Origin of the sequence: Acinetobacter sp. YH01025 (assembly GCF_013420185.1) — a bacterium.
Lineage (GTDB): Bacteria > Pseudomonadota > Gammaproteobacteria > Pseudomonadales > Moraxellaceae > Acinetobacter > Acinetobacter indicus.
Window position 1 is genome coordinate 115,343 of sequence record NZ_VOYR01000007.1, and the last position, 52,526, is coordinate 167,868.

Below are 52,526 nucleotides of genomic sequence, written 5' to 3' on the forward strand. Positions count from 1 at the left end.
TTCGCAGGGGAGACATTCTTCACTTCAGCAGCAGTTGCGAATGCGCAACTGAAGGCAAGAATACTGGCTAAAAATGCTTCTGGCATAACTTTCATGATGAACTCCAACAGAAATCGAAAAGAAAATTTCAGTCACTCAGGATTCAATTCACCTGAGATGAGATAGAAACAGAGTGCCTGTAAAACTCCCCCTAGGGTGCAGGAAAGGTTTGGAGTTTTACAGGACTTTTCGGAGGTGATGCGCTATACCCTAGTCACCAGTTCCTCAAGACCAATCGAGATTAGTCTTTTAATTTTGCAGCTTTAGCTTTAACCGTCGCCAGGTTACCGTTCACCGCTTTGGTCATACGGGTACCGTAGTCTGCATCTGCCTTGTAGAAATAAGACAACATGATGTGCTTGGTTTCTGAATCTTTCACTGCACCTAAGTCAGCAGCCAGGTTCATGATCAGGTCATCTTTCTCTTTAGCTGTGTATGAACGGTACAGCTCACCTGCCTGCTTGAAGTTCTGCTCTTTCACGCCAATTTGCTGTACATGACCAGATAATGGTGTTTGTACCGCACGTGCTTTTTCAGTGGCAGCTTTTGGCTCTTTACGGCTTGGCTCATAGTTCACATCTGAGTCACGCTCAGATACATTCATGTAGCCATCCTGGTTATTGTTGTTCACATTTACCACTGGACGGTTGACTGGAATCTGCTGATGATTTGCACCCAGACGGTACATTTGTGTATCTGAATAAGAGAAGATACGGCCTTGTAACAGACGGTCTTCTGATGGCTCGATACCTGGAACCAGGTTACCTGGCGCAAATGCTGACTGTTCAGTTTCATTGAAGAAGTTCTTCGGCATACGGTTCAGGGTCAAGGTACCGACTTTAGTTTCTGGAACCAGCTCAGTTGGCCAGATTTTAGTTGGATCTAGCGGATCGAAATCAAACTTGCCCAGGTCTTTAGGATCAAGCACCTGAATATACAGATCCCATTTCGGGAAGTTACCTGCATAGATGTTGTTATAAAGATCATTGGTCAAATGGTTGAAATCTTTACCTTGCTGCTCAGCCGCTTCTTTCACGTTCAAGCCCTTCACGCCTTGTTTAGAACGGAAGTTGAATTTCACGTACTTGTATTCGCCTTTGTCGTTATACAGTTTGTAAGCGTGAACCCCAAAACCGTCCTGTTCGCGGTAGCTGGTTGGAACACCTTGCTTGCCGTATACATAGGTCAGCATGTTGGTTGCCCATGGCTGGCTCGACAAGAAATCAAACACACGGTTGGCATCTTGTACGTTAGTCACCGGGCTTGGCTTCATGGCATGAATGAAGTCTGGGAATTTGATCGCATCACGGATAAAGAAGACCGGTGTCTGGTTACCGACCAAGTCCCAGTTACCTTCTTGTGTGTAGAACTTCACTGCGAAACCATGTGGGTCACGTAGGGTCTCTGGTGAGCCTTTACCATGAATTACGGTAGAGAAACGTAGGAAAACTGGAGTTTTAGTACCGGCTTTGAACAATGAAGCAAGGGTCAGATCAGATAGGTCTTTGGTTGCAACGAATTCACCATAGGCACCCGTACCACGCGCATGTACCACACGCTCAGGAATACGCTCACGACCAAAACGTTGTAATTTTTGAACTAATTGTACATCTTGAAGTAAAACGGAACCATTTGGACCAGCAGTGATCGAGTTCTGGTTATCCCCCACTGGCGCGCCGTTATCTTTAGTTAATGGGGCAGCTTGTGCGGCTGTGACAGTTGCAAGCATTGCAACCAGTAATGAACGCTTAAACATTTCTAAATCTCTCAATTTATTACCTTTCGTGCATGGGCTAAGATAGTCGAGAGTAAAAAATAGATAAAACAGATAATTTTTATAAATTCAATCGTGTTTTTAGATTATTTAAAATATTATCAAATATAGTCAATAGATTAGAATACATTTTAAGCAGAGCTAATCTGCAGACTTGCTGCGGTTCTTGTACAATGCACATAATTTTCAGTTTTTGAGTCAAATATGCGCGCATTATTACAGCGAGTGCTAGAAGCCAAAGTCGTTGTTGAGGGTGAAACAACCGGAGAAATTCAGCACGGTATCTTGGTCTTTTTAGGGATTGGTAAGGAAGATACCCTAGAAAAAGGCCAGAAGCTGATTGATAAAATCCTGAAATACCGTTTCTTTGATGATGAACAGGGAAAAATGGGCTGGAACGTTGCCCAGGCGGGCGGTGGTTTATTGCTGGTTTCACAGTTTACCCTGATGGCCCAAACCCAAAAAGGTTTACGTCCTGACTTCGGTCCGGCCATGCCACCGGCTGAAGCAAAAGCCTTGTATGAACAGCTGGTTGAATATGCACAAAGCCAGTTTGATCATGTACAAACTGGTATTTTTGCCGCCGACATGAAAGTGCATCTGATCAATGACGGGCCGGTGACCTTTCAGCTGGAAATTGAATAAGTCTCTACCGGGTGCATAAAAAAAGGTCTTCCACTGGAAGACCTTTTTCTTGGGCGTTTCGACGCAGCAATCAGATTGATTTGCCGGTTTTCTGCTTAATAAACTGACGCGCCATTTTAATTTTTTCTTTGACCGGTTTTGGCAACTTTGGTGGTACCAGTTTCGCGACCTGGTTAAACCAGACCAGCAGACCAAAATCACCTTCCATTTTAATGGTGCCATTTTGCATGCCGGTCATAAAGGCAGTCGGATCGCCTTTCATCAGGGTTTTCACGCCCTGCTCGCTGTCGGCGAACTGCAAAATAAAATCGGCTTTTTCAGCATCACCCGACACGGTATCAATGTCGCCATTATTGACAATAATCTGACGGGCAAAACCGGTATCGGTACCAATTTGGATGCGGAACTGACGCTCATGAACCAACTCAATAAATTTAGGGCTGGTACGGGCAAGCTGCTTCATACGCAAAGCCAAACCTGTCACGAGTAAATCAAGCGGATCCGTGCTGACATCAACCAGAGGGAGTTTCACGACAGGAATTGAGGAAAGTTTCATGACGTCCGGGCCTATTGTAATTGTTGGGTTAGATTGCTTTTCATCCTACCATAAACAGCTGATTTTTCAGCAAGGCTTTGTATAACAATCATTATCGAAAGTAAAAAAAAATGTACATGACTGTACATTTTTTGGACGTTTTATCTGTATAGACTTAACGGCTGGAATACTGCTGCTGGTCATCTTCATACACTGGGGTATGTTCGATATAACGTCTTTTGGCCAATGCACGCTCTGCACGACGGTCTTCGCGTAGCAGAAGCAATGTCACAACAATCATCGCCAGGGTTAATGCAGACAGATAGCTGTAGGTCACAGGCAGTTCAAAAACAGTTTGTACGCTAAAACGGACCGTTTCTAAAATGCCCCAAAATGCCATACCGGCCAACATGAAGCTTAACCAACGACGATAAGGCGAAAAGAAAACAGCAATCAAAGCAGCCGCTACCAAGCTCAAGCCGACTATAGTTGCTAAATTCGCTGTTAACATAAAAACCTCCGTCCAAAAATGGATGTGGATCTTGTCGAGTCCCCATGCCATCTTCAATACTTGTAAATGAATGGCAAGGCCAATTTCAAATCTATGGAAGCATTATGAGTAGTTTTCTGGATAAAAAAAGACTTAAATTTTGACCACGCGACACACATTGTCGCAATATTATATTGTCATTACACTTTTTTAATTTTAAAGATTTCTGAAGATAAGGCTACTCCTTCTTTCGCGTGTCATTACAAAAAAACAACCTGCAAAACTGCCCTGAAAATATTTTTTTCGATGTTTTTAAAGCAGATTTCGATTCAGTCAAAAAATGAACATTTGCCCTTGTTCACTGATTTTGCATAAAAAAAGCGCAGCCCTTATGCTGCGCTTGATTCAACCTGTGATGTGCTTAAGCCCGGTTCAGGTCTTTATCATGGACACCTAATAGATACAAAACACCATCCAAGCCAACGCTGGAAATCGCCTGATTGGCATTTTCACGTACCAGCGGTTTGGCACGGAAAGCAACCCCCAGACCGGCAATGGATAGCATTGGCAGGTCATTGGCACCATCACCTACCGCAATGGCCTGCTCCAGAGAAATACCCATTTTCTCGGCCAGTTCACGCAGCAACAGGGCTTTACGCGCACCATCCACAATATGGCCTTTCACTTCACCGGTCACTACGCCATGCTCGACATCCAGAATATTGGCATGTACTTCATCAATCCCCAGCTTGTCCTGCAGATATTCGGCAAAGTACTGGAATCCGCCCGATAGAATCGCAGTGCGATAGCCCAGGGCTTTTAAGGTCGAAATCAGACGCTCGGCGCCTTCAGTCACGGTTAAACGCTCGGCGATTTTTGGCAGAACCGACGCATCCAGACCTTTTAGCAAGGCCACACGGGCACGGAAACTTTGCTGGAAATCCAGCTCGCCCTGCATGGCACGCTCGGTAATTTCAGCCACTTGTGCACCGACACCGGCTTCAATCGCCAGTTCGTCAATCACTTCCTGCTCAATTAAGGTTGAGTCCATGTCAAAGCAGACCAAACGACGGTTACGGCGATAAGCATTGTCTTCCTGTACCGCGACATCGACGCTTAGCGCGTTGGACAGGCTTAAACAGGCGGCACGCATGGCTGCGGCATCGAGCATCTGACCGCTTAAACCAAACTGCACACAGGCACGTTTTGGCCCCTGGCTGGAACCATCTGCTGCCGGACGGCCAGACAGACGGGTCACGGTCTCAATATTGAAACCCTGGCTGGATACAATTTGTGTTACTGCCTGCAGATGAGAGGCATTGAGTTCTGGCGCCAAAGCCGTCACGATGTAACGAGTACGGCCACCTTCATTGACCCATTGTTCATACTCTGTTGCAGAGATCGGTTTAAAGCGCACAGTTAAGCCAATATCATGTGCTAAAATCAGGATCTCTTTCATGGCTAATGCGGTAGCCGTCTGGTCATCTGATGAGACGACAATACCTAAAGTCAACTGGTTATGAATGACCGCCTGACCGACATCTAAGATTTGTAAGGAATGAGCGGACAGAACCTGCATTAATCGAGTAAACTGATTCGGTTGGTCAGGTCCTAAAAATGATATAAGAATGATTTCTCGCATGAATTGACTCGGGTCTGAGCTACAACTATTGTTAGAATCATAATCGAAATTAAGTAGAATTACTTTGGAAGTTTACGTTGAATGCGCCTAGACAAGGGCTATTTGCTAGCCTACTGACCATAAGTTTTGCCTTGCATACCTTTTTACTGGTACTGGCAACGACTCACCAGCTCAATGAAAATCGGGCCAGTCAAGGCCAGCTGATCACCAGCCAGCTGGTCACAGACAGCCTGTCCGAGCTGGAACCGGCCAATACCGTTTCACTGGCACTTCTGGCCGATCGTTATGCCACCAACCCGAGTATTGCCTCAATTCGCATTCTGAATACCAACAATCAGGTGCTGGCCACCGGTGGCCTGGCCAAAACCCGTCAGGGTGAAGTCTTTGTACGCGATGCGCTGCAAAACGAAAAGAAAGTCGGCACCATTGAAGTGACCCTGGTCAAACCAAGTATTGGCGAAATTCTGCGTACCCAGTGGATGGCGATTCTCAGTTCGCTGTTTATTCATGCCCTGCTGTGGCTGGCCTATCGTGCGATTGCCCGTCCAAGCCGTTCAGAATATCTGGCGCGTATCAACAATGAATCGCGTCTGAAACACGAAATCCAGAATCTGACCCAGGCACTGGAGCAGGAAAAACACAATACCGCATTGGCGATTGCACAGGCGCAGCAACAGGCCAAAGCCGCACCAAAACTGAAAGAAAACAAACCGGCCCCGGTTGATCAGCATACAATTTCGTTAAACATCCAGTTCTATGATCCGAAACAGTTGATGGATACGGTCAACAAAACCGTTTCGGTGCCGTATTTTAATCTATGCCAGATTTTCCTGAACAAGAGCATCGAGCTGTGTGTGCAGCACTATAAACTTAGCCAGCAGGATATCACCACGGTACAACCATTCCATGAAGATGGCGCCACCTTAAGCATGTCGGCCGATAAACCGAATGCGGCACCGTGTCTGGCGATGATTGGCACCGTGTTCCAGCTGCTGTCTGAAGTGCTGTATAAACGCTACCGTGAAGAAAAACGCTTTGTGCTGCAAACCCGCAGTGCACTGTCCAGCCCGGTCGATGCCATGCAGCTGTCTTCGGTGCAGGCGGCAGAACGCTTGGTCAGCCAGCTGTCAGCTAAGGAAAATGCGGTGCATTTACCGCATGAATTACTGAAAACCCTGTCCGATCATTATGAACTGGTCAGTATGCCAAACCCGACCAATGTGCTGACCCGGCATGCCTATATGGTCAATGGCATGGACAGTGAAGCGGCCGAACTGGCCCAGCAGTTAAGAACTGAAATTTTACGTGGCAAGCACTCTAAAGCGTCTTAAGACGCAGCAGCCGCTGTCGTCTGATCAAAATCCTGACCCGTGTCAGGATTTTTTGATAGAGGCTTAGAGTTTGAGGAGCTTTTTTTGCAGTAAATAGGCCTGTGCACTGTGCAGGGGCTGTTCCGGTTCCGGCTGCACTTTCTGCCAGTGGCCATCGGACTGCAATTCCCAGGCATTCTGGTTGTCATTTAAATAGCTGCGTAAACCATCTTCGACAATACATTTCTTGATCTTGCTGTCCAGAATCGGGAAACAGGTTTCAACCCGTGAGAACAGGTTACGTCCCATCCAGTCAGCGCTGGCACAGAACAGTTTTTTCTCGCCGCCATGTTCAAAATAATAGACGCGGGTATGTTCCAGGAAACGACCGACAATCGAACGCACCCGGATATTGTCTGACATGCCCGGCACTTGGGGAATCAGGCAGCAAATCGAACGGATAATCAGATCAACCTGCACCCCGGCCTGCGAGGCACGGTATAGCGCCGCAATCAGTTGTGGCTCGGTCAGGGCATTGACTTTAATCATGATCTGCGCGGCTTTGCCGGCCTGGGCAAATTCAATTTCCTGTTCAATCAGTTTCAGCAGTTCAGTGTGCAGGGTGAACGGCGCATGCAGCAGGTTTTTCAGTTTGGCCATTTTGCCCATGCCGGTCAGTTCCTGGAACATGCGGTGCACATCTTCACAGATATCCGGCTGGGTGGTCATCAGGCCGTAGTCGGTGTACATGCGCGCATTGCCGGCATGGTAGTTACCGGTGCCCAAGTGCACATAACGCACCAGCTGGTCCTGCTCGCGGCGTACCACCAGAATCATTTTGGCATGGGTTTTATAGCCGACAATGCCATACACCACTACCGCACCGGCTTCCTGCAGCACGTTGGCAACCATGATATTGGATTCTTCGTCGAAGCGGGCACGCAGTTCAATGACCGCAGTGACTTCCTTGCCATTACGCGCCGCTTCAGCCAGTACCTGCACAATTTCCGAGTCCGGACCACTGCGATACAGGGTCTGTTTAATTGCCAGCACATGCGGATCTTTGGCCGCTTCTTTGAGCAGGCTGATCACCGGCTGAAAAGAATCAAACGGATGATGCAGCAATACATCCTGCTTTTTCAGCACCTCAAAAATTGGTTTCTGCTTGCGAAATACCGGCGGAATCACCGGACTAAAAATCGGATATTTCAGTTCCGGACGGTCAAAACTGGTGGTGAGACGCGACAGGTTAATCGGGCCACTGGTCTGATACAGCTGCTGCTGATCCAGATCAAACTCATCTAGCAAGTAGTCAATAATACTCTGCGGGCAGTCATCTTCAATTTCCAGACGCACCGCACGACCAAAACGGCGTGATGACAGCTCATCTTTTAAGGCCACCGCCAGATCATCGACATCTTCCGACAGAATCAGGTCGGCATTTCGGGTGACACGAAAAGCATAGCAGCCGGTGGCTTTCATGCCTGGGAACAGGTCATTGATATGCTGCTGGATAATTGCCGTCAGGAAAATCTGTTCCTCCCCTTCCCCGGCCACTTCAGGCGGCAAGGTAATTAAGCGCGGCAAGGAACGTGGGGCTGGCACAATCGCCATTTCAATTTCACGGCCAAAGGCATCCTTACCTTCCAGACTGACAATAAAGTTCAGGCTTTTATTGACCAGTCGCGGAAACGGATGTGACGGGTCCAGACTGATTGGGGTCAGTACCGGCTGGACCTGTTTGGCAAAATACTGGGCAATCCAGGGTTTATGCTTGTCCTGAATTTGTGGATATTGGATAAAACGAATCCCGGCCTGCTGCAACTGCGGCAGAATGTCCTGATTTAAGGTGCGATATTGCAGCTCGACCGCCGCATGAATTTCTTCAGATAACTGTGCCAGCACCAGTTCGGTCGGAATTGCATCCGGAGTGCGGGTCAGGGCATTTAAATCCAGCTGTTTCATTAAACCCGCCACGCGGATTTCAAAAAACTCATCCAGATTTCGGGAAAAAATAATCAGAAAGTTTAAGCGTTCCAGCAGCGGCAGACGCTCATCCAGCGCTTGGGCCAATACCCGTTGATGGAACTCGAATAATGCCAGTTCCCGATTGAAATAGGTCATGGATGAATGCTGAAAATCGCTCATATCTCACTCTATGCTGTCTTACAACAGTCTGTTTGTGCCGCCTCTGTGAGGGCATCTTAGAAATTGAATATGACAGTTGTGTTACAAAAATGACCAAATGATGAAAATTAGCCCAAATTTGTTCAAAATAAAAATCTGTTTTTTATCATTTTTTTGTTTTTTTATCTAATTAAAAAGACAGCATATTCAATATACTAAGGCATCCTTGCCTTGATGACAGCCGGATGACAGCTGTCCTTTATTGGCGCTGCCGGCTGGCCCAATAGGTGGCCAGTGCCGGTCCAGAAATATTGTGCCATAAACTGAAGATGGCGCTCGGCACGGCGGTCACCGGAGACGCGGCAAAATGCACCGCCGCCAAGGCCACGCCCAAGCCAGAATTCTGCATTCCGACTTCAATCGACACCGCTTTACTGTCGGCATAGGGCAATTTAAATAAACGCGCTGCCCAGAAACCAAGTAAATAGCCCAGGCCATTGTGCAGCATCACCACCGCTAAAATCAGCAAGCCGCTTTCCAGAATCTGTGCCCGGCTGCCGGCGATAATTGCCGCGACAATGGCAACAATCGCCACCACCGAAACCAGTGGCATCAGGGTAATGGAACGCTCTACCTGGGTTTTAAACAGCGTGCGTAGCAGCAGGCCCAGCACAATCGGGAACAGCACCACCTGTAAAATCGAGCTCAGCATGGACCAGGCATCAATTTCAATCCACTGACTGGCCAGCACAAAGAAAATCGCCGGGGTCAGTAGCGGCGCCAGCAAGGTCGACACCGAAGTACAGGCCACCGATAAGGCGGTATTGCCTTTGGCCATATAGGTAATTACATTGGAAGCTGTACCACCCGGACAGCAGCCAACCAGAATCACCCCAATGGCAATTTCCGCCGGTAACCGGAATAAGGCACATAACAGATAGGCCAACAGCGGCATCACCATAAACTGCGCGGCCACGCCAATCGCGACTGCTTTCGGGCTTTGCAGCACGCCTTTAAAATCCTGCAGTGACATGGTCATGCCCATACCAAACATGATGATGCCAAGCATCCAGGTGATATAGGCTTTTAACCAGACAAAAGCCTCTGGCTGATACATGGCAATCACGGCAAATAGCAGCACCCACAGGGCAAAAGTTTTCTGTACAAACTGGCTAAAACCTAACACCATAGACCTCGGCACGTTCTGAATGAATGATTCGGGCCAATCAGGCCAGGCTTGGCTGTGCAGCAGGCTGTAACAGGCCCAACACATCTTTGCTATAGACCCGTTTTACCCCATGCGCTAGCATCTCCTGCCAGGCATGTTGCAATGAACCTTTCAGGTCTATGCCTTTGCTGGCATCGGCAATGACAAAGGTATTAAAGCCCAGCTTGCAGGCATCTATGGCGGTCCAGGCCACGCAAAAATCGGTGGCAATGCCGGTAATAAACACCGTGTCGATACCACGCGCTTTTAAATAGCCAGCGAGACCGGTGGTGGTTTTCTGATCCGCTTCCATAAAGGCCGAATAGCTGTCAATTTGTGCATGAAAACCTTTACGGATAATCAGCTGCGCCTGCGGCAAGTCCAATGCCGGATGCAGTTCGGCATCGGCTGTGCCCTGGACGCAATGTGCCGGCCACAGCACCTGCTCGCCATATTCCAGCATCACCACTTCATACGGCTGTTTGCCCGGATGATTGTCGGCAAAAGAAATATGATTCTGCGGATGCCAGTCCTGGGTCAGGACAATATTGTCGAAGACCTGCCCCAGCTGGTTAATGATCGGAATAATCTGATCGGCATCAGCGACGGCCAAATTACCGCCCGGTGTAAATCCATTTTGTACATCTACTACGATCAATGCCGTCTGCGCTTGCATAACACCTATCCATGTTTCGCTTATTGTCAGCGTCCTAGCATATACCAAATGGATGGTTTTGTTGCAGCGGAATCATTGGACTGTACGGTGAAAACAAAACAGCCCGCATATGCGGGCTGTCTGAAGGGGTCGTTACAATGCGTGTTTAGTTTTGAATACGACGCACCAGCAGTAACATAAAGATGGCAGAGATCACGATACATGGAATCGCGGCAGAGATCACCCCTGCTGCACCAAAGCCAGCCGTTAACAGTGAACCGGCAATCGCAGGCCCAAGCATCGCACCAACACGGCCCACGGCAGACGCCACACCAATACCGGTACCACGCACTTCAGTTGGATACACAATACCACCGAAGGCATACAGTACACCCTGACAGCCAATGACGAATGCACCCACCAGCGCAGAGGCCAGATACATTTGAGTTAATGAACCTGCAGCGTTCAGTGCCAGCAGACCGGCCAGAATACCGCCATACATCAACAGAATGACATAGGCTTTTTTCCAGCGATCGGTCAGCATACCCAAAATAACGGTACCAATCGTCGCGCTGACCATAAAGTAGAACTGTGCAGTTGCGCCTTCTTTACGCGAGAAGCCCAGTTCCTGGAACAGCGACGGTAACCAGCTCAGCATGATGTACACCACCATCAGGGTGAAGAAATAGCTGACCCAGATGAACATGGTACGGAGCAGGTTGTTCGAGTTAAACAGATCCTTAAACGAACCTTGTGGCGTAGCTTCTGCTGTCGTATTCTTCGCAGCCTGATCTTTGGCTTTTAAATATTCCTTCGATTCTGGCAATAACCACATCATCACTGGAATGACGATAATCGGTAATAAACCGCCCAGGTAGAAAATGTTTTTCCAGTTAGAACCGAAATCGGTACTGGCAATTAACGATAAAATCGCAGCACCGACTGGCATACCACAGTACATCAGACCTACGGCACGGCCACGGTTTTGTGGTGATACCGCTTCAGAGGCCAGCGTAATCAGAATTGGCATGGCTGCACCCAGACCGGCACCGGCCAGGAAACGTACCGCCAGCAATGAGTTAAAGCTGTTGACCCATACGGTACATAAAGTAAAGACCGCAAACACGGCAGTCGACCAGATTAGCACCTGTTTACGGCCAATACGGTCTGCCACGCGTCCACCAACCAGTGCACCAGGCAATAAGCCCAGAATCCCTGCACTAAAAAACACCCCCAATTGCGAGCTATCGAGGCCAAAATGCTCACGGATACCAGCTGCGGCAATACCTGCTGCCTGGATATCCAAGCCTTCAATGACCGCAATCAAGAAACAGATGGCTACTGTCACAATCGCATGTCGATTATCTGATCTTTCCATTGGAGAATCCTTGTTTCAATCAGTGTTTATAAAAGGTTAAGGCCGCCATCATCTATGAGGATGTCCTTTGAATTAACTACCAATAAGTGGAATAAAGCGCTGGTCTGGCAAAAAATTAATAGACATTTCTTATTTTAAGACACGCAAACATATAGTTTTAGAAAGACTTAATTGAGGCATATCAATTTAAAAAAACATTAAAATCCATATAAATATCAACGATTAAAAACAAACAAACAGTCAAAATTATTATTTTCATTTAGATCTGAAAAAAATCATTCAGTAAAGTTTTAAGCAGGAAATGGCATTAAAAAAAAGCCTGTTCAAATAATTTTCAGGTCTAGTTTAAGTGTTTTTTTATCTTAATTCCGACCCTTTTACCTGGTTTTCACAGCTTTTTACTGCTTTTTCCAGGCAAAATTGCTGTCCGGACAGCTTCTATAGGCCTGTGCTTACTCACCAGTTCATTCTAAAGTCGAAGATGAACCGGAACTGCTGTAAAAGCACCAACTTATGCCTTATACCGGACTGTTTTGAGCAGCGGATAAAGTTGATATTGGCTTTGACTTACGGATATTGTTCTGACACACTGAATCAGTCATAATTTGCATAAGCATTATTCAATCATGACTTATTGAATTCTGACTCAAATCAAAATACTGCAACCATCCACGTTTTCTGTTTCTACGAACTTTTGTGGATGGAAAAATAGGATATTTTTTCAAAATGACTCAGCAAGCACAGACCATTCAAGGCTCAATTGTCGCAATCGTCACCCCAATGTTAGAAGATGGCAGCGTAGATTGGAAAGGTCTCGAGAAGCTGGTTGAGTGGCACATAGAACAAGGCACGAACAGTATTGTGGCCGTGGGCACGACAGGTGAAGCCTCTACATTAAGCATGGCTGAACATACACGTGTGATTAAAGAAATCATTCGCGTGGCCAACAAACGTATCCCGGTGATTGCTGGTACTGGTGCAAACTCAACGCATGAAGCGATCGAACTGACCAGAGAAGCCAAAGAACTCGGCGCCGATGCCGCACTTCTCGTCACGCCATATTATAACAAGCCAACCCAGGAAGGGTTATATCAGCATTATAAGACTATTGCCGAAGCAGTGGATCTGCCACAAATCCTGTATAACGTTCCGGGCCGTACTGGCGTCGACATGTCCAACGAAACAGTGATTCGTCTGGCCGACATTCCACAAATTGTGGGCATTAAAGATGCCACTGGCGATGTACCACGTGGCCGTGAATTACTGGCCGGTCTGGCGGGTAAAGACATGACTGTCTATTCAGGTGATGATGCCACTGCCTATCAGTTAATGCTGGCTGGTGCCAAAGGCAATATCTCGGTTACGGCCAATGTGGCACCAAAAGTCATGAGCGAAGTTTGTGCCGCAGCCATTGCCGGCGACAATGACAGCGCTGAAGCACGTAACAATACAGTTGCAAATTTACACAATATTCTATTTTGTGAATCAAACCCAATTCCGGTGAAATGGGCACTTCATGAAATGGGCTTAATTGGTACCGGCATCCGCCTGCCATTAACGCCACTTGCAGAACAATATCGCGCACCGTTACGTGAAGCTTTACAGGCTTCGGGTGTCATTTAATAAGAGCACAATATTATGCAATTACGTTTTGGTTTAATCGCTGCACTTTCAGTGGTAAGTTTGGCAGGTTGTAGTTCTTTAGCCATCAGCAATGGCTCTCTGGATTATAAAGACACCACCACCCTTGCGCCCTTACAATATCCTGAAGGTGCTGTGGCCCGACCAGCAACGCCATTGTATCCTGCACCAACGGTTGACCCACTGGCCATTGAACATGCACCGAAGCTGGAAAACAGCCGTGGCAACCGTTTCGCACTTCCTCGTCCTCCAGCCGTAGAGCCGACTCAGGCCGCTGCTGTACAGGACAACACCGCGCCAGGTCGTCCACAACCGGTTGTAGATGGAAATCAAAATCCACTGCTCAAAATAGATGGAAATTCTGCTACAATTTGGCAGTATACGCTTGCCACACTCAGCAGCCTGAACCATAGCATTATTGGTCAGAGCAAAAACCGTTACGAAGTCACCATCTCGGTCGATCAACAGACCTACGTCTTAAGACTCACCTCTGTCGGTACAAGTAACAACCTGGCTGTGTTCAACGCCGACAACAGTTTTGCAGACAAAGAAAAAGCTGCAGACCTGTTGGCCCAGATTTACCAAAATTGGCCAGCCTAGACATTACTAGGCATTTTTTTCTGAAAAAGGTTCCCTCATGTTAAAACAAACCTTGCTCTATACTGGTAAAGCGAAATCTGTTTATACCACAGATAGTGAAGACCACCTGATTTTAGTCTTTCGTGACGATGCCTCTGCGTTCAATGGCGAAAAGATCGAACAACTAGATCGTAAAGGTAAGGTGAACAACCGTTTTAACGCCTTTATTATGGAAAAACTGGCTGAAGCCGGTATTGAAACGCATTTTGAAAAACTGCTAACCCCAAATGAAGTGCTAGTGAAAAAGCTGAGCATGATTCCGGTTGAATGCGTAATCCGTAACTATGCAGCTGGTTCTCTTTGCCGTCGCCTCGGTGTCGAAGAAGGCAAGGAACTGACCCCGCCAACATTTGAACTGTTCTTTAAAGATGATGCCTTAGGCGATCCAATGGTCAATGAATCTCAAGCGATTGCGCTGGGTTGGGCGACTGCTGAGCAGCTGGCACAAATGAAAGAACTGACTTACAAAGTTAACGATGTACTAAAAGCCCTGTTTGATGCCGGCAACATGATTCTGGTCGATTTCAAACTTGAATTTGGTGTATTCCACGACCGTATCGTGCTGGGTGATGAATTCTCTCCAGACGGCTGCCGTCTATGGGACAAAGACACCAAGAAAAAACTCGACAAAGACCGTTTCCGTCAAGGTTTAGGCGGTGTGGTTGAAGCGTATGAAGAAGTTGCGGCACGTTTAGGCATCAACCTCGACAATATCTGATCATCTCCAAGATGAACGATAAAAAAACCGGATCAGCTGATCCGGTTTTTTATTGGCTGAGTTTTCTTACTATCAATCGAAAAAACAAATTCAACTTATAAAAATGATCGTTTTTACATATTTTTAGTTTTGACCTATGCTTAAGCACATAGGCAAGACACGGTAAATTTTACAGTGACTGCCGATCAGTTTCGTTAATCCTCGCGGATGTTCTCTCCCAATCTAACATCCAGTTTGGCCCAATTCATCCCTCTGAATTGGGCTTTTTTTTATTGCTACTGTTGCTGCTGCATCCAGCGCCGCTGCTGTAAACGCTCGGCTTCAACTTCGCGTTTATTGCGCGCCGATTCATACAGCTTGGTGCCTTTTAATTCTGGCGGCAAATAATCCTGCAATACAAAATGCTCCGGATAATTGTGCGGATACAGATAATCCACCCCGTAGCCCTGCTCTTTCATCAGCTTGGTCGGCGCATTACGCAAATGTAACGGTACCGGCAAATTGGCGGTTTTTTCCGCCAAGTCCAGCGCCTTGTTAATGGCCAGATAGGTACTGTTACTTTTGGCACTGGTGGCCAGATAGACTGCACATTGGCCCAGAATAATCCGCGCTTCCGGCATACCAATCACCTGCACTGCGCGGAAACATTCACCGGCCAGCAACAAGGCATTTGGGTTGGAATTGCCAATATCTTCCGAGGCAGCAATTAGCATACGCCGCGCAATAAACAGCGGGTCTTCTCCACCCTTGAGCATGCGCGCCATCCAGTACAGAGTCGCATCCGGGTCACTGCCGCGAATCGACTTAATAAAGGCCGAGACCAGATCATAATGCTGCTCGCCAGATTTGTCGTAACGGGCAATATTCTGCTGCGCCACTTTCACGACCAGGGCATTGTTAATACTGTTTTCTGTGTCCGGCTCAAAGGTGCCGGCAATCAGCTCGAGTAAATTCAGCGCCTTACGTGCATCACCCGCCGCAAACTGCACCAGTGCTTCAAACTCTTCAATCTGGATATAACGTTCTTTTAAGAAGCTATCATTCTGGACGGCCTGGGTCAGCAGCTGCTGGATGGCCTCGGCACTCAGTGCATTTAAGGTATAGACCTGGCAGCGCGACAGCAAGGCACTGTTCACCTCAAAAGACGGGTTTTCCGTGGTGGCACCAATCAGGGTAATTTTGCCCTTCTCGACCGCATTTAATAAGGCATCCTGCTGGGATTTATTAAAGCGGTGAATCTCGTCAATAAACACCACCGGCGTTAGTAAATCGCCGCCATCGGCAATCACTTCACGTAATTCCTTAACCCCGGTATTGAGCGCAGACAGACTGACAAAAGGACGATCAACCGCCTGCGCCAGCAACAAGGCAATGGTGGTTTTTCCAACGCCAGGTGGCCCCCAGAAAATAATCGAGGGCAAATGGCCCTGATCAATCATTTGGCGTAACGGGGCCTGCTCCCCCAGAAGATGATCTTGACCGATAATCTGCGACAGATCGCGCGGGCGCAAACGTTCAGGAAGTGGAATATGGCTGTCTGACATAGAAGGTTTTCTGTACAAAGCTGCGGCTGAGTGTACTATGTTATGGCAAAATGCAGTATTTCAATAGCCGATTTTTTAGCGCTTGCTGCGGGAAACTCAGCCTGAGTGTCGGCAGTTGTTTTATCAGGTTTAAATCGCCAATTTTGCTCTTAAAGATACAGACGGCCTAAAAACTTAACGTACCCAGCGCACAATATAGTCTTCTATTTCTTCTTCATTGACTTCCGTTTCAGAAATACAGCGGCCAGCGGCCGATTTTTTGGCGCGAATCACGCTCTGACGTGAACCGGTATTTAAATAATGCCAGGACGGCAGGTTTTTACCTTCTTTTAAACGGCGATAGGCACAGCTTGGCGGTAGCCAGTGAATACTGTCCAGCTTTTCCGGCGTCAGCTGAATACAGTCCGGCACCTGTTGCTGCCGGTTCGGATAGTCCGAACAGCGGGCAGTCGTACAATCCAGCAGCTTGCAGGCCACTTTGGTATAAGCGACTTCATGACTGTCTTCATCTTCCAGTTTAACCAGGCAACATAAGCCGCAGCCATCACACAGCGCTTCCCATTCTGCCTGGGTTAAGGCTGTTAACGGATAATTTTTCCAGAATTGGGGACGAAGCTGATCAGACATGATGCACAACACTACAAAATAACCGGTCTATTATAACAGTCTTCTACAAAAGCATGTGCTATGTCATAGATACAATAGAATCATAGACTTAAATAAATAGTTGAACACTTAATAAACAAAAGCAAAACAATCAAATCAGCGACTTGCCCCTATACTTGATCAAGAAGTATAAAAACACATGGAGAAAAATTATGTTTCGTTGGGCCATTATCTTCGCTGTAATCGCACTTATTGCCAGTCTACTCGGTTTCGGTGGTGTCGCTGGTTTATCTAAAGATTTCGCGGTCATTCTGCTGGTTATTGCTGTTATTCTGGCAATTGTCGGCTTCCTGTCCCGCGGCAAGGTATAGTTTCTTATATCCTGACCCTCACAAAAAAGAAGGATGCAAATCCTTCTTTTTTTATGCCTGTGTTTAGACCGACAGCAGATACAGACAGATTATTCTTTGAAAAATAACTTAAAAATATTTTCTCACATTTGTTTAGGCCCATTGAAATGTTTTTCAAACCGCTGTCTCATTTTTATGTTTTAATCGAATTATTTCAAAAAACACAAGGATTGGACGCATGACTTTAGCAATCAAAACTCGCGAAATTCAGTATACGGCGGCAGATGGTAGCCAGTTGGTTGGTTATTTTGCTGCACCCGAAACCGATGCACCAGTCGCGGGTGTGATTGTGGCACCGGAATGGTGGGGCCGAAATGAATATATTGAACAGCGTACCCGCGAACTGGCAGAACACGGTTATGCCGCCTTGGCCATTGATATGTATGGCGACAAGAAAAATACCACCACGGCTGCCCAGGCCAATGCGTGGATGAGCCAGACCTTTGAAGACCCGAATACCATTGTGACTCGTGCGTCTGCGGCTTTGGACACTTTAGCTGCCCAACCGGAAGTAAATCAGGCTAAACTGGCAGCCATTGGCTTCTGTTATGGCGGCAAAGTGGTGCTGGATTTGGCCCGTTCAGGCGCCAACCTACAAGCTGTTGCGACTTTCCATGCCATTCTGGCGGCCAGAGAACCGGCGCAGGAAGGCAAGGTACAGGCAGAAATTCTGGTGCTGCATGGTGAACTGGACAGCATGGTAACGCTGGATGATGTGGCCAGCTTCCGTGAAGAAATGCACGCTGCCCAGGTAGAACATGAAGTGATGGTATTTGAAGATGCCAAGCACGGCTTTAGTAACCCGCTGGCCGATGAACGTGCCAAAGCCAATGGCGTCGACCTCGGCTATAGCCCGATAGCAGAACAGCAAAGCCTGGATGCCATGTACCAATTATTACAACGCCGTTTGGCCTGATTCTGGCATGAGGCCATATATATTGAAAAAGATTAATGAATTTGAATAGAGGATAGAAGAATGACCGAACAAGACTGCCCATATTGCAACTTTGATGAATATGATGTCATTGCCAAAAATGATTATGGCGTGATTCTACCTGAACCGAACGCATTGTCTAAAGGCCACTGTGTCATTATCCCTCTACGTCATGTCAGTTCTTTTTTTGATGTCACCGACAAAGAACGTAAAAGCCTGATGTCGCTGCTGGAACTGGCGCGGAATGAATTACAGCTGCGCCATCAACCGGCGGGCTTTCATGTCGGCTTTAACGATGGCGATGTGTTTGGCAGCCCATCGCAGCATTTGCATATCCACATTATTCCACGCTATGAAGGTCAAATCCTCAAGCTGGACCAACGCTGGGGGATGAGCGGCAGCATCTAAGCCTTGCCGCGACCAAAACAGAAGGTGATGCCGCGGCATCACCTTTTTTATTGCCTGCTGCATCGGCAAGATTTGGGTATACTAGGCGACTGCTTAACAGTTCCGGTTCTCATGTCTGCCTTTTCTTTTTCCCATGCCCTGCTTTCCTGGTTTGATGTACACGGTCGCCATGACCTGCCCTGGCAGGTGGCCGATAACCCGTATAAAGTCTGGGTATCGGAAATCATGCTGCAGCAGACCCAGGTCAAAACCGTGCTGCAATATTTCGAGCGCTTTATTCAGCGTTTTCCCGATGTGGAAAGCTTAGGCCGTGCCTCCTGGGATGAAGTGGCGCCATACTGGGCCGGACTCGGTTACTATGCCCGGGCACGCAATCTGCATAAAGCGGCCGGCATAGTGGCCCAGCAAGGACATTTTCCGGAAAATCTGGAACAGTGGATGGCCCTGCCCGGCATTGGCCGCTCGACCGCAGGCGCACTGATGTCTTTGGGTCTCAGACAATACGGCGTAATTATGGATGGCAACGTCAAACGGGTGCTGGCGCGCTTTTTTGCCATTGAAGATGATCTGTCCAAACCGGTACATGAACGGGCCTTGTGGCAGCTGGCAGAACAGCTGTGTCCGACCGAGCGTAATCATGACTACACCCAGGCGATTATGGACCTCGGTGCCACCATCTGTATCCCGAAAAAACCCTTATGTCTGTACTGCCCGATGCAGCAGCGCTGCAAGGCCCACCAGCAGGGCCTAGAAGCCGAATTACCATTTAAAAAACCGAAAAAAGCCGTACCCGTAAGACAGGCCCAGGTGTTGCTCTTACACAGTGATGGCCAGTGGCTGTGGCAGCAGCGGCCGAATAGCGGCCTCTGGGGCGGATTATGGTGCCTGCCGATTATTGATGATCCAGCGCAGTTTCAGGCGCTCTGTCAGCGTCTGGGTCTGAAACAGCGACAACAGCAGCTGCAGATTTCACACAGCTTTACCCACTTTACCTGGCTGCTGGATGCCAGTGTAATTCCGGTCGAGCCGGACCAGCAGGAACATCTGGCGATTGAGCTGGACGCCGAATGGATGACGCCGGCACAGGCTACTGCACGTGGACTGCCGACCGCCATGAAAAAATTGATCTCGGCCGCCGATTTATGACATAGTCAAAGACTGGAATTCGAATACCATCGACATAATAATTATCAGGGAGATGCTGTGCTTCGCTCGATTTCACTCTGCTGTGTTTTCTTCAGTCTGATTCTGCTAGCAGCCTGTACCTCGGCACCGAAAAAACCTGCGGCGCCCCTACCGCCGGCCATGGTCAAAAAACTGCAGCACATGCCGCTGAAAACCCGCTTGCCAGTGCCGGTACAGGGCGTCAAACGTCAGCACTTGCAAGATACCTGGGGCGCGTCACGCAGTCGCGGTCGCCTGCATGAAGGCATTGATATTCTAGCGCCACGCGGCAGCAAGGTGTACAGCGCCACCGAAGGCCTCATTGCCGACTTACGCAATAACAATTTGGGTGGTAAAGTGGTATGGATTCTGGGACCGGGCGGCAGCTGGCATTATTATGCCCATCTGGACCGGCATAAACGTGGCCTGAAGGTCGGAGATTATGTCAAGAAAGGCGATCTCATTGGCTATGTCGGCAATAGCGGCAACGCCCGCCATACCGCGCCGCATCTGCATTATGGCCTGTATTTAAATGGCAAAGGTCGCGGTGCAGTCAATCCCTATCCCTATTTACGTTAGTTTGCTTTAGGAAGTGTACATGTCAGAAGCATTGATCAATCGACTGGTCGAATTTGCCGAATCCGGGAATCAACAGAAAATTATGTTGAACGGCCAGAGTCATCAGGGCTGGATCATGGAAATTACTGAAGATGCACTTCTGATCAGCACCGGCTATGCCGATAAATCCGGCAAGGATGTCTGGATTGCCTTTGCCGATCTGCCTCAGGCGGAATTGTCTTACTGGGATAACCGTCAGGATCAATGGGTTCATTTCCAGCTTTAAACCCGTACAGGAGCATCATCTATGGATCGAACACGCTGCGGCTGGTGCTCCGAAGATCCGCTCTATATCGCCTACCACGACCAGGAATGGGGCCGCCCGCTTCACGATGAAGCGCAGCTGTTTGAAATGCTATGTCTGGAAGGCCAGCAGGCCGGTCTGGCCTGGATTACCGTGCTCAAAAAACGCGAATGTTACCGTCAGCATTTTTTTCAATATTCCATTGCCGATATTGCCGCGTTGTCTGATCAGGCCTTGCAGGACAAATTACAGGATCGCGGATTAATCCGGCATCCGGCCAAACTCGCAGCCATCCGCACCAATGCTCAGGCCTGGCTCCAGCTGCAGCAGCAAGGTATCAATCTGGTCGACTGGCTGTGGCAATTTGTCGATCATCAGCCCGAGCAGCATACCGTGCCCGATTATCGCAGCGCCCCGACCTATACTGCAGCCAGTGTGGCACTGTCTAAAGCTTTAAAAAAGCAGGGCTTTCAATTTGTTGGCCCCACCATCTGTTATGCCTTTATGCAGGCCGTCGGCATGGTCAACGACCATGAAGATCACTGCGCCTTTAAATCTCTTCCCCCTTTAGCCGAGGAGCACTCATCATGAGCAACACTACCATTCGTGCCTATGCCGCCATGCAACCCGGCGAAGCGCTGGTGCCATATCAGTTTGATGCTGGCGAACTGTTGCCGCATCAGGTCGAAGTTCAGGTGGAATATTGTGGCCTGTGCCATTCCGATTTATCGGTGATTAACAATGACTGGCGTTCTTCGGTCTATCCGGTGGTGGCCGGGCATGAAATTATTGGTACCATTGTCCAGTTAGGAAGTGAAGCCAAAGGATTATCTGTGGGCCAGCGCGTTGGCATTGGCTGGACGGCAGAAAGCTGCCAGCACTGTGATCCGTGCCTGTCCGGCCGGCAGGTGCAATGTACCGGCGATAGTGTCGCCACCATTGTCGGACATGCCGGCGGTTTTGCCGATAAGGTCCGCGCCGGCTGGCAATGGGTCATTCCCTTACCGGATGATCTGGATGCGGAAAGTGCCGGCCCGCTGCTCTGTGGCGGTATTACCGTATTTGATCCGATCATTAAGCACCAGATTCAGGCGGTGCATCATGTCGGGGTGATTGGAATTGGCGGCCTTGGGCATATTGCCATTAAACTGCTCAAAGCTTGGGGCTGTGAAATTACGGCCTTCAGTTCCAACCTGGAGAAAACCGCAGAGTTAAAAGCCATGGGCGCCGATCATGTGGTGAATAGCCGTGACAGCGCTGCCCTGAAAGCCCAGCGCGGCAAGTTTGACCTGATTTTAAGTACGGTGAATGTTAGCCTGGACTGGCCGGTATATCTGTCTGCCCTGGCACCAAATGGTACGCTGCATATGCTGGGCCTGACCTTAGAGCCGTTACAGGTCTCGGCTGGTGCGTTAATTGGTGGTGGCAAAGCGGTAACAGGTTCATCGACCGGTTCACCATCGACCTTGCGCCAGTTACTGAAATTTGCCGCCCGCAAACAGCTGGCGCCGCAGGTTGAAGTGTTCCCGATGTCGCAGATTAACGAGGCAATTGAACATTTACATGCGGGCCGGGCGCGTTACCGGGTGGTGCTGAAAGCAGATTTTTAATCTGCTTTGAAGCCAAATCTATAATAGATACAATTACTCACGAATAAATTGGGCCGCCTCTGCGGCTGGCCCCGATTGTATAAAAAATGTGTTAGATATTCAGTCTGTTATGGCATATGCTTAACGATGCGCATATATTAATTAGCCAAACCGAATGATTGATGTCAGCGGTTTGATTCAAAAAGTCTGCTAACATGAAAGCAGCTTTGACACGATAAAATGATTTGAGAAAACCTATGAGTAAAGCCTTACCCATTGCTGTTGCTGTAATTTTAGGCGGTGCTGCACTTGTTCCTGTTTATTATGCAACTCAACACCCTGCCACTGTATCCTCAAAAGCATCTGCAAATGCGTCTGCGGTTGAAAAAATCAGCTATGCATTAGGCTATGAAGTTGCCCATCAAACTCCACCAGAGCTGGACATTAACAGCTTTGTGACTGGTGTCCGTGAAGGTCATGCGCGTCAGCAGCCAGCCTATACTGAAGAAGAATTACAAAAGGCCTATGAACAGTTCCAGCAGGAACTGCAACAAAAACAGGCTGATCAGGCCCAGCAGGCACAAACGGCCAGCGATGCCTTCCTGACTGAAAATGCCAAACAGGCAGGGGTACAAACCACCGCGTCAGGTCTGCAATATAAAATTACCCAGCAAGGCAATGGCAAACAGCCAACGGCCAGCTCTGTGGTAAAAGTACACTACACCGGTAAACTGGTCGATGGCAAAGTATTTGACAGCTCGGTTGAGCGTGGTGAACCAATCGAGTTCCCGTTAAACCAGGTGATTCCAGGCTGGACCGAAGGTCTGCAACTGATGAAAGAAGGCTCGAAAGCCACGCTGTATATCCCGTCACAACTGGGTTATGGCGAACAGGGCGTGCCGGGCATGATTCCACCAAACAGCACCTTGATCTTTGATGTTGAGCTGATTGAAGTAAAATAAAAAACAAGGAGAGCCTGGCTCTCCTTCGTTGTTTAGGGACGCATAATATGAAAAAAACGATCACCCTGCTCGGCCTCGCCCTGTGTAGCGCGGCCACACTGGCTCAACCGGTGACCACCAAAAGCTCCACTGAACAGCAGGTGGGCTACAGCTTTGGTTATTTAATGGGGCGCAGCAATGTCGACACCTTAAAAGGTATGGATCTGGATGCCTTTGTGGCGGGTTTAAAAGCCGCCTCACTGGGCCAGCAAGCCAGCCTGAGCGATGAAGACATGGCCCGTATTCTGACCCAGTTCAAAAAGCAGGCCGAAGCCAAACAGCTGATTGAGCTGAAACAGCGCGCTGAAGCCAATGACATGATTGGCAAGGCCTTTCTGGCAGAAAACTCGCGTAAGGATGGGGTGAAAGTCACTTCATCGGGGCTGCAATATCTGGTCTTGCAATCCGGTTCCGGAAAAAAACCGAAGGCCAGCTCCAAAGTACGCGTGCATTATGAAGGCCGCCTGATTGATGGCACCGTGTTTGATAGCTCGATGGCGCGTCAGCAACCGGCTGAATTTCAGGTCACACAAGTCATTCAGGGCTGGACCGAAGGGCTGCAACTGATGCGTGAAGGAGCCAAATACCGCTTCTTTATTCCAGCGAATCTGGGCTATGGCCAGATTGGTTCTGGCGATGCGATTGAACCGAACAGCACCCTGATTTTTGATGTCGAACTGCTGGAAGTGATCAATAAATAAAGATGCTTGTGCTGCTCATGCAGCCTCATCTTTCAATAAAAGCCCATAAAAAAACCCTTTGAGACTCAACGGCTCAAAGGGTTCTTTTATAGGAGCTGAACATCTTTCGCGTTCAGCTCTCAGTAATTAAGGTTTTAAATGACGCGGTCTAAAACCAGTGGCCAGCAGACCAAGAGCATACGCTGCCACACCCACCACACACAGCAGTAGTACTTCCAGCACACGCATCCATTGCGATACATCACCGTTATACCAGCTCAAGGCGTACCATAAGGCAGCCACCATCACCGCATTGGCCGTGCCAAACTGGAACAGCAGTTTTTTCCAGTGCCCGCCAAAACGGAAAATATCGCGTTTATGCAAATAGAAATACAGCATACCGGCATTGACCAGCGCAGAACCTGAAGACGCCAGTGCCAGCGCCATGTGCTCGGCTTCCCAGTCAATCAGTTTAAATAACCCAATAAACACCACGTTTAAAATGGCATTGGCTGCCACCGCCATTAAACCGACCCGGACCGGGGTGCGGGTATCCTGCTGGGCATAGAAGCCTGGAGCAAAGACTTTAATCAGCATAAAGGCAATGACCCCGGCACTCATACATTGCAGGGCCAAGGCCGTCATCTGGGTATCTTCCCAGGTGAACTGGCCGCGCTGGAACAGGGCCTGAATAATCGGGGTCGACAGCATAAACAGTGCAATACTGGCAGGCACACCAGCCAGCACAATAATTTTCGCCGCCCAGTCCATCATGCCACGGAATTTTTCCTGATTCTGCTCGGCATGGCGCGCCGACAAGGATGGTAAAATCACCGTACCAATTGCCACCCCAATCAGGCCCAGCGGCAACTCGGTCATCCGTTCGGCACTGTACAGCCACGATACCGAACCATCCTGCATAAATGACGCCCAGATGGTGTTCAGCAACAGGTTAATCTGGGTCACCGATACCCCAAACAGGGCCGGCAGCATCAGCTTCATGATGCGCTCAACGCCTTCATGCTTGAAGTCGATTTTTGGCGGAATCAGCAGCTTTTTACGCCATAATTCCGGAATCTGGATCGCCAGCTGCAAGGCTCCGGCAATAATCACCGCCCAGCCCAAGGCCATAATCGGCTCGGCCATATACGGCGTTAGCCACAGGGCTCCGGCAATCATGGCCAGATTCAGCAACACCGGTGCAAAGGCCGGCGTGGTAAAGGAGCCATAACTGTTTAAGATGCTGCTGGCAAAAGCGGTCAGCGACATAAACAGCAAATAGGGAATGGTCAGGCGGAACATGTCCGTGGCCAGCGCAAATTTTTCCGGATCACTATGGAAACCCGGCGCATAAACGTACATCACCGCCGGCGCCGCCACCATAGCAGCCAGTGTCAGCAGGCTCATCACCGAGGCCAGACAGCCAAACACCCGGCTAATCAGAATCTGCACTTCGGCATGGGTGCGGCTGGTTTTATATTCGGTCAGAACCGGAATAAAGGCCTGGGAAAATGCCCCTTCAGCAAACAGTCGCCTGAAAAAGTTCGGGATACGAAAGGCCACCACAAAGGTATCGAAATCCTTTCCCGCACCAAACACATTTAATAACACAATATCCCGCACCAGTCCCAACACCCGGGACAGCATGGTCATCGCACTGACAATAAAGGTCGATCGCCAAAGCGCCATCGGAACCACCCAAATAAAAATTTAGCCGCTATTGTAAAGAAACCTAAGCACAAGTTTCGTTATGAATTGATGAAGATGCTGCTTCTATCCTGCTGTTGCAGTCACGCAGTAAAGACCGGAACCGGCTCCAGTCAAAATAAGGTCCCGGATCGGTCTTGCGCCCCGGGGCAATATCGGAATGTCCAGCCAGATGACGCTGGATTTTCGGATAGGCCTGCTGCAAGGCCGACACCACTTCCGCCAGTACCTGATACTGGATCGCTTCAAAGGGCAGATCATCACTGCCTTCCAGTTCAATGCCAATGGAATAATCATTACATTCCGGCTTGGCCAGATAACTGGAACGTCCGGCATGCCAGGCGCGGTCATTGAAATTGACACATTGCAGCACTTCGCCGCTACGCAAAATCAGCAGATGCGCCGAGACCTGCATCCCTTCAATGGTCTGAAAGTAAGGATGCGCCGACCAGTCCAGCCGGTTTTGAAAAAACTGTTCGATATAACCGCCGCCAAACTGTGATGGCGGCAAACTGATATTGTGAATCACCACCAGCTGAATTTCGGTCTGCTGCGGACGCTGGTTAAAATTCGGTGAAGGCACCTGCCGCGCACCTTTTAACTGTCCCTGGATGACCTGAAAAGAAGCCGCCTGCTGCATAGAATGATCCTGATATTTTTTTCAGTATAAAAATTTAGCCCATCCTAAAACTTTCAGCTGAAAATCTCAAATCAGACAAAAAAGCCGCGAAAAAGCGCATCGGGCCAGCCGAACAGTGCTAATATATCGCGCAATTTTCATGGGTAAAGAGATAAGGACAGGCAATGAGCATACCACAATCTTTATTGGAGCAATCTATCCAGATCAATATTCAGCAGGCCCTGCAGGAAGATATTGGCGAGGCAGATATTACCGCTTTACTTACCCCGGAAGATGAACAGGCCACCGCCACCATTATCAGCCGTGAAGACATGGTGCTGGCCGGTCAGCCTTGGGTGAATGCCTTAATCCAGCAGTACGATCCAAGCGTTCAGATTGAATGGCTGAAACAGGATGGTGATCGCGTGGCGGCCAATGAAGCCTTTTTAAAGCTGGCCGGTTCTGCGCGCAGTTTATTGACCGTGGAGCGCCCTGCCCTTAACTTTGTCCAGACCCTATCGGCCGTGGCCACCAAAACCGCCGAATATGTGAAACAGCTCGAGGGCCTGCACACCAAACTGCTGGATACCCGTAAAACCTTGCCGGGTCTGCGGATTGCACAAAAATATGCGGTCACTGTAGGCGGCGGTCAAAACCATCGTCTGGGGCTGTTTGATGCCTTCCTGATTAAAGAAAACCATATTATGGCTGCTGGCGGTATTGCCCAGGCCATTGCCAAAGCCCATCAAATTGCACCGGGCAAACCGGTGGAAGTAGAAGTTGAAACCTGGGATGAGCTGAATCAGGCTCTGGACGCTCAGGCCGATATCGTGATGCTGGATAACTTTAGCCAGCAACAGATGATTGATGCAGTCAAGCATGTGGCCGGTCGCTGCAAACTGGAAGCATCGGGCAATATCACCATTGCCAACCTGCGTGAAGTGGCCAGCACTGGTGTCGATTATATTTCTATGGGCGCTCTGACCAAAGATGTCAAAGCGGTCGATTTATCCATGCGTTTTAATGCTTAATCGCAATTCGATATTTGTCGATAACGAAAAAAGGTGCCTCATGAGGCACCTTTTTTATTCATTTAGGGTGAGTCGATGGCCGCAAGACTTTAATCATCTGCACGGCCGTCGCCATCACGGTCCTGATTCAGCATGGTGCCATCACCATCACGGTCATTGGCCGTATCACACGCGCTTAAACCAAAGGCGCCCATCGCCAGTAAGATCATCAAGTATTTCATGGTACATCCCTCTTTTTTGCTGTTTTAAAAAAATCACTGCGAGTTTTAGTAAGCCATGAAGCTCGGTTTCAGCATGTTGGTTTTTGTTATGAAGATGAATCTGCGCACAGCCGCTGGTTACGTTTGCTTCAATCACAAAAAAACGCATCCGGAGATGCGTTTTATAAATATATTGTTCTGATCTTGCAGTGTTTACCAGCCCAAGGCCTGTTGCTGCTTTTTGATCAGTTCCTGAATGCCCTGCTCGGCCATTTCCAGCATGGCATTACATTGCAGACGGGTAAATGGTTTATCTTCAGCAGTGCCCTGAATTTCAATAAATTCACCGGCCTGGGTCATCACTACATTCAGGTCAGTCTGGCAGTTTGAATCTTCTTCATAGCACAGGTCCAGCAATACTTCGTCCTGATACATACCCACAGAAATAGCAGCGACCAGACCTTTTAACGGGTCCTGTTTAATTTTTTTGCTTTCCAGCAGTACATTCATGGCATCGACCAGCGCCACCGCTGCACCGGTAATTGCGGCAGTACGGGTACCGCCATCGGCCTGAATTACATCACAGTCAATGGTAATGGTATTTTCACCAAGTTTTTTCAGATCGACCATGGCACGCAGGCTGCGGCCAATTAAGCGCTGGATTTCCTGAGTACGGCCGCTCTGTTTACCCCGTGCCGCTTCACGGTCACTACGCGTATGGGTAGAACGTGGCAACATGCCATATTCTGCAGTTACCCAGCCTTGGCCTTTGCCTTTTAAAAAGCGCGGTACCGAGTTATCAATACTGGCAGTACACAGCACTTTGGTATGACCAAATTCAACCAAGACAGAACCTTCCGCATAACGTGTGTAATTACGGGTAATTTTGACATCACGCAATTGATCTAGGGTACGTTGGTCGATACGCATAAGTTGTCCTTATTTTGACTCAAATAAATTGTCGGCCAGTATAGCAGATGCAAGCGCACAGGTTTTGTCCCCGGGTCGGCTTTTACACAATCTCGCCACAGAAAAGCGGGCCCTGCACAGTCAATGCGGCAGCATGGCTGCTGCCCGGACCGATTCTGCTCTATAATAGCTATACAGATGAATTTTTAAACAGTATCAGGGATGTGACATGTCGATTCGGGAAGAACGTAAGCAGCAAAGTCGTCAGGCCATTTTAGATGCGGCCCTGACCTTAAGTACTGCCGAGCGCTCTTTTAGCAGCATCAGCTTAAGGGAAATTTCCCGCCATGTCGGGCTGGTGCCGACGGCGTTCTACCGGCATTTTCAGGATATGGATGAACTCGGCGCAGAACTGGTCGATCAGGTGGCGCTGCATTTAAAAAGTATTCTGCATCAGCTGGGTCAGGCCTATTTATATCTGCCCAATGCCAAAACCCGGACCAGCGTTGAACTGTTTTTTCAGGCAGTCGATCAGCATCCGCAGCAATGGATTTTTCTAATTGCCGAACGTTGGGGCGGCTCGGCCACGGTACGTCAGGCCATTGCCCGGGAAATCGAGTTTTTAATTGATGATTTTGCCAACGACCTGAAACGGGTAGAAAGCGTGCAGCATTTTGAACACCCGGAAGATTTTAAAGTACTGGCCAATATTTTAATTAACCTGTCCTTTAACTGGGCCATGAGCTGGATTGGCCTCAGTCGCCAGTTTGAAGGTGAGGCCCTAAGCCAGCAGCAGCAACAGTTTACCGAGCAGACCATTATCCAGGTGCAATTGCTGTTTCGTGGTATTAGCCATTGGGAACGCCCAAGCATCACAATGCCTGAAACCGCAGCACTAAAAAACCCGCTTTAAACAGCGGGTTTTTAACATCATGTTGGGCTTTTATTTGGCTTTACGTTCTTTATCGACCAGGTAATTCACCACCTGAATCACTTTGCCGTTATCGCCCGACACCACATATTTACCATTAACCACCACTGCCGGCACACCGGTCAGCTGGTATTGGCGCGCCAGTTTATTGGCCTGTGCCACTTTAGAGGTAATCGCAAAAGAGTTAAACATGCTGTTGAACTTGGCTTCAGGAATACCGTATTTGACAAAGAATTTGGCCTGGGATTTCTGGTCAAAAATCTGCTGGCCTTTGTCATGAATGGCATGGAATAACGGCAAGTGGGTACGTTTACGGACGCCCAGTGCTTCCGACACATAATAGCCGCGCGCATTCATTTCCCAGACCTGGTTCATGGCAGCCGGAGTACGCACGAAGTTCACATCTTTTGGCAGCTTACGCAGCCAGGCTTGCATATGCGGCTCCAAGGTAAAGCAGTGGCCACAGCCATACCAGAAGAATTCACGGACTTCAATTTTACCCGGCACATCGACTTTGCCCGGATTGGCCAGTACGCGATAGTCTTGGCCTTCAACAAAATTGGCCGCCCATGCGCCACCTGAAATTGCAAACATTGCGGTTGCAAGGCTACCCAAAAGAAACTTTTTCATTGAACTTATTGTCCTCATAAATCGTTATGATTAGCTTATGCGAACACTATAAATCAATTATGCCGTTTTCGTTTTGCTTCTGTGAACTTTTTTACGGCTTTTATCGCTTTTTCCAGAATAAACGCTACACTAAACAGCATAGACTTTTTGAAATCATAATAACTTGATTGAGGTGACACCAATGTCGCAACTGAATGTTGATCCGCAAGAAATTGCCAAATTTGAAGCATTCGCAGCTATATGGTGGGATCAGCATTCTGAGTTCCGCCCTTTGCATCAAATTAACCCGCTCCGTTTAAACTGGATTGATGAACATTCAGGCGGACTGGCTGGCAAAAAAGTGCTGGATGTCGGTTGTGGCGGCGGCATTCTTTCGGAAAGCATGGCGCGCCGTGGTGCCGATGTACTCGGGATTGATATGGGCGAGGCGCCGCTGAATGTGGCACGTTTACATGCCCAGCAGGAAGGCGTCGAAAATATTGAATATCGCCAGATTCCGGTCGAGCAACTGGCAGAAGAACAGGCTGGCCAGTACGATGTGGTGACCTGTATGGAAATGCTGGAGCATGTACCTGATCCGGCCTCAATTATTCAGGCCTGCCAGAAGCTGGTCAAACCGGGTGGCCATGTGTTCTTCTCGACCATTAACCGTAATCCGAAAGCCTATTTATTTGCGATTATTGGCGCGGAATATGTGCTGCGCATGCTGGCCAAAGGCACGCATGATTATCATAAATTTATCAAGCCGTCCGAACTGGCACACGATATTCGCAATGCCGGCCTGAAACTGAAAGATATGACCGGTTTGCACTATAACCCACTGACCAAACGCTACTGGCTGGCGCCCAATGTTGATGTCAACTATATGGTGCATACCCTGAATGAAGGTGGCCAATGAAAGCGGTTTTATTTGACCTCGACGGCACCTTAATTGATACCGCGGCCGACTTTATCCGTATTATTCAAGACATGTGCCGCGATAAAGGCTGTGACATTGTCGCCGCCGAGCAGATTCGCACCCAAGTCTCTGAAGGCGCACGCGCCATGGTCAAGCTGGTGTATCCGGAGCTGGAAGTGGAAGACCCGGTCTTTTTAGGCCATCGCCAGCGCTTTTTAGACCTTTACGGCGCCGATATTGCGGTAGAAACCGACCTGTTTGAAGGCATGTATCCACTGCTAGAGCAGCTGGAACAGCAGCAAATTCCCTGGGGTATTGTCACCAACAAGCCACGCTGGCTCAGTGAAGCGCTGTTAAAAGCCCTGAACCTGACCGAACGCTGTGCGGTACTGGTCTGCCCGGAAGATGTCAGCAAGACCAAACCCGATCCGGAACCGATGTATCTGGCCGCAGCACAGCTGGGACTGGAACCACAGCAGTGTATTTATGTCGGCGATCATCCACGTGATATTGATGCCGGACGCAATGCCAGCATGTACACCATTTTAGCCGCCTATGGCTATTTACCCTTACAACACAAAGATGACTTAACAGCCTGGCAGGCAGACTGTATAGTGAATAATGTCACAGAATTACATCAGGTCTTGCACCAGATGCTGTCACAGCAACAACAACATTCAATCACTTCATAATTACAGCAAAAAAACGGAGGTCGATCATGAAATATTCAGAATATCAACCTCGCCCTGATCTGCTCAAAGATCGCGTGATCCTGATTACAGGTGCGGGCGACGGTATTGGACGTGCAGCCGCGATCAGCTTTGCACTGCACGGCGCAACCGTTGTCCTGCATGGTCGCACCCTGAATAAACTGGAAGTCATCTATGATGAAATTGAAGGTTTAGGCGCGCCGCAGCCAGCCATTCTTCCGCTCCAGCTGTCCAGTGCGTCATCGCGTGATTATGAATTGCTGGTCGATACGCTCGACAAGCAGTTTGGCCGTCTGGATGGCATTTTGCACAATGCCGGCATTCTGGGTGAACGGACCGAACTGGTGCATTATCCGGCTGATGTCTGGGATGATGTGATGGCCGTCAACCTGCGTGCACCCTTTGTTATGACCCAGGAACTGCTGCCTTTACTGGAAAAATCGGCACATGCTTCGGTGGTATTTGCCAGTTCGGGCGTCGGTCGTGAAGTACGTGAGCGTTGGGGCGCCTATTCGGTGTCTAAAATTGCCATTGAAGCGGTCAGCAAACTGTTTGCCCAGGAAAATGTGCATCCGAATATCCGTTATAACTGCATTAATCCGGGCGCGACCCGCACCGCCATGCGCGCCAAGGCCTATCCGGATGAAGACCCGAAAACCTTGCCGACACCGGAATCAATCATGCCAGCCTATTTATATTTAATGGGCGATGACAGTCTGCACATGAACGGCCAGAGTATTGATGCGCAGGATTAATGCCCTTGCTGTATCCATGAAGGAAGCCCTGTGCTTCCTTTTTTATGCCCATCCATAAAGCTGTAATTGCTCCCACTTTGCGTAAATATACCGGTTTGGGCTTAAGTCGGCTTGAATTTCAGCAAAATTTGCCGATACTAAAGCCCTGTTTCTGATTATCCCGAGATGCCCATGTCTGACTTTAGCAATATCACAGTAACGACCTATGAAGATGGCATGGTGTCTTTATTGATTAATGGTCAAGCCATTTCTGAAAAATACGGCATGAAATTTGAAGCCAGTATTCTCGATGAACTACAGGCACTCGAGACCGGGCAAAACCTGAAACTGTTTGACCAGTTTATCTTTTCGCATACCGATCTGAACTTTGAACATCACTACAGCTATATCACCGGTATTTATAAACAGGCCGAGGACTATGCCGTCTATAAAAACTTTGTCTACCGGATTCTTGTCGATGGCCAAGCCCCGGTCGAGCATGTGATTACCAAACAGGGCCAGCCAATGAGCGCCGAAGATGTACGCGAATTTATTCAGGCGCATATCCAGAAGTCACTGACCGACTATACCGACCTGAAATATGCCTACTAAGCACATGCTTGAATCCAGGACCTGCGGGTCCTTTTTTATGCGCTGCTAAATTTTATACACTACCAGACCATAAATCGTATTTTTAAATCATTTTTATAAAATTATTCGGTTTTTCAAATTGAAACATCCGGCCTATACTGCTACTCAACCGCAATGAATCAATGAAAGGAGCAGCACATGGCCGACCAGCAACGTAAAAATGACATTATCCGTTCCATTGAACACTTACAACTGCCCACCAGCTTATTGGCTGTACTTGAAGATGGCCAGCAGGCCGAATGTCTGGCCCATGCCATCGACTCCTTGCAGGACTTAAGCCAGCAATGGAACTGACTGCGGGCAGAATCCCGGCAATACGGGCTAGGCTTTTTGCGCCCAATGTTGTATAACCAGTTCACGTGACAACAGATAAGTCTTTCATCGTCTGTTACTTTTCCAGCATAATATCCAAAATATCTCTGCTTTCGATAAAGAATTAACGATCTTTCTTCACAGTTTCTCTGCATTTTTTTCGTACAGTAAGACACAGTGAAATAAAAGACGATAAACGAGGTTTTTTCACATGAAAAAGATAGTGACAGTTATGGCGATCTCTTTCAGTGCGTTGCTGGCCAGCGGGATCACTGCGGCTGCACCTCAATTTGACAATCCGGGACGCGGCTATGAACAGTCACGTCAGCACGGTCAGGGCAAAAAACATCGTGAATATCGTGAATCGAAAGAGGTTTATGAAAAACGCCGCCAGCGTGAAGAACGGGGCTATCAGCGTTTACAGCAGCATAAATGGCAAACCGGTTATGTGATGCCGCAGCATTATCGTGGCAATGGCTACAAAGTCGAATATAAAGAGCATAACCTGCCTAAACCGGACCGCAAGCAGCAGTGGTACAAGGTCAATAATGACTATATTCTGGTCAATGCCGATACCCACAGTATTCTTAAAATCCTGTCTTTCTAAGCTGCACTCCAACCGTTTCAGTCTCACTCCTCGGTTGCCCAAACATCGGTTTGGGCTTTTTTATATCGGCAATTCTTTAAGCTGCTATTTTGGCTGTAGGGCAGATGCTAGCCGGCTTTCAGGCTCTCCGCTTTTTCTTCATGATTTTCACAATTCATCTCAATTGCTCTCATCCTTTATCTCAACTTTCTGGTTAATTTGGACGTATTCCAGAGATATACAGTTTGACTCAAAGGTGAGCGTCATGAAAAAAGTATTAACCACCATTGCCCTGTCTTTAAGTGCGTTTATGGCTACTACAGCCATGGCTGCGCCTGATCATCGTGATCATGACCGTCGTGCGGCAACCCACTACAAACATCAGGACAGCCGTTGGGACCGTGATCATAAACGTCCGGTTGTGCGCGTAAATCCAAGCCGTGACTGGCGTGTGGGCCAGACCTTACCGCGTGCCTATGACCAGTCCCGTTATAAAGTCAGTGACCGCGAAGCGCGTCGTTTACCAAACACCGGCCGTTATCAGCAGTGGTACAAAATTAATGGCGATTACGTGATGATCAACGAACGTACCAACCGGATTATTCGCATTATGGGCTAAGGGTTTCGTCTCATTTTCCCTTCCCTCTTTACACCTGAACCACCCCGTTCAGGTGTTTTTTTATTTTTTCAGCTTACGCCCCGGTATTTTTTGATTAGAATCCGCTATAAGACTTTTGCTTGATTGAGACCGGCATGCACCTGAATTCTACCGAAACATCACACAGCACAACTTTGCAATATGTGCACTGGTTTCGACATTCTGCGCCTTATATCAATGCCCATCGCAACAAAACCTTTGTGCTGATGTTTGATGGTGAAGCGGTCCTGCATGACAATTTCCAGCATATTATTCATGATATTGCCCTGCTGCATTCGCTGGGTATCCGGCTGGTACTGGTGCATGGTGCCCGCCCGCAGATTAACCAGAATTTACAGGCCAGCCAGATCGACACCCCGTTTCATCAGCAACGGCGCATTACCACCCGCGAATCGTTAAGCTGTGTCATGAATGCAGTCGGTTCAATTCGCCTGCAGATTGAAGCCCTGCTGTCGATGGGACTGGCCAACTCGCCGATGTACGGCGCCCGCATTGATGTGGTCTCAGGTAATTTTATTACCGCCAAACCCTATGGTATTCGCGATGGAGTCGATTTCCAGCTGACCGGCGAAGTGCGCAGTGTCGATACCGATGCCATTCAGCGTCATCTGGACAATCATAATATTGTCGTGCTCGGCCCGACCGGCTATTCCACAACAGGCGAAGTGTTTAATTTACTGGCTGAAGAAGTCGCCACCAAAACCGCAATTCGCCTGCAAGCCGACAAGCTGATTTTCTTGGGCAAACAGCAGGGTTTACTGAATGAACAGGGTCAGCTGCAACGTGAAATCCGCCCATCCCAGCTCAATCATTATATTGGTCTGTATCAGGCCAGCCAGCCGGAAATGGCCCTGCATTTACGCGGCGCACAGGATGCTGCCACTCAGGGCGTCAATCGCGTACATCTGATTTCCTATGCCTCTGATGGCGCACTACTGGAAGAGCTGTTTACCCGCGATGGTGCCGGTACCATGATTACCGATGCCCATTATGAAGAAGTGCGCACCGCCAATATTCAGGATGTCGGCGGTCTCATCAGCCTGCTGCGCCCGCTGGAAGAAGAAGGTGTGCTGGTCTACCGTTCGCGGGAACGGCTGGAAAATGAAATTGAACAGTTTGCGGTGATTGAACGTGATGGCACCATTCTGGCCTGTGCGGCGCTGTATCCGCTACCGGTCAGCGACAATGAACTGCGCTCGGCGGAAATTGCCTGCGTGGCGGTACATCCGGCCTATCGTAAATCCAATCGTGGCAGCCAGATTCTGCATTATCTGGAAGATAAAGCCCGTAGCCTTGGTATTCAGCAGCTGTTTATTCTGACCACTCGTACTGCGCACTGGTTTCTGGAACAGGGCTTTGAGCCGGCCAATGTCGATGACTTACCCAATGCCCGCCAAGCCTTATACAACTACCAGCGTAATTCACTGGTCTGTAAAAAGTCACTCACCTGATCTGTTCAAGGCCGGCTTTAGCTCAATTTGGCATATGCTTATCTGCAGCTGGCCCAATTCTGCTGCATCTGGTATTAGCAGGAATTAGTATAAGCTTATTCCTGCGCCTTCAATTTAATAAAAATATTTTAAATACAACTACTTAATATTTTAACTTTTAATAGATTATCCATTTTATAAATCAGATTTATGCATAAGATTTGCACATCTTTATTTATCTTTTTTCCTGATTAGAAATTCCTGATTTGTTATTTTTTTCGAAAAAGAAAAATCTTTAAGGTAGCTCTCATTCTCCACTTTTGAATTTTTTTAATTTCCGAGAGCAGGTATTTTCATGAGCAGCCTACGCCGTATTTTTTCAACTCAAAGCGCTATTTTATCTGCCGTGGTGGCGGGTGCCATGTCCATGACTGCCTGTAGCAGCCCCAAAGACGCCGACAACATTACCCTGAATATCGGCTTCCAGAAATACGGCATTTTACCGATTGTCAAAGAGCGTGGTGAACTGGAGCAGGCCCTAAAAGCCCAGGGTGTACAGGTGAAATGGGTAGAATTTCCAGCCGGTCCGCAATTATTGGAAGGTTTAAATGTCGGCAGTGTGGCCTTTGGTGAAGCCGGCGAAGCACCGCCCATTTTTGCGCAGGCAGCCAATTCCAAACTGGTCTATGTGGCCAACCAGCCTAAAGCGCCGCTAGCTGAGGCCTTAATTGTGCCTAAAGATTCGGCCATTCAGTCGGTGCAGGATTTAAAAGGCAAACGCATTGCTCTGAACAAAGGCTCCAATGTGCATTATCTGCTGCTGAAGCTGTTAGCAGCCAACCAGCTTAGCCTGCACGATATTCAAGTGGTGTATTTACCCCCATCCGATGCCCGCGCAGCCTTTGAACGTGGTTCGGTGGATGCCTGGGTGATCTGGGATCCGTTCTTTGCCGCAGCCGAACACCAGATTGGCGCCCGGGTCATTGCCACCGGCGAAAATCTGGTCAGCAACCATCAGTTCTATCTGGCGGATCGTCAGTTTGCCGAGCAGCATCCGCAGGTTTTAGACACCGTGGTGCAAAGCTTGAACAGCACCACGCAATGGGTGGCCCAGCATCAGGATGAAGCGGCTCAACTGCTGCAAAAACCGACCGGCCTGGATGTCGAGGTCTTAAAAACTTCAATTTCCCGTATGGGCTTTGGCGTGCAGGCCATCTCCAGTGACGTGGCCAAAGAACAGCAATATGTAGCTGATGCCTTTTATCAGCAAAAGCTGATTCCACAGCAAATTCAGATTCAGGCGGCCCTGCTGAATACGCAGTCGACACAACAAGAATGAGGAATAAAAGATGCGTAAATTAACAACCTGGGCGCTGCTGGGCATTTCCACGCTGGGACTGGGTCTCAGCGGCTGCCAGAAACCGGAAGCCCACAAGGCGGTAACAGACAACAACTCAACTGAACAGGCGGTGAAAACCATTTCTATTGGCTACCAGAAATCTTCCTTAAATTTACTGGTGGCACGTGATGAAAAACTGCTGGAACAGCAGTTCCCACGAGCCAAAATTGAATGGAAAGAATTTCCGGCCGGACCCCAAATGCTGGAAGCCCTGGCCGTTGGCGCAGTCGATTATGGTTCAGTGGGGAATACCCCGCCCATTTTTGCCCAGGCGGCTGGCAAGGAGCTGAACTATGTCGGCTATGAAGTCTATGCCGACCATTCGCTGGCCTTAGTGGTGCCGCAGCAAAGTGCCATACAGACCCTGCAGGATTTAAAAGGCAAACGTATTGCCCTGCAAAAAGGCTCCAATGCCCATGAATTTCTGGCCAAAGTGCTGGCCAAAGCCAACTTGAACTGGTCAGATATTCAGCCAATCTGGCTGCCACCGGCCGATGCACGTGCTGCCTTTGACAAGCAGTCGATTGATGCCTGGGCCATCTGGGACCCGTTCCTGTCTGCGGCTGAACTGCATGGACAGGCCCGCCCGCTGATCAAGACCGGTGATTTTGACCAGACCTATTCGTTTTATGTGGCCAATCCCAAATTTATTGCCGCACATCCACAGGCCACCACCGGCTTTCTGGCGGCCCTGAATGCCGCAGATCAGTGGATTGTTAAACACCAGTCTCAGGCCCTAGAAATTTATCAGAAAAATACCGGCCTGGACCCGGCGGTCGCCAAAAACGCCTTTGACCGCCGCCTGAAACCGTCACCGATTCAACGCTTAAACCCGACGGTCATTCAGGCCCAGCAGAAAATTGCTGACCAGTTCTATCAGCTCAAGCTGATTCCAAAACCGATTGAGGTCCAGCCGATTGTCTGGACGGCTCCAACTGCAGATTGATGACCGAGTAATCCCATTGAAATAAAGGACGATAATATGAAAATTTTCTGGTTTATTCCCACCCATGGTGACAGCCGCTATTTAGGTACCAGCAAAGGTGGCCGTCAGGTCGATCATGCCTATATGAAACAGATTGCAGTGGCAGTGGACAATTTAGGTTATGAAGGTGTGCTGATTCCAACCGGCCGTTCTTGCGAAGATCCGTGGATTACTGCAGCCAGTTTAATTGATGCGACCCAGAACCTGAAATTTCTGGTGGCCTTGCGTCCAGGCGTGACCACACCAGCCTTAGCAGCGCGTATGGCGGCGACGTTTGACCGTTTATCTGGCGGCCGGGTGTTACTGAATCTGGTCACGGGCGGTGATGAACAGGAACTGAAAGGTGATGGTGTCTATGAAGATCATGCCACGCGTTATCAAACGGCTGCGGAATACACCACCATCTGGCGTGAAATTTTAACCCGCTCGCATACAGGTGAATCGTTCAGCTTCCACGGCGAACGTTTACAGGTCGATGAAGCCAAGCTGCTCTATCCACCAGTCCAGCAACCATATCCACCGCTCTGGTTTGGTGGCTCTTCCGATGCAGCCATTGAGCTGGCCACCGATCAGGTCGACACCTATTTAACCTGGGGCGAACCGCCGGCAGCAGTAAAAGAAAAAATTGAAACGGTACGTGCCAAAGCCGCGGCCAAAGGCCGCAGTCTAAACTATGGCATCCGTCTGCATGTGATTGTACGTGAAACCAATAAAGAAGCCTGGCAAGCAGCCAACGCGCTGATCCAGTATGTCGATGATGCCACCATTGCCGCAGCACAGGCCAAGTTTAAAGCGATGGATTCCGTCGGTCAGCGCCGTATGGCTGAACTGCACAATGGCGATCGCAGCAAACTGGAAGTCTCCCCAAATCTGTGGGCAGGCGTAGGCCTGGTACGTGGTGGAGCCGGTACGGCACTGGTCGGTGACCCTGAAACAGTGGCGGCCCGTATTCAGGAATATGCCGACCTGGGTATTAGCACCTTTATTTTCTCCGGCTATCCGCATCTGGAAGAATCCATCCGTTTTGCCGAACTGGTGTTCCCGCTGTTGCCGCTGGAAACCCGCAAGAAACTGGCACAACCGAATTTGACCGGTCCTTTTGGGGAAATTGTTGCGAATAACTATGTCGCCGCAGACAGCCAGGCGAGCAAACAGCTGAAGGAGCCGGCCTGATGAGTAAAACCATTTCCCTGGAGCAGCTGGCAGAGGCCAAAGTTTCACGTGGAACATCATTTGGGCAGCGGATGCTGCCCTGGCTGGTGCCATTATTACTGATTGCTTTCTGGCAACTGGCCTCAAGTACCGGCCTGCTGGAAAGCCGGATTTTACCGGCACCAACGGCAGTGGTTAGTGCCTTCTGGGGCTTACTGGTCAGTGGCGAGCTGTGGCAGCACGTTCAGGTCAGTGCCGGACGTGCCCTCCTCGGCTTGTTGATTGGCGGTGGTTTGGGCCTGCTGCTTGGCCTGTTAAATGGCTCCTCCAAAACCGCCTCGACCCTGCTGGATACCACCTTGCAGATGATTCGTAATATTCCGGCTTTGGCGCTGATTCCGCTGGTGATTCTCTGGTTCGGGATTGATGAAACAGCCAAATTATTTCTGGTTGCGATTGGCGTGTTCTTTCCCATTTACATTAATACCTATCATGGCATTCGCTCGGTCGATCCACAGCTGATTGAAATGGGCAAAAGCTACGGCCTGAGCCGCTGGCAACTGTATAAGGAAATTATCTTGCCGGGTGCAATGCCTTCAATTCTGGTCGGTCTGCGCTTTTCTTTAGGTCTGGTCTGGGTGCTGCTAATTGTCGCCGAAACCATCTCCGCCCAATCCGGGATTGGCTATATGACTATGAACGCGCGTGAGTTTTTACAGACCGATATCGTGCTGGTCGGCATCCTGCTGTATGCCCTGCTGGGTAAACTGGCCGATGTGCTGGCTGTGGCTTTGGAACGCTATTTACTGCGCTGGCATGCCGGCTACCAGAAATAAGGAGTAAGCGAAGATGAGTAATTTAATTGCCGGCTTGCATGCCGAGCACAGCAGTTCGAAACTGCGCAGCAATCCGGATATTCAGCCGCAGGCGGTGGCAGGTGCGGAAATCCTGATTGAACAGTTACACAAGTTTTATGGTTCGGTGAAGGTGCTGCAAGACCTGGATCTGCATATTCAGCCGGGCGAATTTCTGGCCATTGTCGGACGCAGTGGCTGTGGCAAAAGCACCCTGCTGCGTTTAATTGCCGATCTGGAAAAACCAAGCTACGGCGAAATCAAATTTAAGTCGGCACGGCATATCCGCGAAGGCATTACCTCGGATGATATCCGGGTGATGTTTCAGGACCCGCGTCTGCTGCCATGGCGCAGCATCGAGCAGAATGTACAGCTTGGTCTGGGCAAAGACCAGTACGCACATGCCAGCGCCCTGCTGGAAAAAGTCGGTCTGAAAGACAAAGCCGGGCTATGGCCCTCGCAACTGTCTGGCGGTCAACGACAACGTACCGCGTTGGTACGTGCCCTGTCGCATCAACCGCGGATTTTATTGCTGGATGAACCTTTAGGTGCACTGGATGCCCTGACCCGTCTGGAAATGCAGAAGCTGATTGAACGGCTCTGGACCGAACAGGGCTTTACTGCCATTTTAGTCACCCATGATGTCAGTGAAGCGGTACAGCTGGCCGACCGGATTATTCTGCTCGATCGTGGTCATATTGCCAAAACCTTTCAGGTCAATTTACCGCGCCCGCGGCAAAAAAGTATTGCCTTTGCCGAACTGGAGCAGCAGGTGCTAGATGCAGTCTTGGCCACATGAGGATTAATTTTGGTCTGAGCCTGCCCCCGCAGCTTTACCCTTAAATTCCGGCTCAATTTAAGGGTAAAACTTCATCTCGGTTTATGAAACTTTTGTGACATAGGCCCGAATAGATGCAGGATTATTTCTATAAACTATGTCTTATATTTTGATTTAAAATAAAAGAATAAAAAATCTTTGAAATCAAGCCTTCAGTTATATTTTTTACCAGACTCAAAAAGTGTGCTTTATAGGGATTAAATTTAACAATCCTAGGGAAATTATTAGTTAATCTACAAAATTCTGCTGCATTTATCATAATTTGCAATAGACGAGGATGCACAAAACTGATGATTTGACGTACAATTCGTGATTCCCCCTTTTCATTGTTTTTTAATTGCTAATGGAACAAAAAAAGAGTACTCAAAAACGACATCAGTTGCTGAACGCAGCACTCGACGTATTTTCCTTATACGGTTTTAATGGGGCGAGCTTAGATGAAATCGCTCAGATTGCAGAAATGCATAAGTCGAATATTTTCTATTACTATGAAAATAAAGAAGCGTTATATGTAGAAGTGCTGACCACTGTATTACAGAAATGGCTGGCGCCACTGCAAATGCTGGAAGCCGAGCTTGAACCTGAAGAAGCGATCACCAACTACTTATTGCAAAAGATTGAAGTGTCTCGCACCCAGCCAAAAGCTTCACGCCTGTTTGCGCTGGAAGTGATTCAGGGTGCCCCGCATATTCTGGACATCCTGAAAGGTCCGCTGAAAAAACTGGTCAAGCGTAAAGCCAAAGTCATCAGCAACTGGCAGGAACAAGGCAAAATCTCCAAAGATATTGACCCTGAACTGCTGATTCTGAATATTTGGGCCCTGACCCAGAACTATGCAGACTTCGCGACGCAAATGGAAATGGTCACCGGCAAAACCCTGCGCAACCGCAGCATGCAGCAGCGCATTATCCAGCATACCGTGCATCTGATGCTTTATGGTATTGTGCCGCGTCCAGAACTGAATACCGCACCTCCCTCAGAATCAATCGACGATTGAGCATGATTTTGGCATACGACCATAGTTTGCTATGGTCGCCGAACTAAAAACCACTCTGCTGATATAACGACAATAATTTTTTCGCCCCCAGCAACAGATTTTCTTCCCAGTCCAGATGTGCCGTATCGTTGGCGCCATCGGTAATATATTTGACGGAAATCAGCCGTACATCCAGTTTTTTACAGACTTTGGCCAGCGCATAGCCTTCCATATCCACCAGATTACAGGCCACTTTCGGTGTACCAGTTTCAAAGCTGTCACCGGTGCCACAAATACCAGCCGGTAAATGGGAAAAATGCTGCGGCAAATGAATTTCCGCCGGATGATCGTCATCCATGGGCGTCACTCCGACCTGAAAACCCAACGGTGATACATCCATATCACGCTGTACAAACTGGGTCACTTCCACCAGCTCATGCGCATTAAAATAGGAGCTGCCGGCCGTACCTAAATTTAACAGGGTTTTACAGCCAGTTTTCTGAATTACCTCAAAGGCTTTAAAGGCAGCATTAATCTTGCCAATACCACTATAATGCACCTCGATGCCAGCCTGTTCAAACAGACCTTTGGATTCACTCGGCAATGCCATAATTAAGGCCAGATCCGACATTATTGCTTCTCTACCGCAGTTGCTGGGAGCCACATTAGAAAGCAAAAGGCAGAAAAATAAAAGCTATCCCTGAAATGACAGGTCTTCCAACGACTCCACTTTTTTTCATATCTATGCAGCTTTTCAGTACTGGCTACGCGTTTCCATTTTCATTCGCTCCTGATAAAAACCCGCCAGTGCTGTGGCACCGGTCAAAAATGAGCAAGAAAAATTTTGCATAAAAACAGAACAACAAGACGAATGTGTGAGAATATGGCAATATATAGCCTTTCTTAATGTATAACGTCATTCTTTGCCCATGCAGCTCCTCCGTCTGAATGCTTTAGCGCCTGATTTTCAACTGGAAAAAACTGCCGTTACCATCGGTAATTTTGACGGCGTGCATTTGGGACATCAGGCCATGATTGCCCAGCTAAAACAGCTGGCAGCAGCCCAGCAGCTGAAAACCCTGGTGATGATTTTCGAGCCACAGCCGCTGGAATTTTTTAAAGGCTATGAAGCGCCGCCACGCATCAGCTCCTTAAGAGAAAAAGTCGAATACTTAACCGAGCTGGGTGTAGACTATATTGCAGTCGCCAAATTTGATAATTATTTCCGCAGCTTAAGCGCCGAAGCCTTTGCCGACATACTCAAATATAAACTCAATGCCCACAGTCTGGTGCTGGGTGATGACTTCCATTTTGGCAAAAACCGTCAGGGCAATAGCGAGTTTTTGCAGCAATACGGCTTTCAGGTCACCAACTTAAACACTATTCTGGCCGATGGTGAACGGGTCAGCTCGACCCGGATCCGTCAGACCTTGCAGGCCGGCAATTTAGCGCTGGCAGCCAAATTGCTGGGGCGCCCGTATAGCATTACTGGCCGGGTACAATACGGCGACCAGATTGGCCGGACCATTGATTTTCCAACCATTAATGTCCGTCTGAACCGGCATAAACCCTGCCTGAACGGGATTTATGGCGTGGAAGTGCTCTGTGAAACTGAATCCTTACAAGCCAAAGTTCAGGCAGAGAATCCGAACCAGCCGGGAATTGCCGGCTATGACCCGACCGCGCTGTTTGGCGCCGGTCATGTCGGCACCCGACCAGCCATCAAACAGGACCATCCGGAATGGAGATTAGAAGTACATTTCCCCGAGGTTTCTGCTAATCTGTATGGCCTGTTAATGCGGGTGACGTTCTTAAACTATTTACATGGCGAAAAGGACTATCCTTCGCTTGAAGCCTTAAAAGCTGGAATTGATGATGATGTGGAGAAACTGCTTGAGTTTCGCCGCAGCACCCCAAAATTCCCTTTTGAATAACTCACATTTTTACTGTAAAACGTGTCAGTCAAATGGCTGATTAAATTGGAAGACAACTTGCATGAGCGATAAGCAAACTCCTGAAAATGCAGTGGACTATAAAGCCACACTGAACCTCCCAGGTACTGACTTTGCAATGAAAGCAAACCTCGCAGTACGTGAAGCGAAATGGTTAGAAGAGTGGTATGCCGATGACATTTATCAGCAGATTCGTGCATCGCGTATCGGCAAGAAAAAATATGTGCTTCATGACGGCCCTCCGTATGCCAATGGTCAAATCCACCTTGGTCACGCGGTCAACAAGGTCCTGAAAGACATCATCATTAAAAGTCGTGTCATGGACGGTTTTGACGCGCCATATGTGCCAGGCTGGGACTGTCACGGTCTTCCAATTGAACTGAAAGTTGAAGAAAAAGTTGGCAAAGTCGGCGTCAAAGTTGATGCTTCGACCTTCCGTAAAGCCTGCCGTGAATATGCCTACACCCAGGTCGAACTACAAAAGAAAGACTTTATCCGTATGGGCGTGTTCGGCGACTGGAACAACCCATACCTGACCATGAACTTCAAGCAGGAAGCAGATATTGTCCGTTCTCTGGGTGCCATTGCCAAAGCCGGTCATATCGAGCCAGGCCTGAAGCCAGTGAACTGGTGTCTGGACTGTGGTTCAGCGCTGGCAGAAGCTGAAGTTGAATATGAAGATAAAAAATCCGATGCAATTGACGTCGGTTTTACAGTGGTTGACTTAGCTGATTTGTCTGCACGTTTGGGTGTTGACGTTAAAGACTCAACCGATATCGTGATCTGGACCACCACCCCATGGACCCTGCCAGCCAACCAAGCCGTGGCATTACATGCCGAACTTGAATATCAACTGGTCAAGGCGCGTGGTGAAGAACAGGCCGAGCAAAACTTTATTCTGGCAAAAACACTGGTAGAATCTGCGACCCAGCGTTATGGCTTCAGCTCGGTTGAAGTGCTGGCCGAGTTTGCCGGTAGCAAACTGGAAAATCTGGTGCTGCAACATCCGTTAATTACTGAGCGTCAAGTGCCGGTGATTCTGGGTGAACACGTCACCGATGCCAGCGGTACAGGTGCCGTGCATACTGCACCAGGCCACGGTGTAGACGACTATAAAGTCGGCCTGCAATATAACCTGAAAGTCGACAACCCGGTGGGCGGCAACGGTGTCTATTTACCGACTGCGCCAATTTTTGCTGGTGAACATATTTATAAAGCCAATCCGCAAATTATTGCCGCGCTGGGCGAAGCCAACAAATTGTGGGCACATCATCCAATCAAGCATAGCTATCCGCACTGCTGGCGTCATAAAACCCCGATTATCTTCCGTGCCACACCACAATGGTTTATCAGCATGGATGCCAAAGGTTTACGCCAAGGCGCCCTGAATGCAATTGAAAACGAGATCAGCTTCGTGCCAGATTGGGGTAAAAACCGGATTCAGGCAATGATCGAAGGTCGTCCGGACTGGTGTATTTCGCGTCAGCGTACCTGGGGCGTGCCAATTCCATTCTTCGTGCATAAAGACACCAACGAACTGCATCCACGTACCCCTGAACTGATCGAAGAAGTGGCTAAACTGATCGAACAGGAAGGTATTGATGGCTGGTATAACCGTGAAGCCAAAGACTTCATTGGTGATGATGCTGAACACTACAACGCCGTACGTGACACCTTAGACGTCTGGTTTGACTCGGGTACAACCCACTATGCCGTGCTGCGTGAACGTGAAGAGCTGCAAGATCCGGCCGATCTGTACCTTGAAGGTTCGGATCAGCACCGTGGCTGGTTCCAGTCTTCACTGCTGACCTCGATTGCGATCAATGAACGTGCGCCATACAAAGGCTTGTTAACGCATGGTTTCGTGGTCGATGAAAAAGGCCGCAAAATGTCGAAGTCACTCGGGAATATCATTACCCCGCAAGACATCATTAAAGACATGGGTGCAGACGGCTTACGTTTCTGGATTGCCTCTGCGGATTACCGTTATGAAATGACCGCCGGTAAAGAAATCTTTAGCCGTGCCTCAGACGGTTACCGCCGTATTCGTAACACGCTGCGTTTCTTGCTGGCCAATTTAAACGGCTTTAAACCATCGACTGATGCCCTGCCGGTGGATCAGCTGATTGCGCTGGATCAATACATCCTGCAACGTGCGTCTGAAGTACAAGAAACCATCAAGAAAGCCTATGAAGATATGAACTTCCATATCGTCACCAGCGCCTTGACCAACTTCTGTATTAATGACTTGGGTGGTTTCTACCTCGACATCATCAAAGACCGTCAGTACACCACCAAAGCGGACTCGCAAGCGCGTCATTCCGCGCAAACTGCGTTGTATCACCTGGTACAGGCCTTTGTACGCTGGATGGCGCCAATCCTGAGCTTCACTGCCCAAGAAGCGTGGCCACTGATTCCTGAGCAGTCAGAGAAATATGTATTCACCGCTGAATGGTATGAGCTGCCGGTGGCCTCTGAAGCCAACGTGCTGGCTGAAAGCGAATGGCAGACTTTAATTGCCGTAAAATCTGCCGTGAACAAGTTTATTGAAGCGGCGCGTACTGCAAAAACTGTCGGTTCTAACCTGTCTGCCAAAGTGGAGCTGTGGGCCAATGCCGAGCTGAAAGCGGTGCTGGATAAACTGGGCGATGAACTGCGTTTTGTCCTGATTACTTCTCAGGTGATTGTGAATGAGTTTGATGCAGCACAAGGCGAAGCTTCTGATCTTGACGGTCTGAACGTGAAAGTCTCTGCCGCAGATGGCGAGAAATGTGTACGCTGCTGGCACGTCCTGCCAGATGTGAATACACATCCTGCACATCCAGGTTTATGTGGTCGTTGTATTATTAACCTCCCGACAGGCCAAGGCGAAGAGAGAAAATATGCCTAATCCACAACCGAAAAAGGGCTTATTCCAGTTCTATCCGCACAATTTGTGGTGGATCGGACTGTCTATTGTGGCGATTATTCTGGATCAATGGACCAAATGGATTGCAGTCACCCATCTGAATTATGCAGATCCGGTGCCTGTGCTGCCCTTTTTAAATTGGACGTTACTGCATAACTATGGCGCAGCCTTTAGTTTCTTGTCCGATGCGGGTGGCTGGCAACGCTATTTCTTCACCTCACTGGCAGGTTTGGTCTCCGTGATCTTTGTGTTCTGGCTGATGCGTATGCCAAAGAACATGCTGGTATTACCGCTGGCCATTGCCCTGATTCTGGGCGGGGCCATTGGTAACCTGATTGATCGGGTCGCTTTGGGCTATGTGGTCGACTTTATTCATGTTTACTACAACAACAGCCACTTCCCTGCCTTTAATATTGCAGATAGTGCCATTACCTTAGGCACCATCTTGCTTCTTATTGATACGTTTTTCCTGGAAAAACACCGTATTCAACGTGCGCAGGCGCAACATGACTGAATTTATCAATCCGAACGAAGACACCCGTATTGAAGCGGGTTCTAAAGTTGAACTTCATTTTTCTGTGGCCATTGAAAGCGGCCCGGAAATTGACAATACCCGTAGCCGTGCCGAACCGGTCAGTCTGGTGATGGGCGATAGCAGCCTGTTACCGGGTTTTGAAAAAGCCCTGTTTGGCTTGCGTGCTGGTGACCGTCGTACCGTGAGCCTGCCACCAGAAGAGGCTTTTGGTCCATGGAACCCGGAAAATGTCCAAACCTTTGACACCGTCAAGTTTGAACAGCGTCCGGTTGAAGGCCACATGATCGAGTTTGAAGATAAGGCCAAACAAAGCCTGTATGGCGTGGTCAAATCGGTCAATGATGACATCACCGAAGTCGACTTTAACCATCCACTGGCCGGTAAAGACATTACCTTTGAAGTGGAAATCTTTAAAGTCACCCCAGCGGGCCAGCAAGGCATTCAACTGAAATAAAAGTTCCACATTTTTGAAAAGCTCCTTCGGGAGCTTTTTTTTATGCCATTTTCATGAGGCAGATACAAACTGACTCTATTCAGGCTAACGCAATTCACGTTAATTTGATCCCTACAGCAAAAACAACACAGGATAAAACATGAATATTCAGATTATTGTTGGCAGTGTACGCGAGGGACGTACCGCCATTAAAGTCGCACACTGGGTACAGCAGGCCATTAAAAGCTATAACTTTAGTACCGTGCAGACCGAGCTGGTCGATTTAAAAGAATGGAATTTACCCCTGTTTGCCGGTCCGAATCCGCCGCTAAGCGGTATTTATGACCAGCCGCGTCAACAGGAATGGGCCGACAAAATTGCCCAGGGCGATGCCTTTATTTTTATCAGCCCCGAATATAACCATGGCTATAGCCCGGCCTTGAAAAATGCGTTGGATTATCTGGGCAAAGAGTGGCAAGGCAAACCGGCGGCTTATATCGGCTATGGTGCCACCAATGGATCACGCTCGATTGACCAGATCCGTCAGGTCGGCACCCAGCTGGGACTGATTGACAGCAATGCAGTGGTGGAAATCCGCGATATTTTTAGCCGTAACCGTAGCGAAAGCTTTGAACCGAATGAATTTGATGACAAGACTCTGAAACAGATAGTCGACAAGCTGATTCAATATGTCAGCTCATAATGGCAGCAGCCCTGTAAGCATTTTCTTACAGCAGCTGTGGTGAACTGCGACTAGGGTGCGGCGCGCTTTCATTTTATAGTACCTACATACAGAGACAGGAGGTCTCTTAAATCAAAACAATAACAATAAAAGCAACAACAGCAGGATGCTGATCGGTACGACAGGAGTTATACCGGAATAATGAATCCAGAGAAGCCCGGACAGGATGTTCGGGCTTCTTTTATTTCAGTCCTTTATGTTCTGGTTCTTGTAGATGATGCGCTATTTTAAATCAATTGCTGTTGTACGCCTGAGCGTACAGTACTTGTCGGGTTTTGCGGCTGGTTGGTTCTGATCGCCTGACGTATATTAAAACCATACTGGGACAGGAGGTCTCGTTGCATAAAACAATAATCATAAGCCGCATGCAGGATGCACGCACAGATATAACAGGAGTGATATCTGAGAACTGAATCTAAAAAGCCCCGACAGGACGTCGGGGCTTTTTATTATCTACGAATTCATTATTTGGCTGTCATTTTCAGCAAGCTGGCGCCTTTGCCATCTTCAATCACCCATAAATGACCGTCACGCGCTTCAATCACCCCGCGAATACGCTGTTTCATGTCCAGCCGTTGTACTTCACGTACCGGTTGAGCCTGGGTATCAATCACAATAATCGCCTGCGACGACAATCCTCCGGCAATGGCCTTATTTTTCCACTGTGGAAACTGATCGCCACGGTAAAAGATTAGACTCGAAGGTGAAATGACCGGGGTCCAGTCCAGTTCTGGCGCTTTAAATTCTGGCCGGGTCGCATGATCCGGAATTGGCTGACCACTATAATGATCGCCATTGGACACAATCGGATAGCCATAATTGGCGCCTTTTTCAATCCGGTTCAGCTCATCTCCGCCTTTGGGTCCCATCTCAATTACCCACAGCTGCCCCGCCGGGTCAAATGCCATACCTAAGGGATTCCGATGCCCCAGACTCCATACCTGTGCCGCAATCTGGCCCTGAGCACGGAACGGATTATCTGGCGCAGCGCTGCCATCTGCATTTAAACGTAAGATTTTCCCTAAATTGGAATTCAGGTCCTGTGCCGGGTCAAACTTTTGTCGCTCTCCCGAACTGACCCACAAATAGCCGGCCTGATCAAATAACAGCCGGTGGGCATAATGCCCCTGCCCCGGAACTTTCGGCACTTGGACCCAGATCTGCTGTACATTTTTCAATTGTGGCTGAGCCGCATCTTTTAAATCCAGCTCGGCACGCGCCACCACCGCGCCATAACCGCCTGTGCCGGCTTCCACATAACTTAAATAGACCCAGCGATTCTGGGCAAACTGTGGATGCAGCGCGACATCACCCAAACCGCCCTGCCCGCCATAGGCAACTTTGGGGACACCTTTAACCTCAAGCAGCAGTTTATTGCTCGGGTTAAACAATTTGAGTCGTCCACGCTTTTCAGTAATTAACAAGCGGCCATCGGGCAGCTCAGCCATCGCCCACGGTTCCTGTAAGCGCGCCACCCGTTCCAGCTGATAAGACTGGCTGGTCTTGCTAGTTTCACTGCTTTGGGCGGCTTTCGCTGAATTGGCAGGCTCGGTCTGGGCATTACATCCGGTGGTTAATCCTGCGATGAGCAATGCCGCAGGCCAGGTCAAATATTGTTGTAGTTTTGCCATGACATTTCCTAAAACAGAACAGACAATACTTTGATTGTAGCCCAAAGCCAGTTTTGACCAAGAACACTTGCGTAACCTGCCGGACTTTGTCCGTTTTGGCTTACACCGAATGAAGACAATTGAGGCTAGGAGCAAACCCAGAATTTTCGTATTCTAAATTCATCAGGAAACAGGACGTTTCCCAAACGGAAAACAACAATAATTAGTTTGCGCACCAGGATCGTGAGGTACGACAGGAGTTATACCTAAAGCACGAAATACGAAGAAACCCCGTCAGGATGATGGGGTTTCTTTTTATCTGTGGTTTTTGTTTTCTTAATGCCATAAAAAAAGCCCCCAATCTATGGAGGCTTTTTTCATTTAATACCAATTAGGCTTTGGCAATCGCCGCTTTGCCTGCTTTAATCTGTTCTGCTTCATCTTCACTCATGATTAGCGCTACGGCAATTGCGGTAATCAATACCGGTAAACCGACAGCAATAAAGTTGAAGTGTGCTGGCAGGTTCATACCGAGTAAGCCACCAATCAGGATTGGTCCAACAATCGCACCCATACGGCCAATTGCAGATGACCAGCCAATTCCGGTTGAACGTACTGCCAGTGGATAGTATTGCGCCACATAACTATACAGCAACATTTGTGAACCGATTGACGCTGCACCCGCCAGGAATACCAGAATGTACAGCAAGAACTGGTTTGACTGGAAGCCCATCAGACTCATCACAATCGCGCCCATAATCCCCAGGAACATCAGTACCGGTTTCAGATGGAAACGGTCAGCCAGAATACCACCGCCGACAATACCAACCACGGCACCCACGTTCATCACCATCATGAACATCAGACTATTGTCCATTGAATAGCCTGCCGCCATCATCAGTTTCGGCAACCAGCTGCTTAAGGCGTACATGGTCAGCAAGCAGGTAAAGAACGCTAACCAGAACAATAAGGTGTTTAACGCACGGCCACGTTTGAATAGGCTCACCACGTTGGCTGCTTCCGGCACATCAACCTGATGCAGTTCAAATTTGGTTTCATTGCTGATCTGCACTTCTGGGGCCAAGCGGGCCATGATTGGACGCGCCTGTTCCTGCTTGTTCTCTTTCACAATAAACATCAGCGATTCAGGCAGGAATTTCCAGATAATCGGTAATAGCAACAGGGGAATACCGGCAATGAAGAACATGATTTCCCAGCCAAAGCTTGGGGTTAACCAGGCACCCAATAATGCTGCCATCACCCCACCCACTGCATAACCACTAAACATGGTGGTTACCAGCGTACTACGCATGTTCTTTGGCGCATATTCAGAGGTTAAAGCCACCAGGTTAGGCATCACCCCACCAATCCCTAAACCGGCCAGGAAGCGCAAAATACCGAATTCTGTTGGGTTAGAAGCAAAACCGCCAGCGAAGGTCAGACCACTGAATAACACAATACAGATCATGATGACTTTTTTACGGCCAATTTTGTCGGCCAATGAGCCGAAAATCATGGCACCGAACATCATCCCTGCCAATGCAGTACTGGCCAGCATACCGGCTTGCACCGCACTTAAGCCCCACTCGTCCATTAATAAAGGCAATACCACACCATTAATGGCTAAATCATAACCATCAAATAAAATGATCAGTAGACACCATGCCACTACATTAAAATGAAATGGTTTAAATTTTGCGTGATCAATGACATCATTTACGTTAATAGTTTGATGTGTCATTCCTCACCTCCTGTGAGTCTGTGTTTCAGTGAACTTCCATAGCAACCCATAATGAAGACCCTCATTTCGAGCCTTCTTCATCCACACTTTGCTAGTGGAGTAGATGGTGCAACTTTCACACAATTTACAGAAAATAAGAATTGAACATTAGTCTACAATCCTATTAATAATTAAAGTTTTATATATTATTCTCATTAGACATAAGTTTTATTTTGCTTTCTTAAGCACACAAATTTTCTGCATAAAAAAATCCCCCTGCTGTTTAAGCTAGGGGGATTTTGAATTAATGAGCTGGCGATGACTTACTCTCACATGGGTAACCCCACACTACCATCAGCGCTAAGAGGTTTCACTTCTGAGTTCGGGAAGGGATCAGGTGGTTCACTCTTGCTATTGT

Annotated in this window: 55 protein-coding genes and 1 rRNA gene (1 of these 56 cut by a window edge); 36 read left to right on the forward strand and 20 right to left on the reverse strand. The window is 48.6% G+C overall.

The genetic code is table 11. The annotated features are described in order from the left end of the window. Both FTT89_RS09070 and FTT89_RS09075 read right to left on the reverse strand, forming a co-directional pair. Positions 1 to 95: the start of an ankyrin repeat domain-containing protein gene (locus tag FTT89_RS09070; protein WP_005180904.1), read on the reverse strand. Its footprint begins 436 nt before the window's first position; only the first 95 of its 531 coding nucleotides appear in the window; it begins with the start codon at positions 93 to 95; the stop codon falls past the left edge of the window. A 185-nt stretch (positions 96 to 280) separates the two neighbouring features. Further along, the gene (locus tag FTT89_RS09075; protein WP_005180906.1) at positions 281 to 1,795 is read right to left on the reverse strand and encodes a catalase; all 1,515 of its coding nucleotides are present in this window, start codon (positions 1,793 to 1,795) and stop codon (positions 281 to 283) included. A gap of 222 nt (positions 1,796 to 2,017) precedes the next feature. Here FTT89_RS09075 and dtd point away from each other — a divergent pair, with 222 nt between their 5' ends. Further along, positions 2,018 to 2,458: a D-aminoacyl-tRNA deacylase gene (dtd, locus tag FTT89_RS09080; RefSeq protein ID WP_005180909.1), complete on the forward strand. Its 441-nt coding sequence runs from the start codon at positions 2,018 to 2,020 to the stop codon at positions 2,456 to 2,458. A gap of 70 nt (positions 2,459 to 2,528) precedes the next feature. On the opposite strand, the gene FTT89_RS09085 is transcribed toward dtd, so the two are convergent. From FTT89_RS09085 to serB, 3 genes are all read right to left on the reverse strand, one after another. Beyond that, positions 2,529 to 3,014, reverse strand: a complete 486-nt coding sequence (locus tag FTT89_RS09085; protein WP_016658700.1) for a hypothetical protein — start codon at positions 3,012 to 3,014, stop codon at positions 2,529 to 2,531. 154 nt (positions 3,015 to 3,168) lie between these two features. After that, the gene (gene aciT, locus FTT89_RS09090) at positions 3,169 to 3,504 is read right to left on the reverse strand and encodes a ciprofloxacin tolerance protein AciT (protein WP_005180916.1); all 336 of its coding nucleotides are present in this window, start codon (positions 3,502 to 3,504) and stop codon (positions 3,169 to 3,171) included. Between the two features lie 400 nt (positions 3,505 to 3,904). Continuing rightward, on the reverse strand, positions 3,905 to 5,125 hold the full coding sequence (serB, locus tag FTT89_RS09095; protein WP_005180917.1) for a phosphoserine phosphatase SerB: 1,221 nt from the start codon (positions 5,123 to 5,125) through the stop codon (positions 3,905 to 3,907). A 77-nt stretch (positions 5,126 to 5,202) separates the two neighbouring features. On the opposite strand from serB, the gene FTT89_RS09100 reads away from it, so the two are divergent. Then, positions 5,203 to 6,456, forward strand: coding sequence for a hypothetical protein (locus tag FTT89_RS09100; RefSeq protein ID WP_005180919.1), 1,254 nt, complete (start codon positions 5,203 to 5,205; stop codon positions 6,454 to 6,456). Positions 6,457 to 6,519: 63 nt separating this feature from the next. On the opposite strand, the gene ppk1 is transcribed toward FTT89_RS09100, so the two are convergent. The 4 genes from ppk1 to mhpT all read right to left on the reverse strand — a co-directional run bounded on the left by ppk1 (position 6,520) and on the right by mhpT (position 11,802). After that, positions 6,520 to 8,583 (reverse strand): polyphosphate kinase 1, encoded by a 2,064-nt coding sequence (gene ppk1 / locus FTT89_RS09105; protein WP_180061628.1) that lies wholly within the window; start codon positions 8,581 to 8,583, stop codon positions 6,520 to 6,522. A 238-nt stretch (positions 8,584 to 8,821) separates the two neighbouring features. Next, a complete protein-coding gene (locus tag FTT89_RS09110) occupies positions 8,822 to 9,751 on the reverse strand; it encodes a bile acid:sodium symporter family protein (protein WP_180172844.1) in 930 nt (309 codons plus the stop codon). 37 nt (positions 9,752 to 9,788) lie between these two features. Then, positions 9,789 to 10,445, reverse strand: coding sequence for a bifunctional nicotinamidase/pyrazinamidase (pncA, locus tag FTT89_RS09115; RefSeq protein WP_163140786.1), 657 nt, complete (start codon positions 10,443 to 10,445; stop codon positions 9,789 to 9,791). A 145-nt stretch (positions 10,446 to 10,590) separates the two neighbouring features. Then, the gene (gene mhpT, locus FTT89_RS09120) at positions 10,591 to 11,802 is read right to left on the reverse strand and encodes a 3-(3-hydroxy-phenyl)propionate transporter MhpT (RefSeq protein WP_180061627.1); all 1,212 of its coding nucleotides are present in this window, start codon (positions 11,800 to 11,802) and stop codon (positions 10,591 to 10,593) included. A gap of 726 nt (positions 11,803 to 12,528) precedes the next feature. Here mhpT and dapA point away from each other — a divergent pair. Genes dapA through purC form a run of 3 tightly spaced genes read left to right on the forward strand, consistent with a single transcriptional unit; the run spans position 12,529 to position 14,800 of the window. Further along, a complete protein-coding gene (gene dapA / locus FTT89_RS09125) occupies positions 12,529 to 13,425 on the forward strand; it encodes a 4-hydroxy-tetrahydrodipicolinate synthase (protein WP_005180931.1) in 897 nt (298 codons plus the stop codon). A 15-nt stretch (positions 13,426 to 13,440) separates the two neighbouring features. Then, positions 13,441 to 14,043 (forward strand): hypothetical protein, encoded by a 603-nt coding sequence (locus FTT89_RS09130; RefSeq protein ID WP_005180933.1) that lies wholly within the window; start codon positions 13,441 to 13,443, stop codon positions 14,041 to 14,043. A gap of 37 nt (positions 14,044 to 14,080) precedes the next feature. Beyond that, positions 14,081 to 14,800, forward strand: a complete 720-nt coding sequence (purC, locus tag FTT89_RS09135) for a phosphoribosylaminoimidazolesuccinocarboxamide synthase (RefSeq protein WP_005180935.1) — start codon at positions 14,081 to 14,083, stop codon at positions 14,798 to 14,800. Between the two features lie 275 nt (positions 14,801 to 15,075). On the opposite strand, the gene FTT89_RS09140 is transcribed toward purC, so the two are convergent. Further along, positions 15,076 to 16,344, reverse strand: coding sequence for a replication-associated recombination protein A (locus tag FTT89_RS09140; protein WP_016658696.1), 1,269 nt, complete (start codon positions 16,342 to 16,344; stop codon positions 15,076 to 15,078). A 174-nt stretch (positions 16,345 to 16,518) separates the two neighbouring features. Beyond that, positions 16,519 to 16,971 carry a YcgN family cysteine cluster protein gene (locus FTT89_RS09145; RefSeq protein ID WP_016658695.1) on the reverse strand — a complete coding sequence of 151 codons (453 nt, stop codon included), beginning with the start codon at positions 16,969 to 16,971 and terminating at the stop codon, positions 16,519 to 16,521. A gap of 191 nt (positions 16,972 to 17,162) precedes the next feature. Here FTT89_RS09145 and FTT89_RS09150 point away from each other — a divergent pair, with 191 nt between their 5' ends. From FTT89_RS09150 to FTT89_RS09195, 10 genes are all read left to right on the forward strand, one after another. Further along, the gene (locus FTT89_RS09150) at positions 17,163 to 17,321 is read left to right on the forward strand and encodes a DUF1328 domain-containing protein (RefSeq protein ID WP_005006601.1); all 159 of its coding nucleotides are present in this window, start codon (positions 17,163 to 17,165) and stop codon (positions 17,319 to 17,321) included. 217 nt (positions 17,322 to 17,538) lie between these two features. Then, positions 17,539 to 18,276 (forward strand): dienelactone hydrolase family protein, encoded by a 738-nt coding sequence (locus FTT89_RS09155; protein ID WP_168384463.1) that lies wholly within the window; start codon positions 17,539 to 17,541, stop codon positions 18,274 to 18,276. A gap of 60 nt (positions 18,277 to 18,336) precedes the next feature. After that, on the forward strand, positions 18,337 to 18,702 hold the full coding sequence (locus FTT89_RS09160) for an HIT family protein (protein WP_005180943.1): 366 nt from the start codon (positions 18,337 to 18,339) through the stop codon (positions 18,700 to 18,702). A gap of 111 nt (positions 18,703 to 18,813) precedes the next feature. Continuing rightward, positions 18,814 to 19,848, forward strand: a complete 1,035-nt coding sequence (mutY, locus tag FTT89_RS09165; protein ID WP_180172845.1) for an A/G-specific adenine glycosylase — start codon at positions 18,814 to 18,816, stop codon at positions 19,846 to 19,848. A gap of 57 nt (positions 19,849 to 19,905) precedes the next feature. After that, positions 19,906 to 20,445, forward strand: a complete 540-nt coding sequence (locus FTT89_RS09170) for a M23 family metallopeptidase (RefSeq protein ID WP_005180945.1) — start codon at positions 19,906 to 19,908, stop codon at positions 20,443 to 20,445. A 19-nt stretch (positions 20,446 to 20,464) separates the two neighbouring features. After that, positions 20,465 to 20,710: a hypothetical protein gene (locus FTT89_RS09175; protein ID WP_005180946.1), complete on the forward strand. Its 246-nt coding sequence runs from the start codon at positions 20,465 to 20,467 to the stop codon at positions 20,708 to 20,710. 21 nt (positions 20,711 to 20,731) lie between these two features. Next, positions 20,732 to 21,319 carry a DNA-3-methyladenine glycosylase I gene (locus tag FTT89_RS09180; RefSeq protein WP_016658692.1) on the forward strand — a complete coding sequence of 196 codons (588 nt, stop codon included), beginning with the start codon at positions 20,732 to 20,734 and terminating at the stop codon, positions 21,317 to 21,319. Then, a complete protein-coding gene (locus tag FTT89_RS09185) occupies positions 21,316 to 22,338 on the forward strand; it encodes an NAD(P)-dependent alcohol dehydrogenase (protein ID WP_005180948.1) in 1,023 nt (340 codons plus the stop codon). Before FTT89_RS09180 ends, FTT89_RS09185 begins: the two co-directional genes overlap by 4 nt. Before the next feature lie 236 nt (positions 22,339 to 22,574). Continuing rightward, the gene (locus FTT89_RS09190) at positions 22,575 to 23,279 is read left to right on the forward strand and encodes an FKBP-type peptidyl-prolyl cis-trans isomerase (RefSeq protein WP_005180950.1); all 705 of its coding nucleotides are present in this window, start codon (positions 22,575 to 22,577) and stop codon (positions 23,277 to 23,279) included. 47 nt (positions 23,280 to 23,326) lie between these two features. After that, positions 23,327 to 24,019: an FKBP-type peptidyl-prolyl cis-trans isomerase gene (locus FTT89_RS09195; protein ID WP_104472308.1), complete on the forward strand. Its 693-nt coding sequence runs from the start codon at positions 23,327 to 23,329 to the stop codon at positions 24,017 to 24,019. Positions 24,020 to 24,145: 126 nt separating this feature from the next. On the opposite strand, the gene murJ is transcribed toward FTT89_RS09195, so the two are convergent. Both murJ and ampD read right to left on the reverse strand, forming a co-directional pair. Further along, positions 24,146 to 25,687 carry a murein biosynthesis integral membrane protein MurJ gene (gene murJ / locus FTT89_RS09200; protein WP_016658690.1) on the reverse strand — a complete coding sequence of 514 codons (1,542 nt, stop codon included), beginning with the start codon at positions 25,685 to 25,687 and terminating at the stop codon, positions 24,146 to 24,148. A gap of 43 nt (positions 25,688 to 25,730) precedes the next feature. Beyond that, on the reverse strand, positions 25,731 to 26,345 hold the full coding sequence (gene ampD, locus FTT89_RS09205; RefSeq protein ID WP_016658689.1) for a 1,6-anhydro-N-acetylmuramyl-L-alanine amidase AmpD: 615 nt from the start codon (positions 26,343 to 26,345) through the stop codon (positions 25,731 to 25,733). Between the two features lie 164 nt (positions 26,346 to 26,509). Here ampD and nadC point away from each other — a divergent pair, with 164 nt between their 5' ends. Next, positions 26,510 to 27,355, forward strand: coding sequence for a carboxylating nicotinate-nucleotide diphosphorylase (gene nadC / locus FTT89_RS09210; RefSeq protein ID WP_104489818.1), 846 nt, complete (start codon positions 26,510 to 26,512; stop codon positions 27,353 to 27,355). 89 nt (positions 27,356 to 27,444) lie between these two features. Here nadC and FTT89_RS14570 read toward each other — a convergent pair whose 3' ends face one another. Both FTT89_RS14570 and rph read right to left on the reverse strand, forming a co-directional pair. Beyond that, positions 27,445 to 27,576 carry a hypothetical protein gene (locus FTT89_RS14570; RefSeq protein ID WP_005180959.1) on the reverse strand — a complete coding sequence of 44 codons (132 nt, stop codon included), beginning with the start codon at positions 27,574 to 27,576 and terminating at the stop codon, positions 27,445 to 27,447. A gap of 192 nt (positions 27,577 to 27,768) precedes the next feature. Next, on the reverse strand, positions 27,769 to 28,485 hold the full coding sequence (gene rph, locus FTT89_RS09215) for a ribonuclease PH (protein ID WP_005180961.1): 717 nt from the start codon (positions 28,483 to 28,485) through the stop codon (positions 27,769 to 27,771). Positions 28,486 to 28,693: 208 nt separating this feature from the next. Here rph and FTT89_RS09220 point away from each other — a divergent pair, with 208 nt between their 5' ends. Further along, the gene (locus tag FTT89_RS09220; protein ID WP_045796571.1) at positions 28,694 to 29,377 is read left to right on the forward strand and encodes a TetR family transcriptional regulator; all 684 of its coding nucleotides are present in this window, start codon (positions 28,694 to 28,696) and stop codon (positions 29,375 to 29,377) included. A 30-nt stretch (positions 29,378 to 29,407) separates the two neighbouring features. On the opposite strand, the gene FTT89_RS09225 is transcribed toward FTT89_RS09220, so the two are convergent. After that, positions 29,408 to 30,025 carry a thiol:disulfide interchange protein DsbA/DsbL gene (locus FTT89_RS09225; RefSeq protein ID WP_016658685.1) on the reverse strand — a complete coding sequence of 206 codons (618 nt, stop codon included), beginning with the start codon at positions 30,023 to 30,025 and terminating at the stop codon, positions 29,408 to 29,410. A gap of 181 nt (positions 30,026 to 30,206) precedes the next feature. On the opposite strand from FTT89_RS09225, the gene ubiG reads away from it, so the two are divergent. The 14 genes from ubiG to FTT89_RS09295 all read left to right on the forward strand — a co-directional run bounded on the left by ubiG (position 30,207) and on the right by FTT89_RS09295 (position 42,229). Further along, the gene (gene ubiG, locus FTT89_RS09230) at positions 30,207 to 30,923 is read left to right on the forward strand and encodes a bifunctional 2-polyprenyl-6-hydroxyphenol methylase/3-demethylubiquinol 3-O-methyltransferase UbiG (RefSeq protein WP_005180969.1); all 717 of its coding nucleotides are present in this window, start codon (positions 30,207 to 30,209) and stop codon (positions 30,921 to 30,923) included. Beyond that, a complete protein-coding gene (locus tag FTT89_RS09235) occupies positions 30,920 to 31,615 on the forward strand; it encodes an HAD family hydrolase (RefSeq protein ID WP_075167943.1) in 696 nt (231 codons plus the stop codon). The genes ubiG and FTT89_RS09235 overlap by 4 nt, the downstream gene beginning before the upstream one ends. Positions 31,616 to 31,641: 26 nt before the next feature. After that, positions 31,642 to 32,388, forward strand: a complete 747-nt coding sequence (locus FTT89_RS09240; protein WP_005180975.1) for a YciK family oxidoreductase — start codon at positions 31,642 to 31,644, stop codon at positions 32,386 to 32,388. A 171-nt stretch (positions 32,389 to 32,559) separates the two neighbouring features. After that, positions 32,560 to 32,979 (forward strand): hypothetical protein, encoded by a 420-nt coding sequence (locus FTT89_RS09245; protein ID WP_180172846.1) that lies wholly within the window; start codon positions 32,560 to 32,562, stop codon positions 32,977 to 32,979. A gap of 177 nt (positions 32,980 to 33,156) precedes the next feature. Next, a complete protein-coding gene (locus FTT89_RS09250) occupies positions 33,157 to 33,312 on the forward strand; it encodes a hypothetical protein (RefSeq protein WP_180172847.1) in 156 nt (51 codons plus the stop codon). A 229-nt stretch (positions 33,313 to 33,541) separates the two neighbouring features. After that, a complete protein-coding gene (locus tag FTT89_RS09255; RefSeq protein ID WP_005180983.1) occupies positions 33,542 to 33,937 on the forward strand; it encodes an RcnB family protein in 396 nt (131 codons plus the stop codon). A gap of 244 nt (positions 33,938 to 34,181) precedes the next feature. Next, positions 34,182 to 34,535 carry an RcnB family protein gene (locus FTT89_RS09260; RefSeq protein WP_005180985.1) on the forward strand — a complete coding sequence of 118 codons (354 nt, stop codon included), beginning with the start codon at positions 34,182 to 34,184 and terminating at the stop codon, positions 34,533 to 34,535. A 134-nt stretch (positions 34,536 to 34,669) separates the two neighbouring features. Next, a complete protein-coding gene (argA, locus tag FTT89_RS09265) occupies positions 34,670 to 36,025 on the forward strand; it encodes an amino-acid N-acetyltransferase (protein ID WP_180047366.1) in 1,356 nt (451 codons plus the stop codon). A 334-nt stretch (positions 36,026 to 36,359) separates the two neighbouring features. Beyond that, positions 36,360 to 37,343, forward strand: a complete 984-nt coding sequence (locus FTT89_RS09270; RefSeq protein WP_180047368.1) for a sulfonate ABC transporter substrate-binding protein — start codon at positions 36,360 to 36,362, stop codon at positions 37,341 to 37,343. 10 nt (positions 37,344 to 37,353) lie between these two features. Beyond that, the gene (locus FTT89_RS09275) at positions 37,354 to 38,349 is read left to right on the forward strand and encodes an aliphatic sulfonate ABC transporter substrate-binding protein (RefSeq protein ID WP_180047370.1); all 996 of its coding nucleotides are present in this window, start codon (positions 37,354 to 37,356) and stop codon (positions 38,347 to 38,349) included. 36 nt (positions 38,350 to 38,385) lie between these two features. Continuing rightward, positions 38,386 to 39,561, forward strand: a complete 1,176-nt coding sequence (gene ssuD / locus FTT89_RS09280) for an FMNH2-dependent alkanesulfonate monooxygenase (RefSeq protein WP_016658677.1) — start codon at positions 38,386 to 38,388, stop codon at positions 39,559 to 39,561. Further along, on the forward strand, positions 39,561 to 40,376 hold the full coding sequence (ssuC, locus tag FTT89_RS09285; RefSeq protein ID WP_005181008.1) for an aliphatic sulfonate ABC transporter permease SsuC: 816 nt from the start codon (positions 39,561 to 39,563) through the stop codon (positions 40,374 to 40,376). Before ssuD ends, ssuC begins: the two co-directional genes overlap by 1 nt. Before the next feature lie 13 nt (positions 40,377 to 40,389). Next, complete coding sequence (locus FTT89_RS09290; RefSeq protein ID WP_104470575.1) at positions 40,390 to 41,193, forward strand: ABC transporter ATP-binding protein; 804 nt, start codon at positions 40,390 to 40,392, stop codon at positions 41,191 to 41,193. 382 nt (positions 41,194 to 41,575) lie between these two features. Then, positions 41,576 to 42,229 (forward strand): TetR family transcriptional regulator C-terminal domain-containing protein, encoded by a 654-nt coding sequence (locus FTT89_RS09295; RefSeq protein WP_160240808.1) that lies wholly within the window; start codon positions 41,576 to 41,578, stop codon positions 42,227 to 42,229. Between the two features lie 43 nt (positions 42,230 to 42,272). Here the strand turns inward: FTT89_RS09295 and FTT89_RS09300 are convergent, their stop codons facing one another. After that, positions 42,273 to 42,839, reverse strand: a complete 567-nt coding sequence (locus tag FTT89_RS09300; RefSeq protein WP_005181021.1) for a hypothetical protein — start codon at positions 42,837 to 42,839, stop codon at positions 42,273 to 42,275. A gap of 298 nt (positions 42,840 to 43,137) precedes the next feature. Between FTT89_RS09300 and ribF the strand changes: the two genes are divergently transcribed. From ribF to FTT89_RS09325, 5 genes are all read left to right on the forward strand, one after another. Continuing rightward, entirely contained in the window at positions 43,138 to 44,142 is a 1,005-nt protein-coding gene (gene ribF / locus FTT89_RS09305) for a riboflavin biosynthesis protein RibF (RefSeq protein WP_016658673.1), read from the forward strand. A 61-nt stretch (positions 44,143 to 44,203) separates the two neighbouring features. Beyond that, on the forward strand, positions 44,204 to 47,050 hold the full coding sequence (gene ileS / locus FTT89_RS09310; protein WP_104472324.1) for an isoleucine--tRNA ligase: 2,847 nt from the start codon (positions 44,204 to 44,206) through the stop codon (positions 47,048 to 47,050). Continuing rightward, the gene (gene lspA, locus FTT89_RS09315) at positions 47,043 to 47,582 is read left to right on the forward strand and encodes a signal peptidase II (RefSeq protein ID WP_005181030.1); all 540 of its coding nucleotides are present in this window, start codon (positions 47,043 to 47,045) and stop codon (positions 47,580 to 47,582) included. Before ileS ends, lspA begins: the two co-directional genes overlap by 8 nt. Further along, on the forward strand, positions 47,575 to 48,057 hold the full coding sequence (locus FTT89_RS09320; RefSeq protein WP_180172848.1) for a peptidylprolyl isomerase: 483 nt from the start codon (positions 47,575 to 47,577) through the stop codon (positions 48,055 to 48,057). The genes lspA and FTT89_RS09320 overlap by 8 nt, the downstream gene beginning before the upstream one ends. A gap of 139 nt (positions 48,058 to 48,196) precedes the next feature. Beyond that, on the forward strand, positions 48,197 to 48,739 hold the full coding sequence (locus tag FTT89_RS09325) for an NADPH-dependent FMN reductase (protein WP_180172849.1): 543 nt from the start codon (positions 48,197 to 48,199) through the stop codon (positions 48,737 to 48,739). Positions 48,740 to 49,242: 503 nt separating this feature from the next. Here FTT89_RS09325 and FTT89_RS09330 read toward each other — a convergent pair. The 3 genes from FTT89_RS09330 to rrf form a co-directional block, all read right to left on the reverse strand. Further along, positions 49,243 to 50,409 carry a PQQ-dependent sugar dehydrogenase gene (locus tag FTT89_RS09330; protein WP_005181040.1) on the reverse strand — a complete coding sequence of 389 codons (1,167 nt, stop codon included), beginning with the start codon at positions 50,407 to 50,409 and terminating at the stop codon, positions 49,243 to 49,245. A 370-nt stretch (positions 50,410 to 50,779) separates the two neighbouring features. Further along, positions 50,780 to 52,129 (reverse strand): aromatic acid/H+ symport family MFS transporter, encoded by a 1,350-nt coding sequence (locus FTT89_RS09335; protein ID WP_016658670.1) that lies wholly within the window; start codon positions 52,127 to 52,129, stop codon positions 50,780 to 50,782. A 289-nt stretch (positions 52,130 to 52,418) separates the two neighbouring features. Beyond that, a 5S ribosomal RNA gene (rrf, locus tag FTT89_RS09340) occupies positions 52,419 to 52,526 on the reverse strand; the annotation flags it as partial.

Excerpts from the sequence above, each read along its gene's own strand:
- purC (WP_005180935.1), top strand. The coding sequence starts at position 14,081 with ATGTTAAAACAAACCTTGCTCTATACTGGTAAAGCGAAATCTGTTTAT.
- dtd (WP_005180909.1), top strand. The coding sequence starts at position 2,018 with ATGCGCGCATTATTACAGCGAGTGCTAGAAGCCAAAGTCGTTGTTGAG.
- FTT89_RS09245 (WP_180172846.1), top strand. The coding sequence starts at position 32,560 with ATGTCTGACTTTAGCAATATCACAGTAACGACCTATGAAGATGGCATG.
- FTT89_RS09190 (WP_005180950.1), top strand. The coding sequence starts at position 22,575 with ATGAGTAAAGCCTTACCCATTGCTGTTGCTGTAATTTTAGGCGGTGCT.
- FTT89_RS09185 (WP_005180948.1), top strand. The coding sequence starts at position 21,316 with ATGAGCAACACTACCATTCGTGCCTATGCCGCCATGCAACCCGGCGAA.
- FTT89_RS09330 (WP_005181040.1), bottom strand. The coding sequence starts at position 50,409 with ATGGCAAAACTACAACAATATTTGACCTGGCCTGCGGCATTGCTCATC.
- FTT89_RS09235 (WP_075167943.1), top strand. The coding sequence starts at position 30,920 with ATGAAAGCGGTTTTATTTGACCTCGACGGCACCTTAATTGATACCGCG.
- ampD (WP_016658689.1), bottom strand. The coding sequence starts at position 26,345 with ATGCAGCAGGCGGCTTCTTTTCAGGTCATCCAGGGACAGTTAAAAGGT.
- FTT89_RS09160 (WP_005180943.1), top strand. The coding sequence starts at position 18,337 with ATGACCGAACAAGACTGCCCATATTGCAACTTTGATGAATATGATGTC.
- argA (WP_180047366.1), top strand. The coding sequence starts at position 34,670 with ATGCACCTGAATTCTACCGAAACATCACACAGCACAACTTTGCAATAT.
- ubiG (WP_005180969.1), top strand. The coding sequence starts at position 30,207 with ATGTCGCAACTGAATGTTGATCCGCAAGAAATTGCCAAATTTGAAGCA.
- FTT89_RS09250 (WP_180172847.1), top strand. The coding sequence starts at position 33,157 with ATGGCCGACCAGCAACGTAAAAATGACATTATCCGTTCCATTGAACAC.
- murJ (WP_016658690.1), bottom strand. The coding sequence starts at position 25,687 with ATGGCGCTTTGGCGATCGACCTTTATTGTCAGTGCGATGACCATGCTG.
- FTT89_RS09195 (WP_104472308.1), top strand. The coding sequence starts at position 23,327 with ATGAAAAAAACGATCACCCTGCTCGGCCTCGCCCTGTGTAGCGCGGCC.
- FTT89_RS09290 (WP_104470575.1), top strand. The coding sequence starts at position 40,390 with ATGAGTAATTTAATTGCCGGCTTGCATGCCGAGCACAGCAGTTCGAAA.
- pncA (WP_163140786.1), bottom strand. The coding sequence starts at position 10,445 with ATGCAAGCGCAGACGGCATTGATCGTAGTAGATGTACAAAATGGATTT.
- ssuD (WP_016658677.1), top strand. The coding sequence starts at position 38,386 with ATGAAAATTTTCTGGTTTATTCCCACCCATGGTGACAGCCGCTATTTA.
- FTT89_RS09140 (WP_016658696.1), bottom strand. The coding sequence starts at position 16,344 with ATGTCAGACAGCCATATTCCACTTCCTGAACGTTTGCGCCCGCGCGAT.
- dapA (WP_005180931.1), top strand. The coding sequence starts at position 12,529 with ATGACTCAGCAAGCACAGACCATTCAAGGCTCAATTGTCGCAATCGTC.
- FTT89_RS09225 (WP_016658685.1), bottom strand. The coding sequence starts at position 30,025 with ATGAAAAAGTTTCTTTTGGGTAGCCTTGCAACCGCAATGTTTGCAATT.
- FTT89_RS09270 (WP_180047368.1), top strand. The coding sequence starts at position 36,360 with ATGAGCAGCCTACGCCGTATTTTTTCAACTCAAAGCGCTATTTTATCT.
- FTT89_RS09075 (WP_005180906.1), bottom strand. The coding sequence starts at position 1,795 with ATGTTTAAGCGTTCATTACTGGTTGCAATGCTTGCAACTGTCACAGCC.
- FTT89_RS14570 (WP_005180959.1), bottom strand. The coding sequence starts at position 27,576 with ATGAAATACTTGATGATCTTACTGGCGATGGGCGCCTTTGGTTTAAGC.
- mutY (WP_180172845.1), top strand. The coding sequence starts at position 18,814 with ATGTCTGCCTTTTCTTTTTCCCATGCCCTGCTTTCCTGGTTTGATGTA.
- FTT89_RS09150 (WP_005006601.1), top strand. The coding sequence starts at position 17,163 with ATGTTTCGTTGGGCCATTATCTTCGCTGTAATCGCACTTATTGCCAGT.
- FTT89_RS09320 (WP_180172848.1), top strand. The coding sequence starts at position 47,575 with ATGACTGAATTTATCAATCCGAACGAAGACACCCGTATTGAAGCGGGT.
- ppk1 (WP_180061628.1), bottom strand. The coding sequence starts at position 8,583 with ATGAGCGATTTTCAGCATTCATCCATGACCTATTTCAATCGGGAACTG.
- FTT89_RS09155 (WP_168384463.1), top strand. The coding sequence starts at position 17,539 with ATGACTTTAGCAATCAAAACTCGCGAAATTCAGTATACGGCGGCAGAT.
- FTT89_RS09175 (WP_005180946.1), top strand. The coding sequence starts at position 20,465 with ATGTCAGAAGCATTGATCAATCGACTGGTCGAATTTGCCGAATCCGGG.
- ssuC (WP_005181008.1), top strand. The coding sequence starts at position 39,561 with ATGAGTAAAACCATTTCCCTGGAGCAGCTGGCAGAGGCCAAAGTTTCA.
- mhpT (WP_180061627.1), bottom strand. The coding sequence starts at position 11,802 with ATGGAAAGATCAGATAATCGACATGCGATTGTGACAGTAGCCATCTGT.
- FTT89_RS09300 (WP_005181021.1), bottom strand. The coding sequence starts at position 42,839 with ATGTCGGATCTGGCCTTAATTATGGCATTGCCGAGTGAATCCAAAGGT.
- lspA (WP_005181030.1), top strand. The coding sequence starts at position 47,043 with ATGCCTAATCCACAACCGAAAAAGGGCTTATTCCAGTTCTATCCGCAC.
- FTT89_RS09220 (WP_045796571.1), top strand. The coding sequence starts at position 28,694 with ATGTCGATTCGGGAAGAACGTAAGCAGCAAAGTCGTCAGGCCATTTTA.
- FTT89_RS09335 (WP_016658670.1), bottom strand. The coding sequence starts at position 52,129 with ATGACACATCAAACTATTAACGTAAATGATGTCATTGATCACGCAAAA.
- FTT89_RS09130 (WP_005180933.1), top strand. The coding sequence starts at position 13,441 with ATGCAATTACGTTTTGGTTTAATCGCTGCACTTTCAGTGGTAAGTTTG.
- nadC (WP_104489818.1), top strand. The coding sequence starts at position 26,510 with ATGAGCATACCACAATCTTTATTGGAGCAATCTATCCAGATCAATATT.
- ileS (WP_104472324.1), top strand. The coding sequence starts at position 44,204 with ATGAGCGATAAGCAAACTCCTGAAAATGCAGTGGACTATAAAGCCACA.
- FTT89_RS09275 (WP_180047370.1), top strand. The coding sequence starts at position 37,354 with ATGCGTAAATTAACAACCTGGGCGCTGCTGGGCATTTCCACGCTGGGA.
- rph (WP_005180961.1), bottom strand. The coding sequence starts at position 28,485 with ATGCGTATCGACCAACGTACCCTAGATCAATTGCGTGATGTCAAAATT.
- FTT89_RS09145 (WP_016658695.1), bottom strand. The coding sequence starts at position 16,971 with ATGTCTGATCAGCTTCGTCCCCAATTCTGGAAAAATTATCCGTTAACA.
- FTT89_RS09240 (WP_005180975.1), top strand. The coding sequence starts at position 31,642 with ATGAAATATTCAGAATATCAACCTCGCCCTGATCTGCTCAAAGATCGC.
- FTT89_RS09110 (WP_180172844.1), bottom strand. The coding sequence starts at position 9,751 with ATGGTGTTAGGTTTTAGCCAGTTTGTACAGAAAACTTTTGCCCTGTGG.
- FTT89_RS09260 (WP_005180985.1), top strand. The coding sequence starts at position 34,182 with ATGAAAAAAGTATTAACCACCATTGCCCTGTCTTTAAGTGCGTTTATG.
- FTT89_RS09325 (WP_180172849.1), top strand. The coding sequence starts at position 48,197 with ATGAATATTCAGATTATTGTTGGCAGTGTACGCGAGGGACGTACCGCC.
- FTT89_RS09085 (WP_016658700.1), bottom strand. The coding sequence starts at position 3,014 with ATGAAACTTTCCTCAATTCCTGTCGTGAAACTCCCTCTGGTTGATGTC.
- ribF (WP_016658673.1), top strand. The coding sequence starts at position 43,138 with ATGCAGCTCCTCCGTCTGAATGCTTTAGCGCCTGATTTTCAACTGGAA.
- serB (WP_005180917.1), bottom strand. The coding sequence starts at position 5,125 with ATGCGAGAAATCATTCTTATATCATTTTTAGGACCTGACCAACCGAAT.
- FTT89_RS09295 (WP_160240808.1), top strand. The coding sequence starts at position 41,576 with ATGGAACAAAAAAAGAGTACTCAAAAACGACATCAGTTGCTGAACGCA.
- FTT89_RS09255 (WP_005180983.1), top strand. The coding sequence starts at position 33,542 with ATGAAAAAGATAGTGACAGTTATGGCGATCTCTTTCAGTGCGTTGCTG.
- FTT89_RS09180 (WP_016658692.1), top strand. The coding sequence starts at position 20,732 with ATGGATCGAACACGCTGCGGCTGGTGCTCCGAAGATCCGCTCTATATC.
- aciT (WP_005180916.1), bottom strand. The coding sequence starts at position 3,504 with ATGTTAACAGCGAATTTAGCAACTATAGTCGGCTTGAGCTTGGTAGCG.